Raw genomic sequence first — 57,671 nt, forward strand, 5'->3', positions numbered from 1 at the left:
TTGGAACTACAAATGACTTCTCTGAAAAATCTGCTGTTTTACTGTCAAACTGGTCTGTAACTGAAATAAAACGCACATTTAAAGCCGGGTAGGTCTTTTCGATCCATCGCCCGGCTTCTATATATTCTCTTCCGAATCTGGATAAGTCTTTTACAATCACGCAATTTACTTTTCCAGCTTCTATATCAGTTGTCATTCGTTTAAACTCAGGTCGATCAAAATTTCCTCCTGAGTATCCGTCATCCACATATATATCAAAGATCTGAATATCCGGCTGGCTTTTTACAAAGCTCCGAAGTAACTCTCTCTGATTTGCAATGCTGTTGCTCTCTGACTTCGCACCGCCCTCTTCCATATCATCTTTCGATAATCGAAGATACAATGCAGCATCGTATATATCTGGCATATTCATTTGCATCTGTTCCATTTTACATCGCTCCCAACTTACTTATTCCATTGAATTTGAAGTCAGAAACCATGTATCACGTTCATTTTCCCTGACCTCACATTAACATAACATCTGTACCTTTGCAAGACATTTTAATACATCAACTCCGTCCTTTTTCTCAGATAATCACTAATGGCATCTGTGGCATCCATTTCTCCTGTCATCTCCACAACCACTACATATCCTTCATTCATGTGAGCATACGGCTGATCGCCGGATTTATCCAGAAAAGTTTCCACTTTCTCAGAAATAGCTTTATCCATATCAGGAATTAAATCTTCAATGTCCTTTAACTGCTCCAGATCAACACTAGAATCTATTACCGACTGATTCACCATGATGCTCACCTCTTTTCCAACATATTCTTTGTATCAGTTGTCCTATACCTACAATTTTCTCAATCACATCACCTTACCTTTCACATTTTGTTCTCAAATTTTATCTATTACTATGGCATTGCATATTCTGTTCGGCGTGTTGGCTTCCATTTGTATAACCCGTTGTCAACGTCACAGTCAACCTCTATCAGAGTATTTCTGAATACTGCCAGCTTCTTCGCAAGCCTACCAGTCGTTTCCGGAGTATCTTCGACGCTCGCCCATAAAATCATTTACAGGGTTATGGCATCTGTGAGATCAGATTATACAGCTCATGTAATTTTCAAGGTACAAAAGAGTTTTTTTGAATATCCTTTCACTTATTACAGCCTGGAAACACCAAAATGTTGTTCACTTCAAAAAAATCCTCTCACTAATAAAGCCTGACAGAAGGATTTTACCAACCTCATTTTGCAATAATTTGCAAAAAGTATTTATCCTCATCTGTACATTCGCTTTCATGCGAACCTTTATCGTACTGTTATTTTAATTCGCATTCATGCGAATGTCAAGTGTTTTGTTCGCTTCAATGCGAATCTTTCTGTTTACATTCACTGTTTTTGGTAGTAAAATGGATTTATCAAAAAGAAAGTGGGAAATCTGATATGACAATCGGTGATAAAATAAAAAAAATCCGGACATTCCGGAATATGACACAGGCAGAACTTGGTGCTGCCCTCGGTTGGGGCGATAAAGGTGCAAATCGTCTTGCCCAATATGAAACGAATTACCGGGTTCCCCGCAAAGATCTGGTAACTGAAATGGCTAAGATTCTGGACGTAAACCCACTGACACTACATGAGCCAACCACGATGGACGCCTCTGAACTGATGGAAATTCTGTTCTGGATTGATGAATTTAACCCAGCAGCTATTAATCTCTTTCAGTTAGAAACCTATCCGGGTAAAAAATGCAATTCCAGTGAGGGTACCGCTGTCCGTTATCATGATTCTGATAACTGGCCGGCTCATCCACCTGTTGGTATGTGGTTCAATTATGGAGTTCTCAATGATTTTATGAAAGAATGGCTTCTCAGAAAAGAAGAATTGAAATCCGGTAAAATTACCAGAGATGAGTATTTTGAGTGGAAAATTAACTGGCCACAGACCTGTGATGGGTGTGGGAAATATGAGCCGAAAAGGCAATGGCGATCTGCAAATGCAGAACTTAGTGAAACTTAGCAAAACTTAAATTTATTATGTTTTTTCTCTTTAACCAAAGAAAAAAGCACTGAAAACCATCAGTCCAACGGTTTTCAGTGCTTTTTTCATATTGCTCTATTGAATTTTCCTCATTCCACCTATACAAGTGAAACTTAGAGAAACTTAAATTAAATCTCTTTCAGACAATTCAATTTGGATATTCACCAACTGTGGATTATTTCTCAGTGGGCCAGTTTCCAGCTTACTGCCTGCTGCCTTGCATCCACAAATCTCTTATAAATGCCTTCCTGCTTCATTAGTTGCTCATGTGTTCCCTGCTGTACAATTCTTCCTTTGTCAACAACCACAATCTGGTCTGCATGTCTGACCGTTTTTAATCTGTGGGCAATCATAATAATCGTTTTTTCCTTTGTAAGTGCATCTACTGCATCCATCAGCTCCTTTTCATTCTCTGGATCAACATTTGCCGTTGCTTCATCCAATATGACGATTGGCGCATCCTTCATAATCGCTCTGGCTATCGAAATACGCTGTTTCTCACCGCCGGAAAGTGTGGCTCCACCTTCTCCAATCACTGTGTCGTACCCATCCGGAAGTTTGCTGATAAAATCATGACAGCACGCTTTCTTCGCCGCTTCCACCACTTCCTCATGACTTGCATCCTGACGTCCGAATTTAATATTATTCTCAATGGTGTCTGCGAACAAATACACCGACTGAAATACAAATGAAAAATTACGCATCAGACTGTTCATGCTGTAGTCTTTTACATTCACACCTCCAAGTGTCACTTCCCCGGAATCCACATCCCAGAACCTGGCAATCAGATTGCAAAGTGTTGATTTTCCTCCACCAGATGGTCCAACGATTGCTGTCGTCGTTTTCTGCGGAATAGAGAGCGATATATCATCAATGATCTTCCGTTTGTCATAAGAAAACGAAACATTAGAAAGTCTAATATCGTAATTTTCCGGCTGTATTTCTTTACCGTCGATATCCATGGTATCCAGCTCCAATATTGCATTTGCTTTATCTACACATACGCTTACCACATGTAAAAGAGATGAATAATTTCCTGCACATTCCAGACTGGCATAAAGCATAAATGCTGAGATTGTCATACCAATTGCATAGACCGCACTCATAGTTCCATTAATATAAAAATATGCACTGCATGCTACGATTACTGCACCTGTGGTTTTTGTTATGACGCTTTGCAGAAAATGATAAGGGACAAACAACATCTCCATCTTTGTATTAATCTTTTCGCATGCTTCATTTGCATCATTTAATCTTTTTGCCTGTTTTCCAAGCAGGTTGTATGATTTTACTTCTGATATTCCCTGCAGATACTCCATGATCTGATTTACAAGCTCTGTATCGCATACCACTTTTTGCTCTGAATCGTTTTTCCCTGCATTCTGCATCACAGCATTTACACCAAAGAAAATAAGCACTCCTGCTGCAGCTGTCAGTCCAATTCTCCAGTCAAAAAGAAACAGCATAAGAATGATCATGGATGTTTCCAGAATTCCCTGCATGGTCAGCATAACCACTCTCGCAGCTACATCGCCAAGTGTTTCCATTGTATTCGTCGTAATAGAAGAAATTTCCCCGATGCTGTTGGCATTAAAATATCCCATCGGCAGATAGCGCAGATGCTCTGCAATCTTGATTCTCATAAAAGCACTCGCATTATATCCTCCTTCTGTCTGAAGCACTGTAGAGTATCTCTTACAGATGACATCAACTACAATTGCAATCACCATGATCGCAATTGAACCACCAATATATTTTCCTATTGGTTTTCCACTCATCAAACCAATCAATATGTACATAATAGCCGGTATCTTCATTGCTGAAGCGAGAGCCTCTATAAGTCCGATCACTATCGACAGTTTAAATTTATTACCATTTTCCCTACCTGAAAAACGAAAGAATTTTGCCAGAATTCCAAACATATCATTCTCCCTCCTTCACCGTATCTTTTACAGAAATATGGGCATCCCACATTTCCTTATAAAGCGGGCATAACATCAGTAGTTCCTCATGTGTACCATGTGCTGTTACATTTCCATCATTTACGACAAAGATCTGATCACTGTCCTTAACGGTAGAAAGCCTGTGTGCGATTACGATCAGTGTCTTCCCTGCTACCAGTTTTGCAATAGAATTCTGCAGAATCGCCTCATTTTCCGGATCCGTATAAGCAGTTGCCTCATCAAGAATTACAATCGGAGCATCCTTCAGCATTGCCCTTGCAATGGAGATACGCTGCCTCTCTCCTCCTGACAGATGTCCTCCTGCACCTCCTACAACCGTATCAAATCCGTTCTCAAGCTGCATGATAAATTCATAGCATCCGCTTTTCTTTGTCACCTCGATGATCTGTTCATCTGTAGCCTCCGGATTTCCCTGTCTAATATTTTCACGTACCGTTTCATTGAACAGATAATTATCCTGTGCAACATATGCAATTTTCCGATTAAAATCTGCAAGCGACATTTCTTTGACATCAACTCCACCGATTTTAATACTTCCGGAATCCACATCCCACAAGGACGCAATCAGCTTTGCGATGGTTGACTTTCCGCTTCCGGAAGGTCCTACGATTGCATTTACCGTTCCTGCTTTTAGCTCCATAGTTACTCCATGCAGAATCTCTTTGTCGTGATAACCAAACCTGACATTTTCAAGTGTAACGGAGTTATCTTTTGGAACACTTTTACTTTTCTCTGGACGTTCAAGCTCCGGCTGTTCCAGAATTCCTGCCACTTCACTAACAATCACTCCGATCTTGCCAAGATCATCTGTATAGGAACCCACTGTGATCAACGGTCCAACGATTCCAAGTGATAAAATAATGCAGATGACAAAATCTGAAATCGCAAGTGTTCCATTGGCTACATAATGTGCCCCAAACGGCAATACCGTAAGAAGCGTATAAGGTGTGACCACCATCATCAGTCCATGAAAGATCGAGCACCGTTTCATCCAGGAAATAAAGGAATCTGCATATTCAAAAGCCGCCTTTGTAAATTTGGCATAAGAACTTTCTGTCTTTCCAAATGCCTTGATCACTTCGATTCCGTCAATATATTCCACTGCCGCATCATTCAGATCTTTTGTTGTCTGAACCGTTCTCTCGAAGCTTGGTTTATAATCCAGCATCATTCCAAAATAGGAAAGAAATCCCACTATAACCGGCACCAATGACCAGAGTGCCAGTCTCCAGTCTGTCAGGAAGAAATAAATCAAAATCACAATCGGTGCCAGCAGATTGGACGTGAATTCCGGGACAATATGCGCCAGTGTTGTCTCGATACTGTCGATTCTTTCCACCATAATATTTTTAAATGTACCGGAAGGTGTGTCTTTCACATAGCCAAGAGGTACCCGCGCCAGCTTGTCACAGCAGGATTTTCTTATATTTGCAAGTACTGCAAACGTTGCTTTATGTGACAATGCTGTCGAAAGTGAATGAAGCAGTTCTGCAATGATAAACGATAATGCAATCAGAACCGCTTTTGCAAGATATATTTCAAACTCCTTTTCACCATTTAAAAACAGCTTTACTATATCTGCAATAATAAAATACGGCAAAATCTTAAAAATCACATTTCCGATTGCAAGTAACACACTCCATACATAGGCAATTCTTTTTTGTCCGGCCCATGTCAGGATCCAGCTGATTGCCGACTTCTTTTTTTCTTTCACATTCGTTCACTCCTTACTTTGGTTTTATTGTTGTTTCTTTCATTAGTTTATTCTAACTCATATATAATAAAATAGGTGGCTTACTGGCATTAGCCACCTGACTTACATTAGTTATACCGGGAATTCAATATTCCACAATCGTTCCCAGCCACCTGTATTGAATTCTTTCAGCTGATGCACATTTTTCTTTGCAGTCTCCCTGTCTATATCATGCTCAATGATCTGAAATACTGATGAAAAAAATCCCGTATAGATCATATGCATAAGGCTTTCCTCTACAATCGGTATTTTCACACCGTTCTCTTTCATCTTTTCCATATATTTCAGGCTGGACTTCATTTCCCGTTCTACCATATTGTGTATGAATAGTTCAAATTTTCCACTGTCTCCACATTTCAACAATAATCTGAAATTATCATAATGATCATAAATATAATCAACCATCTGCTCCATTCCATCACTGGATGTATACGACATATTCCTTGTCTGATCACTGGCCGAAAGCTTTTCAAACTCCTCAACGATCTGATCATAAATCTGATAAATGTGTTCCATATAGGGATCTGTCAGTGCATCAAAAAGTGCCTCTTTCGTCGGATAATATTTGTAAAATGCACCAGTAGTAAGTCCGGCATCTTTTACAATGTTTCTTAAAGATGCTCCGGTCAGACCATCTTTCAGGAAATGTTTTCTGGCTGTATTTAATATATTTTTTTGTGTATCTTCTGCTTTTGTCGACATTCTTTTCGTATCCTCTAAAGTTCTTTCCAAAAATATAACAGTGCTATATAGCACTGTTATATTTTAACTCATTACAGGAATTTGTCAAGTCTGCTGTTTCGATTTTTTATTTTCCCGTGTATTCAATTTTCACTTAGCAGATGCATCTGTAGTTTGATTTTGCCGTCGTCACACCACATGATTCTCTTCAGCATCTTTCCTTTTGACCAATATAAACTTTTCATTGCTATATATAAGAACGGAACCATGATTCTGCGTGTTGCCTTTCCAATTTGTACAAACTGTCCACCATCAAAAAATACATGCTTTAACGGTATTTTTGCCTATGTCAGAAATGCCATGGCAAGATCTGCACCAATCGAAGATGCAACTACAAGTTCTATTTCTTTGATTCCATGTTTAAGCCTCCTCTTCGACTTTTTCAAAATCTACTGTCAGTTCCTTCATAGAAATTTTTACCACCTTAAAACCATACTGCAAAAGTTCCTTTTTGAATGTAAGGAACGAATGATCTATAGGCACTCCGGCAATGTTTTCAATTTCAGCAAAAGTCAACTTGAAATCGTCTGTTTTATTTTTATTGATTCACTTCCATAAAGGATTATATTTGCTCATAATTATCATTCATCTACTTTCCAAAACTATTTACAATATCCTTTGCCATCAGTCAGATTTACTCCACTTGCCACAACACTTTTCCTGGATAAAATATTTTCTTATCTTCTCCATTCCTTCTGCATCCATCTGATACTGATCTGCAATAGTTCCATTTTCAAAATGAATGACATCAGTGCAACACTCTATAATCAGTTCCAAATCATGTGTGATCACATAAACCGAAATTCCGGTATCCCACACTTCTCTTAGAACCTCTGCAACCTCCAGCATATGCTTATGATCAAGACCACTGGTTGGTTCATCCAAAAACAGCACAGAGCGCCCGGAGGCAATTGCAGATGCGATAGCCGCCCGCTGCTTCTGACCTCCGGAAAGTGACATTGGATGACGGTCTTTGACTTTTATCAGATCCAGCATATCAAGAAATTTGTCTGCTTCTTTCTCATTTTCTTCTTTCATGCTAATCATAACTTCATCCTGTATTGTCTCTGTAAAAAGCTGATGATTCACTTCCTGCATAACCATATAACAGGCTTTCAGCCTTTCTTTTGGTCTGTAAGTTTTTCCATTCCAGATGATTGTGCCACATTGTTTTTCCAAACCACAGAAACAACGGGAAAAAGTAGATTTTCCAGCTCCATTATTGCCCGTAATTGCGACAATCCGATTTGCCGGAATCTCACATTCTCTGATATATAAAATCTGTGGACCATTCTTATATGCAAAATTAAAATCATGAAGTTCCATTGTGGTTCTTTCTGATATCAACATCTCTGGCATAAGGAGATTTTCCAGAACATAAGCCCGCAGTCCCATCTCTTCTCGCTTTTCTTCTGTCAGATTTTCAAACTCTGTGGCTGAATAATCCTGAATAATCTGTCCCTCTTTCATATAAATAAACCGATCCGCCAGCCCACGCAGATAATACAGGCGATGCTCCGATATAATAATCGTTTTTCCCTGTTCCTTCCAGTGGGCGATTATTCTTCGCAGATCCATGATTGAAGCTGCATCCAGATTAGAAGAGGGTTCGTCCAGGACAAAAATATCCGGTTTCATAATAGAAACCCCTGCACAGGCAATCTTCTGCTTCTCTCCACCTGAAAGCTGAAAAATATTGCGTCCAATCAATTTTTTCAGATGCAGCTCCTGAATTGTAGCCTGCAATCGATCTTTGATTTCTTCCTTTGGCATTCCAAGATTTTCACATCCAAAAGTAATCTCGCTTGTTGTATCTACATTAAAAAACTGTGACCGTGGATTTTGAAAAACACTTCCAACAATTTTTGCTGTATCATACAGTGGCTGCTGCGAAACATTTATCCCATTTATCCATATCTCACCAGTTAATTTTCCTTCATAATAATGTGGAATCAACCCATTGATCATTCGAGTGAGTGTTGTTTTTCCACAACCGCTCTCCCCACATAGCACAATAACCTGACCATCTTCTATCTCCAGATCAATATCCCGGATTCCCACAGAATATTCATTATTTTCTCCATATGTAAATGTTGCATGATCTATTTTTATCATAATGTACTACCTCAAAAAACAATATACTGATGCAAAAAGAACAATATAAAGCATGCAAAGCAAACAACAATGGCACTAAAATCCTGTACATGAAAGCCAATCTCGCAGACATTGGTTCTTCTGACCGGTGCACCAAGTCCCCTTGTTAGAGCTGCTGCAGACAGCTCATCACCAATTTTTATTACGGATACCATCAATGGTATCAGCCGGTATTCAATCATAAGGAATGGATTTTTACCACCAAAACGGATATTTCTCATTTTCATTGCATCCCGGATTGCCTGATATTCTTCCTTGATTGTAGGAAAGAAACGGAAAATAACTGACAACGGTATTATGATTTTTTCTGTGACATGCATCCGCTCCATTGCACTGATAAACTCACTTACAGATGTAGAAGAAATCAGATATGCGCCTGTCATAATTCCCGGTGCAAAACGCGTCATAATTGATGTTGCTGCCAATATCAGAAAAGAAATCATACCACTCCAAACATTCAATGCCAGCCGCTCCAGTACAAAGCATACCGCATAGAGAACTGCATATTTACCGGCTGTTTTGAATTTGTGCTCTGACAAAATCAATGCAAATGGTATAAGGCTTAGTATTGGTTTCACTATATTCATGATTCCATCATTGCTGGTACTGAACATCAATGTTGTAATCGTTATAAGCATAAACAATTTTGTTCTAGGATCTAAAACAATTCCATTTCTGCTGTCAACAGTAGCAGATAATATCTCATCCATTACACGATTCCTGCTTTTACAAAGTGTTTTTTGAGCAACGCTTTTCCAATCATTCCTCCAATGATTGCGCAGATAAAGATACCTGCAATCACAAGAACAATGCTCCACATAGGCATGACAGCCATTACTTTATCTGCATACTCTTTACCAAAACTGGCTGCGAAGCTGGCTCTTGAATCTTCTACCATGAAGTACATTGGAATATATGTACCAACCATCCAGAGACTGAATACTGCATATCCAATCAGGCTCCTTTTAGCACTTTTATAATTGCCAAATTTCAGAATCAAATCTCCCAGCAGCCCAAAGATAAGCCCCAAAGGTACACCCCAATATCCCATTCCGGTAAGTCCCATCAAAAGGCCACTCAGAATTGCCATCAGCGTTACCATACCAAACTTCTTTACCCTTGTCAGGAATAACATAAATGGAATTCCTGTGATCAGTGTCCACAATGCACCAAGAATCGGAAGAAATATCGGAACAAAGCCAATCGGAATTGCCACACAACATCCGAGTACAAAATAAAGGACTGTGAAAAGTCCCAGATTAATCAGGTCCTTCGCCTGTAATTTGTTATTCATACAGAATACCTCCCTTGTATAATTAGCTCTATCTAACTACTCCATAAAATACCATATGTTTTGTTATATCTCTACAACCAAATATCATTTTAGCTCCAAACAGCATTGGGTTTTATTGTTGACTCTGCTCTCTTCAAATCCTATAATATTATCTGTTACAGGGCAAAAGTACTTATATCAGGGAGATCTTCTATGAAAATTAACGACGTGATCAAAAAATGTATCAAAATACCAGGTATATCCATAAAACAGGCTGAATATAGTATGGAGCTTATATTAAATACGAAGGAAGGTAAAGGTTCGATGACCTTTTTTTCACTTTTTCCCGGTCTGTCTCTGGCATATATTTTTATAAATTCTCCAACCTGGACGGCTCCCGACCTTCGATCAGACAGCTCCATTACAAAAGGTCCATTGCTTCTTAACTATTGTGTGACAGGTCGTTGTGAAATGATCCTGAACAACAAAAATTTTGTCTACATCAAAGACAGAGAACTTTCTCTCACAGAATGCTTCGCCCAAAAAGAATATGTTTATCCAAAGCGCATCTATGAGGGGCTTGAATTCTTTATTGATATAGATACATTTACTTTAGAAAATACATGGGTACAAAATGAATTTAGCATTGATTTCAGAAAAATCTCAAAGATGTTTTGTCCTCATGGAAGCACTTATATATCGACAGCGACCCACGAAACTGAGGAAATTCTCAAAAAACTATGGGAATTATATGATTTTCCGGCCTCTTTTGCAGTCATTCAAATGAAAATATATACGCTCGCTTTATTCTCAGTACTACAAAATTTGGAGGCTATCCCTAAGTCTCAGGCCTGCACTTTCTTTACTGAATCTCAGGTTAATATTGCTAAAAAGGTCGAAAATATCATCACCTCAGACCTAAGGCTGCATCATCCTGCGTGGGAATTGGCTGAATATTTTTCTATCAGCGAAACCAGTCTAAAAAATTATTTTCGCGGTGTTTACGGACAGAATATTTCTGTCTATCTGCGTGAAATGCGTATGAATAAAGCAGGCGAACTGCTTGCCTCAACACGACTGTCTGTAGCTGAGATTGCAGCACAGGTCGGATATCTGAATCAGAGCAAATTCGCCTCTGTGTTTAAAAAGCATTTTGGTGTATCACCTTTGGAATATCGCCGCACCAGACATTTAGACTCCTAAACTCTCCATTTTGTTGCCTCTCTTCTTTCAACAATAAAATGACGATAAATCCCATCCTGTCTCACAAGTTCTTCATGTATTCCCTGCTGTACGGTTTTCCATTCTCCAGAGCGAAAATCCGTTCAGCTTTCTGTACTGTTTTTAGGCGGTGTGCAATCATAATAACAGCTTTATCATTTGTCAAGTACCACCCACTGGTCATTAAAATAACAAATTACATATAATCAAACTTCTTCCGAAGATATATTCTGAGTAGCATGATACCCATATTAATGAGTATAAATAGCAAAATCAAATTCACCGGCAGATATTTTCTAGTTACATCCCCAAGCACTGCTATCCCTGAAAGGCTTCCAATCAAAAACATTTGTGAAATTTCGTTCCACATTTTTTTGTATTGTTTTATTGTTTCCATAATTATCACCATTATGATTCCCATTATGAAAAGCACAGCTACGATTGCCAGAATCCTGATAACCCATACTTCCCCACCTGTATATGCTATTTTCTGGTTAAATCCATTATCATAAGTTGGATATACCAGCCATTTACAAAATCGAACATACCACATGAATGGAGCCATAAAAAAATCTATGAAATCATGTTGAAAAGCACCATTCTGTAGAATTGCAAACAGGACTACCGTAATGTATCCCATTCCCCAGAAATATTCTATAGACTTCATGCTTTCCGTTCTGTCCTTTACTTCTTTTTTCGCTTTACGAATTTCCAGCTCAGCACGTTTCTTTTCGTTACGGGCTTTGGATTCTGCCTGCTCTATCTTTTTCTCTGCTTCTTTTTGTTTCTTCTGTGCTTCATCTACTGCTTCAACAGATGATTTATTAACCTGTATCTGCAATTTAGAGTTCTGGTCCCGAACGTCTTTTATTTCTTCTTCGAGCTGCTCTTGCTCGCTCCTGCTCTTCAAGCCGTTTCTGTTCCTCAAATCGTCGTTGTTCTTCTGAAGCGATTGATTCAGCTTCTGCGTTTCGGACAGTTCGGTTGTCAAACGATGAATTTCGTCGTTTAATTTCCGAATTTCGTCTTGCATTTCGTGATTCTCGAAGAATAGCTTCTGTTTTTCCATTTTCAGCTTGTGTGTCCTTTCCTGAAATTTCTGGATAAACTCGTTCATCTTCTGATTTCTCACCTGTAACTCGTCTCTCTCTTCCGTCACTAGCTCCAGTGACGCCGCCTGCTCCTTCGCAAGCTGCTTCCACTTGTCGGTAGTATCCGGCAAGTTCTTCATCTGATCTGCTGTCTCTGTTGGCTGAATCTCTGGCTTTTTTCCTATTTCCATTAAATTCATTCTCTAGTCCCTCCTTGCTGATATCCAAATGAAATGTTTTGAACAGATTACTGTCACGTACTTTCTTTCCCTCTTGGTTCTGAAAAGTAATGTGCTTCCGTTTCTCTGTCCAGTTTACGTTCCATCCGAACTGCTTCATTTTTTCTATAAACTTTTCTTTGCTGATACAATTTTCCAGTGCTTTTAACACTGCCATTGCACAGTCCGCTACAAAGCTATCCTTTACCTGCTGACGGAACAGATTATATTTGTCTTTGCTCCATGCAATGACTTCCCCTTTTTCAATCTGACTTCCATCAAAATGCTTTCCTTTTTCGGCAACGGTCAGTCCTCGTTCCCGGCACATCTGATTGGTAAGCTGTTTCATACGTTCCAGATCTTTTCTGGTGTTATGCAGCTTTCTCCCATCTTCATAACTCACTGAATTAGTAACCAAATGGCAGTGGATATGGTCTTTATCCTTATGCACAGCCACTAAGGTCTGGAATCCACTGAACCAATTTTCTGCAAACTCTTTTCCAAATTCAAATGCCTGCTCCGGGGTGATCTGCTCATCCTTATGCCAGGAAATAATGTTGTGGGCATACATTCTCCCTGTATCTTTATTCCACATCTTCTTTTCTTCCAAAAAGGTTCTGTACACCAGATCATAATTAATTTCATTGTGACAGTACGGGCCTGTTATATAAGTAAGCAGCTCACTTGTCTTGTCCTGTCGTAAAACATATTCAATACAATTTCTCATTGCTCCATGTGTATTTGTCCGCTTATTAATCGTCTTATTAACTGCCATATCCTTTCACTCTCCTTCCGATACTTGAGAATATTTTTATTGAGGAAATACAACATACTGTCGTTTGGGATTTCTCCATCTGTATGCAGTTTTCTTGCAATCTGGTTGATATTTGTCGTAGCTCCCCGGAGCTGACAAAGGATATCCGCAAACATCTGGTTCAGTCTTTTCAGTTCTTCTATTTCCTCTGCCGTTGCTATCTTCAAGTCTGCGATTGCTTTTATCACAACTTCCTGCTGTGTTCTTCCGGATTCTTTAACCTTGCTCTGAAACAAATCGTATTCCTCTTTATTCATCCGTATGGTTACTGTATGATTTCGTTTTCTCATAGGCTTTTGTCTCCTTTCATTGCTTGATTTTCATTCTTTGTTAACAGCCACAGCGTTCTGGCGGCATATTGGTAGGAGATTTATAAGAGAGTGCAACGCTCTCTTATACAGGTGCAGGACAGCGTCCTAGTCAATCAGTAAGTGTTCCGTAGGAATGTCCGGTGGACATTTCGCAGGAATACTTACGCCATTGACGTGCCGGGGTTCCAAGGGGCGGAGCCCTCTGGCAAGTTTAGGAACAGCCCAAAGGCTGGCTCCGGTGCATAGTGGCTTGCCACTTTGCGAAACTTGCCTGTCATCTCCCCACCACTGAATCGACACCCGCCAGGCAATATTTTCCACCCTACATTATCAAATCCAAATGGAGATGACGGTGGGTTTGTGGTGCAGGAGCCGACTGCGGAAGAAAAAGAAAAGCTCCACCTTTCATAGATTTTCCCTTTCTGAAACAGGCTGGTCATGCACCACTCCGATGCGAAGTATCGGACAATCATGTGCCGTATCCGGCACCCTATATCTTTTCTTTGCCTGTTTGTACACCCCTCTCATCTGCAAACACCTTTCTGCCATATTTCCCTGTTATTTCTGTCTTTCTTTTTCTGAACTGCTTTCTATTTCTGCTGAAAGGCATAAAAATAGCAGTCATGAACATTTCTCCAACTCATAATGTCTGAAATGCTATCACTGCTATTGTCTTTTTCTGCTATTCTGTTTTCGTAAAACTATTCTTTACTGTCAGTCCTTTTTCCTGTTACTGCTATTTTATTTTGTCGCAAATTTCAAGCAGGTCATGTAATAAATTCTCCAGTTTCATAAGTCTGCGATGCTGATACCAGATCAATCCTGGCAATCCCGCTGCAAAAAAGAACGAAGCACACAAAATCTTTATTGCCTGTCCTCTGCTGCTTATCCCTCCATATCCAAATCCACATACCAGATTCACGAATAAAACATAGAAATATCCACAAAATAAGACAAACTCAAAAATCCACACCAGCACCTTTTTCACTTTCTCTTTCACTCTGTACTTCTCCCTCCTACATTTTTAAATTCAGTGTAGCGAATTTCCCGCTATATTTCAATAGTGAATATCTCGCTAAGTTATTATTATGCTAGAGGTGAAACACATGTATCAGAGAATACGGGATCTGCGTGAAGATCGTGACCTTACGCAGAAGAATATGGGTGAAATCCTAAATTGCAGTCAGCGTATTTACAGTAATTATGAATGTGGTGATGTCGATATCCCTACTCACATTCTGATTAAACTGGCTGAATTTCATAATACCAGCGTTGATTATCTGCTAAACCTGACAGATGATAAACGTCCTTACCCAAGAAAAAAGAATAGCTCCACTTAAAGCAGTCTGATTTATTTTATGTAAGCCAGACTGCTTTTCTTTTATAATCAGCTAAAAACTGTCTGCAAAATCCAGTGCTGCATCCATATCAGCTTCTTTCTCCCAGTCCAGATTATCTTCTGCGATCTCTTCATCCGTTTTCTCCATTGTTAGTGTTCTGTCTGGCAGATTAATTTCTCCTACCGATTCTTTTACAAACGGTACAAGCATTTCCATCAGATTCTTCGCTATAGCCATCGGGGCAGATTCTTTCACTCCATCCCGGACAGCTGTTTCCACTCTTTCCAGAAAAGCATCTTCCTTTTCTCTGGTTTCCAGATACGGATCTGCTTCATTCCTGTACTCTCTGGAAAAATAATCGTTTAAAGCAACTACAACTGCTCTGGTGTACGATTTATATTTTTCCCTGTCCATCGTCTGCAAATATTCCCATGCCTGCCTGTCCTGTTCATCACAAAGATTCAAACGGATATTTGTGTTGATGATTTTCCGTTCTTTTCTCATACAAGCATCCCTCCGTTTCTCTGGATTTTCCTTACGCTCATTGCTTCATAGCCTTTCGCTGTGGCACAGATGTCCCGTACAATTGTCACCCGGCTCTTGTCATATTCTCCAAAATTCTGGATCATACAACCGCCACCGCCGACCACATACAGACGCATCAGTTCTGGATTATATTCCCGTTCTCTCAGCTTATGAAAGATTTCTTTCGTATAATCTCCGGCAGCTTTACGAATGACTGTCAGATATTTCTCACCAATATCTGCTGTCCCGGTACGGATCACCTGCTCAATCACCAGATCATCCACCACTGTTCCCAGTTCTTTCAACAAAGATTCCCTGACTGCAAGCACACACTGGTGCGTTCCATATTTCTCTGTAAAGCATTTCTTCTCTAATGGACGGGAATTATTGATATACATGATGTTCATAGTCCCGTTTCCAATATCCACAAGCATGTTGATTCCTTTGAAATCCTGTAAACGGTAAAAAGCTGCTGCAAATCCCTGTGGGTAAATATCAGCTCCTGCAAACTCCACACGATATTCTTTATTGCGGAATGTAAAATCCACACATTCATTCTGGAGAAGATATTTCTGGAAATCTTCTTTCTGTATAGCTACCCAGGTAAGTGGAAGTCCGGCTGCAATGTGTACCTTTGCCCGGTTCATACCTTTCCCATCCAGTTCCCTTGCGATAGCCGCCAGTGTCAGCACATAATAGTCCTCGTCCTGCGTTTTCTCTGCACAGAACTCCTTGTGTTCCTCTCCGATCTGGTAATACATGTCATTGTAAACAAGAAGATTATTCTGGAAGATTGGCTCCTTGTCATATCTGGCTACACCGGATGGAAAGCATCTGGTGGCTGTTTTCATGTTTCCATACCCATGATCAATCCCGATCACCATAACTGTCTCATTATTGTTGTTTTTCATCATTCTCATAATCATACCTCATACTTTCTTAATATTTATTTTTGACTTTCTCCCAAATTTGGGAAAAACCTATATTTGTATCAGCTAAAACGTTGATACATGAAAAAGGGCAGTCAGTGTAAAAAAAGCAAAATTTTATGTACTCTGGCAGCTATCTTTGTTATTTCTCCTGCTCCGGTAACATTTCTTTTTGCTTATTTTGCCCTAAATGCCCTTAATTTCCTGATTCATATTTAATTGTAACTGTTTATAATCTATATCTGTTTCTTCAAAAGGTATTCTTTCTTCTGGATCTACAGGACAAAAATCTTCTTCCTTAACTGCAATATCCTGATAATAAAACTCACCATTGTACTGCTTCAGAAGGAAACCTTTATCTGTCATATTTCTGAAAAAGTTGGATTTACCATGCCCCTGTCTGCCATTCTCTTTACAGTATTCCTCATACATATGGAACACTTCACTTCGTTTCAGACGTTTTCCTTTGGCACGCACCAATGACTCATCAATAAAAGCACAGATACTATCTGACGTCCGTTGCACTTCTCTTACACATTCTTTGCTGTGTTCGCTCTCCGTGAACTTTCCCTGTTCGTACAGATTTTTCAATGCAATCATCGCCATATGAATTGCATAATCGGATTCTGCCTGTACCTTTTCCTTTAAGTGCAGATCTTTTTCACCACTTTTTACTACCCGGTTCATATCAAGAATCAGTAGTCTACGGTAAAAAGCATCTGACTTATCCTCAAGATTCTGCGGCATTTCATTGGTAGAAAAAAGCAGCTTCGCATAAGAGTGGAAATGAATTGCATCCTGTCCTTTTTTCTCATAAATCAGTGTGTCCTCACCGACTGCTTTCTTTAATACATCTGTGTTCTCCATTGCTTTGCATGGAATATCTGCACAGGCATTTAACAGCTTTCCATACATTCCAGTCGCATAGAATCGTTTATTTAAATCCTGTAAAGAAATACTGGACATATTGGTGATTCCAACTACATGCTGGATCAGCGATACTGCCACAGACTTTCCGGTTCCACCATTTCCTTTCAGTGTAAGGAATTTCTGAAACTGCGTATCCTGTGTCATGCAGTATCCAAAATACTCCCAGAATGTCTGCTGTTCTTCTTTGTTAGGAAGAGACGATGCCAGATACTTTTTTATATTTTCTCCACCTTGTAACACCTGCTCACAATCTTCTGGATAATAGGGAAATGGTATCTGATTGATTGTCAGATAATCTGGATTGTGTTCCAACATTTCGCCTTTAACCGGATCATAATATCCATTTTTGAAATTGATCCACCGCACAGGTTGTTTATTTAGTTCATATGCCTCTCGGTGAACTTTTGGCTGTGCGATCAGTAGATTATAGATTCTTTTGATCACTCCACTCTGTACCTGATCACGATAGATCAGCTTCTGGATACGGTATTTCATTCTTACCCCATCATGGTCTTCCAGGAAAACACCATGCTCATAATAATACGGTGTGATTCCCACCACAAAAAACTGAACATTCTCCACCAGGTAATCTACAATCTCCATATCCCGGACACCTTTCACATTCCCTTTTGCATCAAATAAGTGAAAACGGCTCAGTTCCGGTTCTTCTTTCGGATCTCGCTCAAACCGAAGAATATACTGTTCCAGTAATTTCTCAACTTCTTTCTGATTATCCAGTTTGCCAAGGTACTCCTTCTCTTTGAACAACTGCCAGCCTGCTTTTCCGTCAAGACCAGCGTCTTTGAAAAATGTCAGTATCTTATCATTTACCCACTTCACCGTACAGGAAGCCACATAATGATAGGCACTCTGACAGCTTCCAGTAAACTGAATAGATCTCATTTCCTCTATAAAGGAATCTGCACTGAAATAATATCCGTCATCTTCCTGCACCAGACAAAGTGCCTGATAACCTGACATCACAATATTCAACGCTATATCCTGATTGTCCACCAAAAAGATATAGGTCTGTGCTGTCCCTTCTGGATTGGTTTCCATATAATGCTTCAAAAACTTCTTGTTCAAACTTATCACTTCCTTTCAGGCAAAGAAAAAGACGCAAGCCATATCTTATGACTCACGCCTTACTTCGCTCACAATATTCTATTTTTATCAGTTACCTGCCAGATTAGTTACTGACAATCCTTATACATAAATCAATTCTTTCAGGATAATCTCTTCTGCAATCGCTCTGTGCTGATTGGCAGCTCTTACCCATGCCATCTGATTTTTCTCCTTATCCGGCAGTGGTTCTTTTTCTTCCAACTGTTTCAGAATCACTTCTTCCCGTTCCCTGGCTGCCTTGTCCACTTCCAGAAGATGCTCTCCAATCGTATCCTGCAGAAGCATCACCTGATAGGTTGAATTTCGATGGTTCTTCAGATAATCTCTGCGTAAGAATCCATATTTGCCAAGCTGCTCCATCTGCTCACCGGATTTATAGGTGAGGTTCGGAATCAGGTATCCATTTACATTTGTATAAGTCAGTTTCATATCCCTATGACCTCTCTTTCGTTTAAACTGTTGTCTGTAACAGAACCAACTGTTCATGTTACGTCATTGCTACAAATCTTTCTTTCCATATCATTTTGAATCCAACCCGGGCAGATTTTCTTCAAAATCATGGTAAAAGTGCTTCGTTTCTGTGTTGGGAAAATGAACGGAAACACTTGATTTTACTGACTTTCTTCAATGTAACCTTATTATAACGTCCTCCCCATACCCTGCCTGATTATTCGGCCACTTTTCAAATCCCGGCAGCTGCCTTGCCCCTTTTCTCAAGTAGGCCCGCACCTTCTCCCCGTACAGATACGGATCGTTTCCCTGTACGATTCCCCACTGCATCAGAAGAGCTGCCGCTCCTGTGACAAACGGAGCGGCAAACGAAGTGCCCGTCACGCTGACATATCCGCCTTGTGCGGCAGTTGTCGTGATGTCAACCCCCGGTGCCACGAGATCCGGGCGTATCAAAAAGGAATCGTCCGGCCATCCCCGGCCGGAAAATGAAGCGTAGGCATTCCGGCGCGCATCGTAAGCCCCTGCTGCGATCACACGCGCTGCGGTTGCCGGGATCGTCACGGTCGTATCCGGGGTCGGCTGCAAAAAGCGCGTGCCGAAATTGCGGCCCCGTGAATCCAGCATCCACAGATCATATTCCCCGGTGACAATGCGCTGCGGCTCCAGTACGACGCGCCACACGCCGCTGTCCAGATACGTATCTGCCGGAAGAAAATCAATAAAGATCTCCTGCCTGCTCTGATAGGGACTCGGCGTACCAAAATAGACAAGAAGCTCTGTCTGACCAAGCCGGTATCTCGATGCGCCGACCTCCCGCCCAAACGGTCCTGCCGTCTGCCCATTTGGGTGTATGACCGTGATCCTGTATTCATCCGCATAATCTTTCCAGATCTGCTGATTCATGGAAGTCTCAAATTCATCGATCAGAAAGCTGATTTCCTGCGTTTGCCCCATCCGCAGCCTGCCCGATACATGCCCGCCGGCATTTCCCTCATTTCCGGTGCCTGCCACGATCACGTTCCTCCCCCGCAGTGCCAGCATATCCATATATGTCTCCAGAAGAGAAGTCCCCCGGTGTGATCCGTAAACATTGCCAAAGCTTAAATTGACCGCAACGGGCATACCAAGCGTTTCTGCCTTTCGCATCACATACTCCAGCGCCTGCATCAGCTCTGTCGTCCTCGGAAAGCCACCCGCTCTTGGTACGCCCAGCTTTACCACAAGAATATCGCTGCGCGGGGCTACGCCGCGGAAGCGCCCGCCAGATGCTCTTCCATTTCCGGCCGCGATCCCGAGCACCTGTGTTCCATGTCCTCCGGCATCACGCTCCGGTACGATCGCATAGCTTTCCTCACGGCTTTTTGCAGACAATGCCTGATCTATATCCTCCCTGGTATATTCCGCGCCCAGATAAAACCCCTGCGGCGGCTGCCCTCCCTGCGCGCCGCCAGGCTGCTCTGTCTGATCCCACAGTGCCACGATCCTCGTACTTCCATCCTCATTTCTGAAGTCAGGATGAAAGTAGTCCACGCCTGAATCAATAACCGCCACGAGGATTCCCTCTCCAAACAGACCCATCTCCGGCGTCTGCACCGCCGAGATACAGGACGCCGCACGTCCCTCGTCCAGAGAAAAATACAGCCTTTTCGGCATCTCTATATATTCTACCTGCGGCAGCGATGCCAGGAGTGCAATATCACGCTGCGGCACTGTCAGGATCGCATATCCCCCCGACAGATAAACTGCCTGCCAGCCTCTCTCATCCGCATCCAGAGGACCACTGTAGCGGATGATCACCTCCCATCTGCGTTCCTTTGCATCATATCCTGTTTCAAGGATCTCAGACTTCTCTCTCTCCTCCTGCGATGCATCCAGGGCAAGATTCAACAGATTTTCTATTTTCTGATCATTCAAATCCGGCCAGCTCCTAACCTGTATGATTAAAACAGATTATGTGCTGCCGGTATTTAAAATCACCATAAAAACAGCAGATTTAAGTAATATAAAACATGAAAACCAAAGGAGGGATTTCTGTTGGAACGAAGCTGTCTCTTTTTTATTCAATCGAACCCCTATCAGATGCAGAAAATTATATCTGTGGAAAGCGACTTCATATCCCTGTACAGATGACAAAATCTTATTACTTTCCTGTAGTTGCTTGTTTACCTCTTTTGGCAAACCATATAAAAACAAAACCTTCTGATCCTCCAGATGTTCTTTATATAACTGTGCCGCTTTTGTCATAATCTGTATCGCACGTCTTTTGTCCATAACCTAATCCTTATCCCATAAGATTTAGAGAAGGGAATGTTCATGCCGCAGCACTAAACATTCCCTTCTCATGGTTGATTTTTCCGTTGTCTGCCAACCTCCAGCACCTTAGTCTGGAAAATATCAGGTTTTTCCGTTGCCTGCCAACCTCCGACACCTTCGTTCGGAAAACGTATCAGATTTTAGGTGTCAACCCACCGCTGATACACAGCTTTTCTAATTACATTCTACACAAACTATGTGGAAAATGCAATTACAATTTTATCTTATGATTCCCTCCCACATTTTATACACCATTTATCCCACATTTCACTATTGATAAATTATCTCTTTATCCACAATCTTCCTCGCGCACGCTTGTATATTATTCATTCTTCCTACCCATTCTAAGGCATTTTCCCTCTTTAACTGTTCTGTAATAGCTTGTAAGCACATCCAGATATAGCGTTCTGCGGTATTCCGTCAAATACTGCAAATGTCTTTGTCCCCATATACCAATAACTATTTGTTCTTCTTCCTCCGGTAAGGTAAGAGCGGGGATAAGATAATCCCCATGTCTGATATAAGTACCGAAATTTAAAGTCACTACAAAAACAGCAGATTTATTTGACACACCTGTTCTCATCTGGTATATTAATATCGTTGCATAAGGGAGTAGTTAGCTTCAGAAGAAGTCGCCGTATCAACATATTGATGACCTGTTTCATCTGGTACTGCGTTCAATAACGAGACTTATCCGCACATTTTTTGTGCGGATAAGTCTTTTTTCATCTCTGTCCTCCTTCCTGATGCAGGATCAGTACACAAAAGTTTGCTGTTCTTACGTAATACCGAACATACCACATCTGCAAAGGAGAAATTATTATGAATCTTGTCTCTGTATTTCTTATCGCCGTCGGGCTGTCCATGGATGCATGTGCCGTCTCGTTTGCGAAAGGGATCTGCCTGAAAAAGCAGATCCGAAGCCACGCCTTCCGCCTCGCTCTTGCTTTTGGTTTTTTTCAGGGCTTCATGCCTCTGATCGGCTGGTGGATAGGTACGCATTTTGAAAATCTGATCACCTCAGTCGATCACTGGATCGCCTTTATCCTGCTTGGCGTTATCGGGATCAACATGATCCGCGAATCCCGTCAGGAGGACGGGGTCTGTTCCGAGTGCATTGACTCTATCCCGCCCAGGGAGATCCTGCTTCTGGCTGTTGCCACAAGCATTGACGCGCTCGCTGTCGGCGTCAGCTTCGCTTTCCTTCAGGTAAGCATTATCCCTGCCGTCTGTCTGATCGGCGTCACCACCTGTATACTCAGCTTTATTGCCGTCTTTCTCGGCAACCGCATCGGCGGAAAGCTTGGAAAGTATGCTGAGGTCACCGGAGGCATTATCCTGATCCTGATCGGTACCAAAATACTGATCGAGCATCTGTTCGGATAAGAAAGCAGCTATGCTACAGGAGCATTCCGATCTGGTAGATCGCAAATGCCGCGATCCAGGCAATCACACACTGTCCGACAACCATCGCAGCTGCCCATTTTCCTCCCAGCTCGCGCTTTACCGAAGCAACTGCCGCCACGCAGGGGGTATAAAGCAGACAGAATACGAGAAGCGCACCGGCGCTCACTGCGCTTAGGCTTTCCTGCAGCACTGCCGTGCTCCCAAAGAGCACGGTAAGGGAAGATAACACGCTTTCCTTTGCAAGAAATCCGGAAATCAGTGCGGTCACGATCCGCCAGTCTCCAAATCCCATCGGTCCAAATACCGGTGCAAGCGCGCCCGCCACAAGAGCCAGGATACTGTCCCTGGAATCCGTGACCATATGAAATCCTGTATCAAAATTCTGCAGGAACCAGATTACGATCGTCGCTACGAAGATCACCGTAAACGCCCTCTGTAAAAAGTCTTTTGCCTTATCCCACAAAAGGTGCAGCACATTTCCGGCTCCGGGCATACGATAATTCGGAAGCTCCATGACAAACGGCACCGCTTCCCCTTTAAATGCCGTCTTTTTAAAGATCAGCGCCATCACGATCCCCATGACAATACCAAATACATACAGACCGATCATCACAAGCGCTGCATGCTCCGGGAAAAACGCTTCTGTAAAAAACGCATAAATAGGAAGCTTTGCAGTACAGCTCATAAACGGTGTCAGCAGGATCGTCATCTTTCGATCCCGCTCAGACGGGAGTGTCCGGCTCGCCATCACACCCGGAACTGTACAGCCAAACCCGATCAGCATCGGCACGATACTTCTCCCGGAAAGTCCCAGCTTTCGCAGCAGCTTATCCATGATAAACGCCACTCTTGCCATATATCCGCTGTCCTCCAGAATAGATAAAAAGAAAAACAGCGTCACAATGACAGGCAAAAAGCTCAGTACGCCGCCGACGCCATTAAAAATGCCATCGATCACCAGAGAATGGATCGTGTTACTGACATGCGCCGCCTGCATGGCCTGATCCACAAGCTGCGTCAGCGCCGAAATCCCGGACCCCAGCAGCCCCTGCAAAAATGCTCCGACTACGTTAAAGGTGAGGAAAAATACAAGCCCCATAATCCCGATAAATGCCGGAATGCCTGTGTATTTTCCTGTCAGGAACTGATCTATTTTCCGGCTGCGCACACGCTCCCGGCTCTCTCTTGGTTTGATCACAGTATCCTGACAGACTGCCTCGATATAATCAAAACGCATCTGCGCGACCGCAGCCGCCCGGTCCATGCCGGTCTCTTCCTCGGTCTGTACAGCGATCTCATCCAGAATCTTCTGTTCATTCGCAGTGAGCCTGAGCTGCTCCAGGATCCTGGCGTCTCCCTCCATGACCTTGCTTGCCGCAAAGCGGATCGGGATTCCCTCCTTCTGCGCATGATCTTCGATCAGGTGCATCACTGCATGGATCCCTCTGTGTATCCCTTCTTCGCGCTTGCAAAAATCTGTCTCCAGCGGACACTCCTGATATTTTGCCACATGGATCGCATGGCGCACCAGCTCCTCGATCCCCTCTCCTTTTGCCGCTGAAATCGGGATGACCGGTACCCCCAGCGCTTCCTCCATCTCATTGACAAGCACTGAGCCGTCATTTTCCCGCAGCTCATCCATCATATTAAGAGCCACTACCATAGGGAGTCCCAGCTCGAGAAGCTGCATGGTCAGATAGAGATTGCGCTCAATATTTGTCGCATCTACAATATTAATGATCCCCTTTGGCTTTTCCCGGATCACAAATTCTCTCGTCACGATCTCCTCGCTGCTGTACGGAGACATGGAGTAGATACCCGGCAGATCCGTGATCAGTGTATTTTCATATCCGCGGATCACGCCATCCTTGCGGTCAACTGTTACACCGGGGAAATTTCCCACATGCTGCTTGGATCCTGTAAGCTGATTGAACAGCGTAGTCTTTCCACAGTTCTGATTCCCCACAAGGGCAAAGGTCAGTGTCTCACTCTCCGGCAGCGGATTTTCTTCCTTTCTGTTATGGAACTTCCCTCCCTCGCCGTATCCCGGATGATGCTTCTCCGCTTTTACCTGACTGCTCCTTGCCGCCGTTTGCAGACCGCTCTTTGCCATCTTTGGTCTGTGCGGCTTACTGATCTCTATATTCTGCGCATCTGCCAGACGTATGGTCAGCTCATATCCATGAATGCGCAGCTCGACCGGATCGCCCATCGGCGCATATTTTACAACGGTCACCTCCGTCCCCTGTATCAGCCCCATATCCAGAAAATGCTGACGCAGAGCGCCGGAACCGCCGACGGTCCGTATCGTTGCCGTTTCTCCGATTGGTAATTCACTCAGTTTCATCTTGACTCCTCCTTTGTATTAGTTATACCTAACTCATGTCGAAAAGTCAAGAAGCTGCTGCATAATATATGGAAGCACTGTTCCTATATATATGCAAAAGCAGCTTCTTTATCTCCTGTCTTTTTCTATTTTCATCCTCAGATCCTGATGCATCACAGGTGATGCACCCGAAGCGCCCGGATCGCATTCAGAACTGCCAGTACCATGACTCCGACATCCGCGAAAATTGCAAACCACATATTTGCAATCCCGACTGCTCCAAGACCCAGACATGCAAACTTGATCACAAGCGCAAAAACAATATTCTGATATACAATGCCCAGACATTTTCTTGAAATCTTGATCGCCTTCGCAATCTTCAACGGATCATCATCCATCAGTACCACATCAGCCGCCTCGATCGCTGCATCAGATCCCAGCGCGCCCATTGCAATGCCAATGTCTGCACGGGTCAGCACCGGAGCGTCATTGATCCCATCACCGACAAATACCAGCTTTTCTTTCTGCGCCTTCTTCGCAAGCAGCTCTTCTACCCGGTCCACCTTATCAGCTGGAAGCAGCCCGCTGTACACCTCGTCTATCCCAAGCTGTGATGCTACCTGCTCTGCCACGCGCTGCGTATCTCCGGTCAGCATGACCGTCTTCTTTACTCCTGCTTTTTTCAGCTCGGAAACAGCCTGCGCCGCATGCTCCTTGATCACATCAGAAATCACAATATGCCCTTCATATTTGCCGTCAACTGCCATGTGGATGATCGTACCCACACTGTGACAGTCACGGTAGCTGATCCCAAGCTGCTCCATCAGTCTGTCATTTCCGGCAGCGACAACACGGCCGTCTACCTTTGCCGTAATCCCGTGCCCGCTGATCTCTCTGATGTCACTGACGCGGCTTCTGTCTATCTCTTTTCCATATGCTTTCTGCAGGCTCTTACTGATCGGATGCGACGACGCGCACTCTGCCAGAGCAGCATACTCCAAAAGCTGCGCTTCATCCATTTCGTTGTGGTGAATTGCCGTTACCTCAAAGACGCCGCGCGTCAATGTGCCCGTCTTATCAAAAACCACACATCCTGCCTTCGATAACGTCTCCATGTAATTAGAGCCTTTGATCAGCACGCCTTCTTTGCTCGCTCCGCCGATCCCGGCAAAAAAGCTCAGTGGAATACTGATCACAAGCGCACATGGACAGCTGATAACAAGGAACGTCAGCGCACGGTAAATCCACACGCCCCACTGTGCCTGCTGTCCCGGCAGCAAAAGCTGCACAACGGGAGGCAGAACTGCCAGTGCCAGCGCCCCGTAGCAAACAGCCGGAGTGTACACCTTTGCAAACCTGGAAATAAAGTTTTCGGATCTTGACTTTCTGGAGCTGGAATTTTCCACAAGCTCCAGTATTTTTGATACCGTGGACTCGCCAAATGCTCGCGTTGTCCTGATCTTCAGCACGCCTGTCATGTTGATACAGCCGCTGATCACCTCTTCTCCCTGCGCCACATCGCGCGGCAGACTCTCCCCGGTCAGTGCGCTCGTGTTGAGGCTGGAGCTTCCCTCCACTACAACACCATCGATCGGCACCTTCTCACCAGGCTGGACTACAATAATATTTCCGATCTCCACCTCGTCCGGATCGACCTGCTCCAGCTTTCCATTTTGCTCCACATTCGCATAATCCGGACGAATATCCATCAGAGCGCTGATATTTTTTCGGCTTTTACCCACCGCATAGCTCTGAAACAGCTCACCGATCTGGTAAAAAAGCATAACCGCGATCGCTTCATTATAATCGCCGCTCCGGGAATAAACCGCCAGAGCAAATGCTCCGACCGTTGCGATCGCCATCAGGAAATTTTCATCAAATATTCTTCTGTTGACGATCCCCCTGCCCGCCTTTTTTAAGATATCATATCCGATCACCAGATACGCTGCCAGATAAAGTACCAGCCGCAAAGCTCCCTCCACCTGTATCAGATTCAGTCCCAGAACCATTACCGCTGCAACAATAATCCTCATTAGCATTTTCTTCTGTTTTCTGTTCACAACACATCCCCTTCCTGTTGTTTTGAAGACAATCTGTCTGACTATCAATCAGATATATGCTTATTCTTTCCTGTCGGTATCTGCCCTTCTTAAAACTCGATCTCGCAGTCCGGCTCCACCTTTCTGCATGCCTTCAGGACATCCTTCATGACCGTCTTTGGCTCTCTGCCTTCTTCAAACTCAACGATCATCTTCTGAGTCATAAAATTCACCGTCGCTGCCGCCACACCGGCTGTCTTTTTCGCAGCATCCTCCATCAGGTTCGCACAGTTTGCACAGTCTACCTCAATCTTATACGTCTTTTTCATAGTGAAATCCTCCTTACTTATTATTTTCATTTACATTTTAAATATTAAGCATTTGTTTAATCTTTACATCCATATAATACTCCGCAACGAAAAAAAAGTCAATAGCTTTTGCAGAAAAAAAGGCGTATCCCATCTGGCCACAAAAGCCATGGAATACACCTCTGTAAAAAATGAAGCCTCTCTTTACTCCTCCAGAGCCGTATTGATCCGCCGAAAACCTCTGCGATCCTGCTTTTCCCAGTCTCTCCAGAGCCTTTCTGCCAGCTGTGCAAGCGCACTGTCCGCAAAGGCAATACTTCCTCCGTAAATGCTCATCCCCTCTGCGATCGCCTGCTGCGCCTCCAGATACTCCTCGTAATGCTCATCTCCCTCATAAAAGTCGTTCTTCACATCAATACTGTAGCATCTCCAAAAAAGCTGCTCCAGCTCCTGCTGTGTAGCCGCCCGTCTTTCCCCAAAGAAAACCGGCTCCAGCTCTCTGTAGAGAAACTCCATCTGCTGCTGCCTGGCACAGTCGGACTGTGCGATCAGAAAGCTGCTGGACGGCATCTGCCATTTATCCTCGCTTTCATCTTCCTCCAGATCCTGTAAAACAGCCGGTTCCTCCTGGCATTTGCCCGTCCGCCATTTGCTCTCCTGTCCTTTTTCTGCCCTTTTTTCCATCACACAGTCCTGCTCTCTCCCCGGAACCTTTTCAGGAAACATATACTATGTTTATATAGTAACTTATTATATATAAATAGTCAATACTGTTTCATAATAAAGGCATTTCAGAAAACAAATCTATCAAGCTAAAAAGGCTGTTGTAAACTTCCATAGTGTCAAAGAAAAATCAAGGCGCTTTTCTGATTTTTTCAAACATATCGCCAAGAACTGCATCGCGGTAAATAAAACGTACGATACGCATATCGTGTCTGGAGATATCCTCTATATATGTGTGCTCATCCGTAAGTCTCGGTGTAGGTACCAAAGAAGAAGGGCACCAAGTCGGATTCAAAAGCCATGCCACTGTACTGATATCCCATATGATTCGTGAAGGTGATAACATTGATGTAGTGGTCGGCATTCCCTCATCTCCGTAATCATCCAGACCTTTACAGTATGTCTGATGAAACAGCATCAGCCAATTTTGGGCCATTTCCTGGCTCATCTGACTGGTTACCGTGTCACAAAGATAGGTGCCTAATCTGGAAGATCCTTTAATATTAGCTTCCAGTTCCGGTCCAGTTACTGCCAGATATGATGCGACTGACATACATGGTACAATTACAAGTGGAACACCCGAATCTAAAATTGTGCGCGATGCGTGCAGATCCTGCCCCAGATTAAACTCTATTGTATGCGGCCAATAAAGAGGCTGTCCCGCAAGCCACACAACAACAATTTTCTTTATGATTTGCGGATCCATCAAAATAGCCGACGCCACATTTGTGATTTCTCCTATGGCAATCACATAAAGCAAATCTTCAGCCTCATGCGCGCGCTTTACTAAATCTCTTGCAGCTTCACTGTCTACAGGACAATCCGGCTTACTCATATACTCCTGCGAACCCCGAAAAACCTTTCCTGCCGGATCCATGTCCAGAAGTCCCATCAAGCGGATAATTTCCTGATAGCTTAATTCTAAGCCTTCTTTCAGATTTCCGGTCATCGGAATATCTACGCTATCTTGATTTAATAATCTGGCAAAAAACTCTGATGAAAACGGTGCCGCATATACTGCCTTCACGTCAAGACGTTCTGGTGAGAGCAGTGCGTAGGAGATTGCAAACTGGTCGTCTACCTCATTATATGTATCAGAATCAATCACACATGTGAGTTTTCCCTTTGGCAGGGACAGCCTTTTTTTTCTCTCTTCTGGTGTCAATACGGGAAATTTCATGTCTCTCCACCTCCTAATATACATGTTCTTTTCACAAACCGGCTTTTGAGAATCTCTATCCGTTCTGTATTCCGAAACAGAATCATCACAATCAGTAAAAATATGCCTAGCACAACATTCTGAAAGGTATCTGGAAGTCCAGCTGCAATTAATCCTATAAAAATAATATTCAATGTAAATTGTGCAATAAATATTCCAAAGCTTAAATTACATATCTTTTGCAGCACCAGAGCCAGAAGCACGCTAATCAGTGGTTTAAATATAACTGTCACAGAACCCAGACTCTGTTGTGCTCCCACTGATCCTGACTGACAAAGCGTCAGGATAGCTGATACTGCCAGGAAAATCCCTCCGTAAAAAAAGGCTTTTATCTTTACTGCACGCACATCCACTCCAGACGCCTTTGCCACTGTTTCATTACTTCCTACTGCTCTCAAGTTATATCCAAAGACAGTATGGTTAAACAGAAAGTAAAACAATGCCAGCATAGCAATAAAAATAATTACTATCTCAGGAGAAGAACCAAAAATAGCATGTTCTGTATCAATCTGCACAAATCCATAATGCCCCGCCAGTTTTGACCCAACAATTTCATATATCATTGCAAGTCCCATTGTCAATACCAGAGACGGAATCCGAAAAACTGAATTAAGAATTCCTGTCAGAAGTGTGATAAAAAGAGCACTTATAAACGCCCCCAAAACCATACCTGCCACTCCATACTTTGCGGCCATCAAGCCCCCAACTACTCCGCTGATAATCTGTTCTGACCCTATTGAAAAATCAAACAGACCACAGATATTTCCGAACGCGATCGCATATGCTGTTATAGTTGGTATAATTGACTGAAGAAAAATAGTGTAAAAACAGTTCCAATTACCAAATCGCTCCGGAATGATAGCAAGAAAGATGAGGTAAACGACCACTGGTAATGCCAGTGTCTCCAGCGTGCGGATTAAAATTTTTTTCATTTTTGATAATCCCCCCTGTTTAAGTCATACGATTTTTAAAATACTATTTTGTCTCACCATGCCTTGCTGCTACATCTGCGATTGAGAAAGTAGAAATCAGTTCCTCCACGGATTCCTTATTTACATCTTCATTATAATACCGAATCATTGTATCTTTAATCTCCTCAGGATTATAAACAGCCTCTTCTCCAAGAAAATACTGATTAAAGTCTTCTGCTTCCTGTGCATCCGTCATTTCCAGATATGGTGTAATGATATTAGTTGGTCCATCTTCTGAAAGCGGAGTACCAATAACCTGATTTACTAAAATAACTGCCGATACAAGAGGATCTATCTGCTGCTGTCCGCCATAAGCTACATGGAAAGTATCTTCGCTAAGATATGTGCCCAGCTCTGATTCAAAATCAATCCGACCGACCTTTATTTCTCCTGCCTTATCATGATCTGCCAATGCTTTTTCAATTGTTGGGATTGCAGCCTCACAGTAAGTTCCAAGTACCAGAATACCGTTCATTTCCGGGTATGCCGCAATATATGATTCAATCGTCTTAGTCATATCAGTTGTAACTGAAATATCATACGTTGTATTTAAAATATTAACGCCTGCTTCTTCTGCGCCCTGAGCTGCTCCTTTATCACGAAGATCGGATGATGTATCCCCTTTTGCAATATTGATTACTCCAAGATCTGTTACACCCATCTCACTCATAGATTTTACAATATTTGCCGCACATGCTTCATCATCTTCATTACATCCACCGGCAAACCACTCGCTCTCATACATTGCTTCACGTATCGCCTCATCACTGATCGTACGGAACATCGTTCCCCAGTAGACTCCTGCATCTGCGCACATAGCATCTACTGTAGGCAGCATGGAATCAGCAGCCGGCATCAATAAGATACCATCTACACCACGACTGATCAATTCACTTACATTATTAATTAACTCATCTGCACTATTATCTGTAGTGACATTGATCAGTTCCCCACCAGCAGCCTCTACAACAGCCTCCACATTATTATAAATAGAAATCCAAGTCGGATCAGTATTCGCCGTATCCCACGGAAATCCTATCTTAAATGGCTCTGGCGCTTCACTCTTTGCAGATACTGGAACTGCAGCAAATAAGGATGCTGCGAGTGAAAAAGAAAGAACTCCTGCTGTAAATTTTCTTAAATTCATAAATTTATCCTCCTTTTTTGGGATGTAACTCCCTTATTTTTCTGTTTACTTTTTTCTCTTGTTTTATTTAATGACTCCGGCGTTTTTCCTGTCAAACGAAATAGCTACCACAAGAATCAAAATGATTCCCTGCACTACCTGCTGTACTAAACCGTCAATCCCAACCAATGACATACCACTTTTTAAAACTGCCATCGCCAGAGAACCAACCAGAGCGGCTCGAAATTTAACTGGCCATCCTCCGGAAAGCGGCATACCGCCAAATAAAACTGCTAATAATACATCAAATTCAAATGCGTTTCCTGTTCTTGAGGAGGCTGTGCAAGCCCTCACTAAAGTGAAAAATCCCACAAGCCCACAAACAATTCCAACAAGGGTAAATGCATACATTCTTGTTTTTTTAATATCTATCCCCGATTGTTGTGCCGCTGCATGTGAAGCACCTACTGCCCTGCAGCGCCTTCCAAAAGCATTTCTATTGTAAAGAAAGCCTGCAAGTACTGCTACCAGTACAAGTGCTGTAATTTTTACCCAATCTTCATCAAACACTCGCATTTGAATCGGAATTCCTACGGATCCATTTAAAAAATATGTTGTTAACCCTCTAAAGATAAAAGATACTGCAAGTGTGCCGATAAAGGATTCGACATTCCAATAAGCTGTCATGACTCCGTTCAAACATCCGATCAAAGCCCCTGCAAAAATTGCTGCAGGAAGTATCAGCCAAATGCTGATCTGGGAAGAAAGTGCAGCAACTGCAGCAGCAAATCCTACCGTCGCACCTACAGATAAATCAAGCTCCCCTAATGCCATGATAAATGAATACATCAATGCGCAAAGTGCAATATTAAAAAAATTATTAAAAATATTCATTACATTCCGTTTTCCCAGAAGCTGACCTCCTGTCAGTATCTCAAACAGAATCAGTATCAAAGCAAGCCCGACAAATGAAAAATTGTTTATTAATACTTCTTTTTTCAGAAGTGTCTTTTTTTGATTCACTATCTGCACATTCTCCATATCTGCTGCACCTCCCTAAATCATCTTCTGTATCAATTTTTCCTCCGATAAACCATCTTCCCTGTAAAATTCACCTGTGATAGTTCCATCCTTCAAAAGGATAATACGGTCTGACATACCAATCAATTCCTGAAGCTCTTCTGAAATCAGGAGAATTGATTTGCCCTGTTTTTTCAAAGATTCAATCAACTGATAAATCGCCGCTTTCGTTCCCACATCAATCCCTCGGGTCGGACAGTCAAGAATCAGGATATCTGACCCCTTTCCAAGCCATTTTGCCAACACTACTTTTTGCTTATTCCCTCCGCTGAGTGTATTACAAAATACGTTAACAGAATCTGCCTTTACTTCCATTGTTTTTGACCATTTCTCCGACAGTTCTTTTTGCCCTGTACCTGAAACTGCTCCATATCTTGTCAGATCCTTTAAGGAAGGCAGACAAATGTTATCTTTAATAGAACAAATCGGCATCATTGATTCTGTATCTCTGTTTTTTGATACATACCCAATGCTATTCTCCACAGCCCACTTTGGATTCTTCACTCTCTCGTTCCCATTTTTTAATACACACCCGGCATTCGGCGGCTCAAGCCCAAACATAACACGCCCCAATTCATGCATGCCACAATCGCTCAAACCTCCTACTCCTAAAATCTCTCCCGCGTGGAGTTGTACAGATACCCCTGAAAGTTTACCTGTATATACATCCTTTGCTTCAAGCACAATCTGATGACTGATCTGTACTGCAGTGTCTTCTCTGTAGTAATGACCTTTCACCTCACGGCCTATCATTAATGACCGGATCTTATCTGCCTCGAATTCTGCTTTTTTTAAATTAGCCGTAAGCAGTCCATCTCTTAATACTGTAAGTGTGTCACACTTTTCCATAATTTCATCAATATCATGTGAAATAAAAAGAATAGAATTTCCTTTTTCTTTTACTCTATTCATCAGTCGATATAACAACTCCCGCCCATTGACGGTAAGTGCTGTGGTCGTCTCATCAATAATCCATATTTTAGGCTCCGTATAGAGTGCTCGCGCCAGCTCTACCAGTTTCCTGTCTTCAAATGTCAATTCATCAATCAGCTGCTCCGGTCGGATCCAGTCTACGTCAATGCTGTGCAAAGCTTCGGATGCTTTTTCGTTCATTTTCCGAACATTTAAAACACCCATTCTTGCAAACTGCTTTTCTCTCCCAAAAAAAATATTTGCTGCCACAGATATGCCGGATACCGTTCCCTGTTCCTGAACTACCATGCTGATGCCCTTATTGACTGCATCTACTGTTCCAGAAGGATTGTATTCCTCCTCATTTAGATACATTTTTCCACTATCTGCATCCGCTTTTTGCAATCCTGCTATAATAGAAGAAAAAGTTGATTTCCCAGATCCATTTTCTCCTACCAGCCCTCGGATCTCACCGGGAGCAACTGTAATACTAAATTTCTCCAGTGCATGTACTGTTCCAAAAGTTTTAGAAATTCCGTCTGCTCGAAACAGGCATTTATGATCTTTGTCCATTTTTACCTCCCGTATCTTGATCTATCTATTACTTATTATAGAAAACAACTTTTAAGTCAAAAAGATGAAAAAAGTCATATTCTGTTCAATTTTCTCATTTTTGTAAGAAACCCGGCCTATAACAACAAATTTGCCCACACAAAAACCGGACACACGGCTGTCTGCGCCCTTATATGCCCGGTTTGTTCTAAAAGTCAAAGTTTTTTCTCAAAAGTCCGCTTTCGCGTAAAAGGTTTCCTTCTAAAAATGACAGTAACCTTTGTTCCCTTTCCTTGTTCACTCTCAATTTTAAGCATATCTTCGCTTCCATACAAATAATACAAGCGTCCGCGGATATTTGATAATCCTATCCTATGTCCGCGATCCGAAGGATCATACTTTTCCTTGCGCACCTGCTCCAGACGATCATGATCCATCCCTTCTCCGTTATCTTCTACACACAGCTGCAGACATCCATCCTGCGTCCGACATAGGCTGATACGCACCATCCCATTTAATTCCCCGCTCTCCTCATCAATCAATCCATGAAACAATGCATTCTCTACAATTGGCTGTATCATATTTTTCGGTATTTGTTCTTCTAATAAATTATCTGAAACGTCCCACTTTACCTCTAGTGCACCACCATACATAAACCTCTCTATTTCAATATACTGTCCTACTGTATCAATCTCATGAGCAACTGTATCAGTAATCTGTATATCATTCACTCGAAGTCTGTCTCTTAAAATTGCCAGCAACGCAGTATTTACAGTAATAATATCCTCGCACCGTTTCCGGCGTGCCAGATAATTAATACTATTAATCGTATTATATATAAAGTGCGGATCAATCTGACTGACAAGTAAGCTGAATCTTTGCTGCTGTTCTAGTTCCTCTTTTTCCCTGATTACATGCATGCTCTCGCTTAAATCATCAATCATTTTATTATAAGAACTCTCCAACTGTCCAATTTCATCTGTTCGCGTTGTCTTTACCTTACTGTCCAAATCTCCCGCAGCAGCTTTTAACATATGCTCTGAAAGATTTTTAATCGGCCGGACTGCATCTGATACACTCCGTGATGTCATCCATAAAATCAGAAGCATACACAAGAGCATCGCTGCAAAAATACCTATCAGATAAGGCCACAATTCCAGCAAAAGCTGCGAAAGAGGAACCATAGAGACTACTCTGTAATTTGTGGTAACCGACTGGCTGCCAAACACAAGTGCTCTGTTTCTGTTCGCACAGTAATTTCCATTCATATCTCCATTTAAGTCCCTTGCTCTGTTTAGTTCCTCTTTACTACCCTGTGAAAAAAACATATGTCCTGTACTATCCTGAAGATAATAAACATCCAATTTACCCTTCGCCATTACCCCAATTTCTTTTTCCATGTTATTCAGATTTACAAAGAGCACTAATGTATACCAACGATTTGCCATAAAAAAATTACGTGCATAAGCAGTTGTTGCATACTTATTCCTGTTTATTTTAACCTCATATACCTGTGAAAATCCACTGGAAAAGGTTTCCTTTTTCCTCATTTCCATTATAAAGTCAGACTCCAAAAGCTGATAATCAGACTCCGATAAGTTATTAATAGAGTCTAAAGGATCTGCCGCATCCGAAAGCAGCGCCACACCACGCACCATAGTACTGTAGCTGTTAAAATTATTCAGTGCCATTTCTGCAATCGCCTTTTCCTGCTGGTTCGGATGCAAAAAATATCCGGCAATATCATCGCTCTGCCCGATCGCACTGGATAAATACTGCGCATAGCTCTCTACAAATCCAAGCGTCTCTTCCAGCTTTTGAAGGATCAGTTCATTCGTCATTTTATTATTTTGAATTGATTCCTGACGTAAAACTGGATAAAAAACTATTACAGATAATATGACGGAAAGTAAAAATGCTGCAATTCCGCTCCGTACGATCCTGTTCAAAATCTGATACCTAAAAGATGCATTTTTCATACTTATCTCACACCTTCTTCATGTATTCTCCCGGAAGTATTCCTGTTTTTTTATAAAAAGCCTGACTAAAATATTGGCTGGAATGATATCCCACTGCCTCCCCAACCTCATGAACCTTTGCGGCACCGTGAGCAAACATCTTTTTTGCCGCCTGGATACGCACATCTGTAATATAGCTTTTTATTGTACAGCCAACTTCCTTTTTGAACGCTCCACTCAGGTAACCCGCAGATAAATGTACATACTCTGCAATATCATTTACTGAAAGATCCGGATTGCCGTAATTCTCGTAAATATACTGTATAACATCTACAATGCATTTCGAATACTGATCATCACTGCTGCATATAAAACGCTTTGTAACAAAATCAAACTTATCTGCAAACCACTGGCCTATCTTTTGAGCATCTGTCCAGTAACTCCAGTTATCCCAGATTCCAAGCTCACCTGTCTCCATAAAACAGGGAATCTTTTGATACGCAACACGCAGTTCAAAATAAAAGTCTCTCGAAAGATTGATTAACATTTCTTTGCTGTATGTACGAGCGACCTCCTTATAAACTGCATCAAACCACCTTTTTAAATTCTCCCTGCCACTAATCAGGAATGCATCTCCTGCCTTCTGACTGCCATGAAGCTCCCGTATTGTTTCCATCTTGGTCAACACGGGGTATTCCAACTTATATACTTTTCCGCTCCCCTCAAAATATCGAATATCTAATCTGTCCCTGTTTTCACTGCAATAACGCTTCAGGTCATACAGACTGATACGATGGTTCAGATAAAATGCGCTAAAACTGCTCTCATTATCTTCCCCCAGGGTTTTCAATACGCTCTGTGCCAGCTTTTCCAGCTCCTCTGTATGGTCTGCATACACTTGTGTATCGCTATTAACTGCCAGTACAATCTGTCCTCCTGGCAAGCTCGTGATCGCGTCCAGCCGCCATCCATGGTAATCACATGTTCTTAACGTTTGTGCTACCCGTTCTTTTGAAACATAGATTTCTTCCGGAAGTGGTTCTCCGCTGATGCTAAGAGGAAGATCCTGTCCAATAAGTATAACATTGTGCATCTGTCTTAAAAATTCATCCAAATCTGCGTTCTCGGATTCCTGATCCTGACAGAAAAATTGCTCCAACAGATAATCAGTCACAATCCGCTCCTTTTCTCCTTCTCGCAGAAGCCCTAATCGTATATTCGCTAATAGTTCTGTAAGACTTTGTCCCGTAATCTCACTTTTCATCACATACTCTGTAATTCCCAGACTAATAGCAGCTTTTGCATAACTAAAGTCCTCATAGGCTGTGAGCAAAACAATGTTTACTTCCCGATCCTGTTTGCGTATTTCACGTATCATCTCAATACCATCCATAAATGGCATACGTATATCCGTCAGAATCACCTGAGGATGTAATTCTGTGTACTTGCGAAGTGCCTGTTTTCCATTAAACGCCGTTGCAACTATTGTATAGCCACATGCTTCCCAATTAATCAATGTAGACAATTCTTCAATCACGAATCTTTCATCATCTACAATCATTACTGATATTTTCTTTTCCACTTGTCCACCCCATCCTGTACGTCACGCCCGTCTCTCTGCTTTTGCATATTTTACCTTAAATATCACACAGTAGCAAGATATGTGTGACAATTTCCAGCAAAATCATTAAAAATCAAAACATGCGTGAAACACTGTCCATGACAGTATTCCACGCATATTTCTTTCATTCCCTTTTCTATGCAGCGCTTCCTGCAATTTTTATCATTCCGCCACGCTCCCGCCTGCGAAGCGGGATCTGGTATTATTCTGCGGCGTCCTCCGGTCCCGGCAGTCTTCCAAAGCGCACCTTGATGTACTCTTTGATCGCCTCCATCGTCCCGTCAAAACCGAGACGCTCGCTGTTGAGGCACAGATCGTAGTTTCTCGCATCTGTCCACTCCTGACCCGTATAGTACTTATAAAAATCACTGCGGTATTTATCCGTCTTTTCAATGAATTTTTCCGGGTCGCCAATACATGCATGGCGGGCAACCGCCTGCTCGATACAGTATTCCCGCGAAGCATGCACAAACACACTCACACGGTTTGGATTATCCCGGAGCACGTAGTCCGCCGCGCGCCCGATGATAATACAGGATTCCCGTGCCGCCAGCTCCCGGATGATCTTTGCCTGATAATTAAAAAGGTTCTGATCGCTGACAAATTCCCCGCTGTCAGGGGTGATCAGCTTTCCTTTATATTCCCCTTTTAACAGACTCAGAAACAGCGGCGTGCGCTTTAGCTTCTCATCCGCCTTATTAAAAAGCGCCTCATTGATCCCGCTGTCCTCGGACGCCATCTTGATGATCTCTCTTCCGTAGCATTTAATGCCAAGATCATCTGCCAGCATATGACCGATTGTCTTTCCTCCGCTGCCAAAATGTCTCGCGATCGTAATCACAATATTGTCCATAATGTTCCCTCGTTTCCTGATTTGCTAAATCCATTTTCTGCCGTCTTTACACGGCGATTGCTCTTCGATCACTCTCCCAGATAAGCCTTTTTGATGGAGTCATCGTTTAGCAGTTCTTTTGCATCTCCTGAGGTCACGATCCTTCCTGTTTCCAGGACGTATGCGCGGTCTGCGATAGAAAGTGCTTTTTTCGCGTTCTGCTCTACCAGAAGCACTGTCGTACCTCCGGCGCTTACGCTCCTGATAATCTCAAAAATCTCATTCACAAGGATCGGCGAAAGTCCCATCGACGGCTCATCCATCAGGATAATGCGCGGATGCGACATCAGCGCCCGCCCCATCGCAAGCATCTGCTGCTCGCCGCCGGAGAGCGTCCCGGCCATCTGATTCCTGCGCTCCTCCAGACGCGGAAACCGTTTATACACCCTGGAAAGGGTATCCTCTATCTCATCCTTATCGGTTCTCGTATACGCGCCCAGCTTCAGATTCTGGTATACCGACATCTGCGCAAATACACGCCGTCCCTCCGGCACATGCGCCATCCCCAGTCCCACGATCCGGTGTGCCGGAACCTTTGTAATATCCTTTCCTTCAAATAAAATACTTCCTTTTTTCGGGGCGAGCAAGCCTGTGATCGTATGCAGGATCGTTGTCTTTCCTGCTCCGTTCGCCCCGATCAAAGAGATGACCTCTCCCTCATTGACCTCGAAGGAAACCCCCTTTATGGCCTGGATCATACCGTAATATACTTCCAGATCCCTTACTTCCAGCATTGCCATATTTTATTTCCTCCTATTCTCCCAGATATGCTTTGATGACCTGCGGATCAGAAAGCACATCCGCTGTCTTTCCCTGGCAGAGCACTTCTCCGAAATTCAGCACTGTCAGCTCCTCACAGATACCGGACACGAGCTTCATATCATGCTCGATCAGCAGGATCGTCATATCAAAATGATCGCGGACAAAGTGGATCGTCTCCATCAGCTCCTTTGTCTCATTCGGATTCATGCCGGCCGCAGGCTCATCCAGCAGCAGAAGCTTTGGCTGCGTAGCGAGCGCTCTCGCGATTTCCAGCTTGCGCTGTTTGCCGTATGGAAGGTTTGCCGCCAGGTGCTCTGCCTCCCGGTCGAGATCAAATACCTTTAAAAGCTCCATTGCCTGTTCGTCCATCTCCCGCTCCGTCCTGCGAAAAGCCGGCGTACGGAAGATTCCGGCAAGCATGGAATACTTATGGTGATTATGCAGACCTGCCTTTACGTTATCCAGCACAGAAAGCTGCTTAAACAGACGGATATTCTGGAAGGTTCTTGCCACGCCTGCCTTATTGATCTCTATCGTTGATTTCCCTGTAATATCCCTGCCGTCCAAAAGGATCTGCCCCTGATCCGGGCGGTAAACACCGGTCAGAAGGTTAAATAATGTCGTCTTTCCTGCTCCATTGGGTCCGATCAGACCGTAGAGCTCCCCTTTTTCAATCTTCAGGTCACATCCGTTCACAGCGCGCAGGCCGCCAAAGGAGATCCCCAGATTTGTCACATCCAGCATTTTTGCCATCTTATTTGCCCTCCTTCACAGATTTTTTGAAGAAGCGGCCGAGATAGCGTTCCCGCCACTCCAGCGCCCTGGGCGCCCAGTTGAACAGCATCATGGCGATCAGTACGATCGAATAGATCAGCATACGGTAGTCAGACAGTGAGCGCAGCAGCTCCGGAAGTGCAGTCAGCACAACGGCTGCAATGACAGAGCCGCGGATATTTCCGATCCCGCCAAGCACAACAAACACAAGCGCAAGGATAGATGTGTTAAAGTTGAACTTTGACGCCTGCAAGGTGGCGAGGTTGTGAGAATACAACGCGCCGGCCACACCTGCAAGCGCGGCAGAAACCGTGAACGCCATCAGCTTATATTTTGTGATATTAATGCCTACCGACTCTGCCGCGATCCGGTTGTCACGGATCGCCTTGATCGCACGCCCATCGCGGGAATCGATCAGGTTCAGCACGATAAACAGGGTCACGAGCACCAGAAGGATACCGATGAAAAAGGTAGAATTTTTCGGTATGCCCGTAATGCCCTGCGGGCCCGACAGGAGCATCGTCCCGGTCGGCTCCATCCCCATGGAAAACTGATCCTTCATCGAAAAATGGAAGCCCTTGCTGTCCATTCCGATATAAAATGTATTGATCACATTCTTTATGATCTCGCCAAAAGCCAGCGTCACGATCGCCAGATAATCGCCCCGAAGACGAAGCACCGGAATACCGATCAGCACACCGAAGACTGCCGCAAAGGCTGCCCCGATCAGGATCGCCAGAAAGAAGCGCAGACCGTCATTTGGGATCGCGCCAAGCGCTGCCTTGGAAAAAAAGGCGCTTGCAAATGCGCCGACACACATAAAGCCTGCATGCCCGAGGCTTAGTTCTCCTGAAATACCCACCACAAGATTTAAGGAGACGGCAAGGATCACATAAACGCACAGCGGCACAAGAAGCCCCTTTAGCAGGCTGGAAAGATTCCCTGTACTCTCCAGTGCAGAAACTGCCAGAAACGCTGCGATCACGATGCCGTACGTTATGCAGTTGCTCTTAAAATTTTTGTTCCATGATTTCATCTTTCCCACCTACACTTTCTCCTGAATCTTTTTGCCAAACAGACCGGTCGGCTTCACGAGAAGCACCACGATCAGAACTGCAAACACGATCGCATCTGCAAGCTGGGAAGATATGTATGCTTTACCCAGGATCTCAATGATACCAAGCAAAATGCCTCCGACCATCGCGCCGGGGATCGAGCCGATCCCGCCGAAGACCGCCGCCACAAACGCTTTGATGCCAGGCATGGAGCCGGTGTAGGGAGACAGGGACGGATATGCCGAGCACAGAAGCACGCCCGCTAACGCTGCCAGGCCAGAGCCGATCGCAAAGGTCAGCGCGATCGTCCGGTCTACATTGATCCCCATCAGACGCGCGGCTCCCTTATCCTCTGATACAGCGAGCATCGCCTGCCCTGCCTTTGTCTTATTGATAAAGGCAGTCAGTACGATCATGATAACAATACAGCTTATGATCGTGACGATCGCCTCTCCTGTAATGATCAGTGCGCCGCCTGCCAGCTTGAGATCCGGCAGCAGTACGACAGACTGGAAATTTTTCGGGCTTGATCCGAAGATCAGCAGCACGATATTTTGTAAAAAGTAGCTGACGCCGATCGCCGTGATCAAAACGGCAAGCGGAGAAGCCGCCTCGCGCAGCGGACGATAGGCGATCCGCTCGATCACAACCCCCAGTACGGTACATACTACGATCGCCACCACAACAGCGATCAGCGGATTTGTTCCGGTAGCAAGCATCATCGTCAGGGCCGCATACCCTCCCACCATAATGACGTCACCGTGAGCGAAATTCAGCATTTTCGCAATACCGTATACCATTGTGTAGCCAAGTGCGATGATCGCATATACGCTGCCGAGGCTGAGTCCATTAATTAAATACGATAAAAAGCTCATAAAACACCTCTTAGATTCGAAACAGGGGCTGTCGCAAAATGCGTCCTTCTTGCGGATCACATATTTTGCAACACCCCCGTCCTGTTATTTTTGTAACTGGCAGAGGAAATGCTCTGCATTTCCCGATCAGCCCGTTCCGGGCTCTCCCCTGGGATCTCTTACATTCCTACATAAACTCCATCCTGGATCACAACTGCCTTCGGCTCCTTGGACGGCTCACGTGTCTCATCCCATGTCATGCCTGCACCTGTCAGTCCGTCTACTGTGATCTCAGTCATAGCTGCCTTCAGCGCATCACACAGTGCACTCGCATCCATATCCGGGGTTGCGCCTGCCTTTTCCAGCGCTGCCTTAATGATGTATACTCCATCATATGCGTCTGCTGCAAACTGGATCGGCTCCTCGCCGTACAGCTCCTCATACTTTGTAACAAAGTTCTTCGTCAGATCATCCTGTGCATCTGCTGAGAACGGTGTGAGCAGCATCAGCCCTTCTGCAAGCGCAGTATCAAAGCCCTCTACTGTCAGGATACCATCCATACCATCCACACCAAACCACTTCGGTGCAAATCCCATAGCGTCTGCCTGGGTAAGGATCAGAGATGCTTCATTATAATAGATCGGCATATATACAAGATCTGCCCCGGCGTCCTTTGCTTTCTGAAGCTGTACAGAAAAATCTGTCTTGCTGTCTGCCGTAAATGCCTCAGCTGCTACGATCTCAAACGGCTGATTGGCAGCCTCTGCCTGAAAGGTTGCATAAATACCTGCTGAATATACATCCGAGCTGTCATAGATCACTGCTACCTTCTCTGCCAGCTTATTCTCACCGATATATTTTGCAGATGCCGTACCCTGATCCGGATCAGAGAAGCATACGCGGAACGCATTGTCGCCTGCTGCGATACACTCAACCGCAGAGCCGGACGGTGTCAGCAGGAACATGTTGTCATTCGCTGCCTCTGCACTAACTGCAATACACGGCGCAGAAGTAACCGTACCGAGGAGCATCTGCATCCCCCAGTCCTTGAGCGTATTGTATGCATTTACGGATTTCTCTGCATCATTCTCATCATCCTGCGGGTTAAACTCAAGCATCGCGCCGTTCACTCCGCCTGCCTCATTGACCTCATCGACGGCAAGCTGGATCGCGTTCATTACGGCATTTCCATAAGTAGCTGCCGCTCCTGTCATCGGTCCGATGCTCCCGATCTTGAAGGTTTCCCCTTCTGCAAATGCAGTTGTGGAAAACAGCATTGCTGATGCGCATGCGATACTTGCAAACCTGATTAATTTTTTCATAACATTTCCTCCTTTTTCAATGCCTGTATAGTAAGAACCCGGCATTTGTTACAAAAAATCATACTCACTTCATTTCGATTTGTCAAGACATTTTGATCATTTTCTGTGTACATTTGTCCGCATACCGCGGATTCTCTGTGATCCCCGCAAAAAAACTCAGACGTATGCTCTGCACAGCTTCGCTCCCGGACAAAAAAGGCTGCTGCAAAGGTCCTCCGGCGGCACTTGGAGCCGCCGGAATCAGCCTTTTACAACAGCCTTTTCCTGCTTTATTATTGACGTAACAGTATCTGCATATCCTGTCTGAGGCGGTTTCCGATTACCTCTCCCCATATTTTATAGCCTTTTTTATTCAGATGCAGACGGTCTGAACAGTAAAGCTTTTTTTGAAGAGCGCCCTTCTTGAGAAGATGCGGCGTCATATCTATAAAATGGAGACGTTTCTTTGTTTTACAGTACTGCTCCACTGTGCGGTTGCACTCCTTCATCTGTGACCATACCTTCCAGCGTCTGGGATTCGGCGCCACAGATACATAATAAATCTCCGTATCCGGCAGCTCCTTTTGCAGCTGCTTCAGCAGATATATGACTTTCTGTGCAGTTGCACTGCCGGACTCGCTGTCCGGTCCTGCGTTCATATTATTATCCCCGGTACACAGCACGATCGCCTTTGGCTTATACGGTACAAGCAGCTTCTGATACAGGCGGATCCAGTCATCCGCCTTCGATCCGGCGATCCCCATATTCAGGACCTCAAACGGCTCCAGCGCCTTTTCCGCCGTATCCCAGCGCTCCATATAGGAGCTGCCCGCCAGGATCACCTTTCCCTTATCTTTCTTTGGGCGATACATGTCCAGAATCGCTCCCGGACGCCACTCTTTGGAGGACTCATATACCCGCACATCGCAGCGGTACTTCTTTCCGGCACATTTTGCAGTAATGACACACGTCCCTGCCTTTTTTGCTTTTATGCGCCCGTTTTCACTGACAGAAACCACCGAGGGATTGGAAGACTTCCAGCGTACCTTCCCCTGTGCGCCTTTAAGCTTCAGCTGATACGTCCTCTTTCGTGTCATCTTGAGAGAGGTTTCATTCAGGCGCGGCTTCTCCGGCCTGGATGGCTGCTGGTTTTCTGTCTCCGTCTGTGGAGCATCCGTCTGCGGAACCTGCGTTTCCGGCTCTGTCTCCTGTTGTGGGGCCTGTGTTTCCGGCTCCTGCGTCTCCGGTTGTGGAGCCTGCGTTTCCGGCTCCTGCGTCCCCGTCTGAGGTGTTTGTGTTTCCGGCTCCGTCTCCGGCCCCTGCGTCCCCGTCTGAGGTGTTTGTGTTTCCGGCTCCGTCTCCGGCCCCTGTGTCCCCGTCTTTGGGGTTTGTGTTTCCGGCAGTCTCACCTGCACAGTGTCCGGCTGTCTGCCCTGCCATGCCGCGTCTGCATCAGCCGCAGGGATACACAGCCCCGCCAGCAGAAGCAGCGTAAGAGCGCAGTGGCACAGCCCCCTTCTCCATCTGTTTTTTTTATTCATACAATCCCCTTATACAAGTATACAGCTGTTTTTAGTACGCTTTTCCCCAATAAACCATCTTTTTAGCAGGTTTTCCACAGCATACGCATGTGCCGGAAAGCTCCTCCTGCTCAAACGGGATACATCTCGAGGTCACAGACAGCTCTTCCTTGATCGCATCCTCACATGCCTGATCACCGCACCACATTGCTTTGATAAATCCAGGCTTATTATTGGCAATTTCTGTGAACTCTTCCTTTGTTGTCGCCGTGTACGTATGTGCCTCACGGTGCGCTCTCGCACGCTCCAGCATATCCTTCTGCATGGTGCCAAGTACCTCTGCCACCTTATCTGCAAGCTCTGCGATCGGCGCTGTGATCTTCTCGCGCGTATCGCGGCGCACGATCACGGCCTGCCCTGCCTCGATATCCTTCGGTCCCAGCTCGATACGCACCGGAATACCGCGCATCTCCTGCTCTGAGAACTTCCAGCCCGGGCTCTTCTCAGAGTCATCCAGCTTCGCGCGAAGACCTGCTGCCAGCAGTGCCGCCTTCACCTCATTTGCCTTATCCAGCACGCCCTCCTGCTGCTGACGGATCGGGATCACCATCACCTGAGTCGGAGCGATCCTCGGCGGGAGTACCAGACCGCTGTTGTCTCCATGTACCATAATGATCGCACCGATCATACGGGTAGTCATTCCCCAGGAAGTCTGATGCACATATTTTAAAGTATTGTCCTTATCCGCAAACTGGATGCCAAACGCTCTGGCAAAGCCATCCCCGAAGTTGTGGCTCGTACCAGACTGCAGCGCTTTTCCGTCGTGCATCAGAGACTCGATCGTATACGTTGCCTCAGCGCCTGCAAACTTCTCTTTATCTGTCTTGCGTCCCTTGATCACCGGGATAGCCAGAACCTCCTCACAAAAGTCTGCATAGACATTGAGCATCTGGATCGTCCTCTCCTCTGCCTCCTCTGCTGTCGCATGCGCCGTATGTCCTTCCTGCCACAGAAACTCTCTGGAACGCAGGAACGGTCTGGTCGTCTTTTCCCAGCGCACAACAGAACACCACTGATTATACACCTTGGGCAGGTCACGGTAAGAGTGGATATCATTTGCATAAAAATCACAGAACAGCGTCTCTGAAGTCGGTCTGACGCACATTCTCTCCTGCAGCGGCTCCAGCCCTCCGTGCGTCACCCATGCAACCTCCGGTGCGAATCCTTCTACATGATCCTTCTCCTTCTGAAGCAGACTTTCCGGAATAAACATCGGCAGATATACATTCTCAACACCCGTCGCCTTGAATCTGGCATCCAGCTCATGCTGGATATTTTCCCAGATCGCATATCCCGCCGGCTTGATCACCATGCAGCCCTTTACGCTCGTGTAATCGATCAGCTCTGCTTTCTTTACTACATCCGTGTACCACTGTGCGAAATCTTCCTCCATGGAAGTGATCGCCTCGACCAGTTTCTTTTCCTTTGCCATATCCTTTTCCTCCTTTATAAAACAAGAGCCGGTATCCAGTCCCCGCAAGGGACCGGAATACCGGCGGTACCACCCTCATTAACAGCCTGCGCTGTTCTCTTCCTTACTCTGTTAACGCCAGAATACGCTGCAGCTTCCTGCAGATGCTCCAAAGCCGGTTCGTCCCTGCTGCCCAAGACCTCGCACCACCCGGTCTCTCTCTGAAAAGCGCTCCTGGACTACTATTCTTCTTCATCGCTGAGTTATTGCCATTGTAAAAGAGACAGAAGGATTTGTCAAGACAGAGATTTTCGATCCATCCATTTGCAAAAAAGAACAGCCGCCGCTGTGCTTGCCGCCGTTGCCACGATCCCGGGACCGACGATCGCCGCAGGATTGACGCTTCCGTACTGCGCCCGGTAGGCGATGACATTGACCGGGATCAGCTGCAAAGAAGAGATATTTAAGATCAGGAAGGTGCACATTTCGTTGCTTGCCACTCCTGCGCTCATGGCGCGCCCGCACCCTTTTTGTCTGCGCTCTTCTTCCAGCTGCGCCAGCGCCTCCATCGCCTTTAATCCCGCCGGAGTCGCCGCCCATCCCAGTCCGAGAATGTTCGCAACGCAGTTCATCGTAATATGCTCATTCGCCGGATGCTCCTTTGGTATGTTTGGAAACAGAAAACGGATAAACGGACGGATCTTCCTGGAAACCGCCTGCACAAGCCCCGCCTCACTGGCGATCTCCATAAGCCCCATCCAAAGCCCCATCACGCCCAGCATGGTAATGCAAAGCGTCACTGCCTCTCTGGCAGAATCCAGCACCGCATCTGATACCGCACTGACATTTCCGGTCAGAGTCCCCCACACTACGCCTGCCAGTATCATACCTCCCCAGATATAATTCATCCGATAGCCCCCGATCCTTCTCCTGGCTTTCTTCTATTTTATTCCGTCCTCCTTCACATAATACCCATCCTTTTGAAAAACTCCCGGACTCTTTACCGTGATCTCCTCCCCCGTAAATGGCTGATAAAAATGCAGCGTCTCTGCGTGGAGCGCCATCCGCCCGGAAGGCTCCCCGCCTGCGTACAGCGGATCATTCCTTAATGGACACCCGATCGACGCCAGATGCACCCGGATCTGATGCATCCGCCCCGTGTCGATCCGTACCCGGATCAGCGCTCCGTGATCGGACTGCTCTATGACCTGATACCTCGTCACGGCAGCCTTTCCCGATGCATCGACCCGCATTTTTCTTCTGTCATCGGGATCCGGACCGATCGGCTTTTCGATCCTTCCTTCTTTTTGCTCAGGGATCCTCTGCGTAACTGCAAGATACGTTTTATAAAATTGTCCCGCTTCTCTTTGCCGCTCCAGGCGGGTAGCGGCTGCTCTGTTTTTCACAGCCAGCACAAGTCCCGAGGTATCCTTATCAAGCCTCCCCATGATGCGTATGACAGAGTCCTCCTGCTTTTCCTGCAGATAGGCAAGCAGACGGTTTGCCAGTGTATCGTCATAATGACCTCCGGCCGGATGTGTGACAAGCCCTGCCGGCTTATCCATAACGATCACATCCGCATCCTCATAAACAACAGTAAGCGCTTTGCGGACCGCTACCAGATGAACGGAGGCCTCCTTTTCTTCCAGGAGCGCCTCGATCCGGTCCCCCGCTTTAACCCGGTAAGTCACCCTTCTCGGGACCTGGTTGACGCAGATCCCTCCCTCTCGAAACTTTGCGCGGCTGATCTCCTTACGCGATAAATGCAGCCGGGTCCGCAGCACCTGCTCCAGCGTCTTTCCCTCATCCTCCCCGCCTGCCACACAGCTTACTCTTTTCTCCATCCTTTCCCACCTCCTGCAGCCTGTCTTTGCATTTTTTCTGTTTTCTGCGCCTTTCCATCGCTTTTTGCTCCAGTCTACCATGCGGCTCCTCCTTCCCGCAAGCTCTTTTCATCTCTGCCTTCGCCTGCGCTTCCTTTGGGTCTCCTTCTTCCTGCCTGCTGCGCCGGCGCAGATACCCTCTGCCGCTTTTCTCCCGTGATTTTCGACTTTCACAGACGCTTCTCTGCTTGATTTCTCCATACGCTGCGTCTATAATGTTTTGTAGTATCAGCATCCAGTTACGCATAACTGTAGTAAAACGCCAAAAGGGGGAGTTCTGCTATGTCTATGGAGGATTACAAAAAAGCCTGCCGAATGGGCAAAAGAGATTATCAGATGCGCCTGCTGCGCGGTGAGCGTCCTACGCTCGAGGTTCTTGACAGTATTCTTCCTCCCAATGAAGGAGGATCGATCGTCCCGCTCGGCCTTGTGCAGATTCCGATCGACCAGATCGTCGGTACGCGTTACGAAGGAAGAAGCAATGCTTTTTCCGGCAGCTTTATGCCGATTCTTGATGAAAGGACAGAGTTTGCCAGAAAATGGGCGAATCTGAGCTCTGCACATGAAGACGAGGGCATCCGCGATCCGATCAAAGCGTACGAATATATGAACCGTTTCTATGTAGAAGAGGGAAATAAACGCGTCAGCGTCATGAAATATTATCAGGCGATCTCAATCCCTGGAAACGTCATCCGCATCATGCCCAAACGGACAGACGAAAAAGAAAACAAAATCTACTATGAATTTGTAGATTTCTATAACCTTTCCAAAATCAATTATATCTGGTTCTCGAAAGAGGGAAGCTTTCTGAAGCTTCAGAAGGCAGTCGGAAAAAAGGCCGGAGAAAGCTGGACCGATGACGAAAAGATCAATTTCAGCTCTACCTACTCCCGCTTTACGTCCGCCTTTGAAGCAAACGGCGGAAAGAAGCTGAAGATTACGCCCGGGGACGCCTTTTTGTCCTTTATCACTCTCTACGGCTATCGAAACCTGGGCGAAAAGACCACCACGCAGATCAAGGAGCTCGTGATCAGAAGCTGGGAGGAGTTCCGGCTCCTGGAAAACGAGCAGGAGATCGATCTGCAGATGAATCCGCCCTCTGACAAAAAACCGCTGTTTGCCCGCATCCTTCCCGCCGGTGCGTCCAGACCAGCCAAACTGAAGGTAGCGTTTATTTACGAAAAAACAGCTGCCTCCTCGGCATGGACCTATGCACACGAGCTGGGACGGCTTCATCTGAACCAGACCTTCCCGGACGAGTTAACAACCGTATGCTATGACAATATCTCGGCAAACCTGATCGAAGAATGTCTGGAAGCGGCGATCGCCAACGGCTGCAATCTGATCTTTACGACCACCCCGGTCTTTGCCCCGGCCAGTGTAAAGGCAGCGATCGCACATCCAAATGTGCGCATCCTGAACTGTTCTCTGAACACCTCGCACCGCTATATCCGCACGTACTACGCCCGGATGCACGAAGCAAAATTCCTGATGGGTGCGATCGCAGGCGCTATGGCGGAAAATGACCGCGTGATGTACATTGAGGATTATCCGCTTTTCGGAAGCATCGCGAACATCAACGCCTTTGCCCTGGGTGCCCGGATGATCAATCCCCGCGTGCAGGTATTTCTGGAATGGTCCTCCAAAAAGAACACGAATCTCGATGACGATCTCCGGCTTGTCCAGCCATCGTGTATCTCTGCCAGAGATATGGTGATCCCGGAAGACGCCTCGCGCTACTTCGGTCTGTACCATATGGCAGACGGACGGCCGCACAATCTGGCTATGCCGCTGTGCCACTGGGGTAAATTTTATGAGCAGCTGATCCGCACGATCATAAATGGCTCCTGGAAGCAGGACAGCCCTTCCAACAAAGCGATCAACTACTGGTGGGGCATGTCCTCCGGCGTTGTCGACGTGATCTGCTCACAGAACCTTCCGCTTGGCACACAGCGTCTTGTTGAGCTTTTAAAACACACCATCTGTTCCGGATCCTTTAATCCATTCTCCGGTGCGATCCACGCACAGACAGGCATCGTCAGGGGGAACCCGGACGGTTCACTCTCTCCCGAGGAGATCGTGAAGATGAACTGGCTCGCAGAAAATGTCATCGGAGAGATCCCCGGACCAGAGCAGATCCTGGATCACGCAGCGCCTGTCGTCCTGCAGCAGGGTATACAGACGCTCGATCCGTAACACGGTATACGAAAGCAAGAGGTAAAACAATATGCGCATTATGGCAATCGCAGACGAAGAATCCGCCTACTTATGGGATCATTACGACAGGAAGAAAATGGAGGGGATCGATCTTATCATCTCCTGCGGGGATCTTCATCCAAACTACCTTTCCTTCCTCACGACCATGACCTCCATCCCGGTCCTCTATATCCATGGAAATCATGATGAAAAATATCTGAGGACCCCGCCGGAAGGCTGTACCTGCATTGACGACTCTATCTACGTATACGAGGGGATCCGCATCCTCGGTCTGGGCGGTTCGATGCGCTACCGTCCGGGAGGCTTTCAGTATACGGAACAGGAAATGCGCCGCCGCGTCCGCAAGCTGTGGTTCCAGATCCTTCTCCACCGCGGTTTTGATATTCTCGTGACCCATGCCCCGGCATATCAGCTGAACGACGGCCGCGACCTGACCCATCAAGGGCACTGAAAAACTTCCATTTCTTCTTAAGTGGAAGTTTTTCTTTTCTATTATTTTCAAATCTTTACTTAGGAAAATCATAAAAAGCTATGGTTTACTCCATAGCCAGCTCTTCTAATCTTACTATTCGTTTTACATTTGCTGTAAATGCCGTAAAATACATTTGCAGATGCATAGCAAATAAACCTCTCGAATCTGCTTTACGCAAACCGTGAGCTTCCTTTAGTTCTCCATTCTTTTCTTCTATCCTGTGCCGAATCTTCATTCGCTCCTGAAAATATTCGCTTTCTTCAAATTTAAGCCTTTCAAGATTTTTCTCACTTGCTTGCGTGATACTGTAGCTTCTTGTTTTAGCGTTTGATCTTCCTACACGGCATTTTTCTCTTTGGGGGCATTTCCGACACGTTACTTTGCTAAATATATATCTTAAATAAGTATTCCCATTTTTTGCCGTTCTTTTTTCTACACGCGTGGAAAGCTCTCCGGCAGGACACTGCAGCATCCCAGCATCTTTATTAAAGCAGAAACCTTCCTCAAGGTTCCCGTTTGCTGCAGCAGCTACTGCTGTATTGGTCCTGGCAATCAATGTAATCTCTTTTCCGCAGACTTCCAGATTGTCATCACTGACATATGCCATATCGCCTATAACTTCTGTAACTTTTATTCCATTTTCCTTCGCGTTTTCTATCAGTTTTGGTAATTCCTGCCCATCTGGTGCTCCTCCATCTGTTACAGTGATCCCCGCAATGAGACGTTCTTCAGTCATCGCAAGATGATTCTTATATCCATAGAACGTACTGGTTGCCGTTTTATGTCCAAACCGTGCATCTTTATCATCTTTGGATCGGATCTCTTTGAGCCGCTCATCTTCTAGTAGTTCTTTCATTTCATGAGAAAGTTTCTGTATCTTTTTATTTCCACAGGATTTTATTCCTTCCTCCAGAACCTGGAGTAGTTCCTTAGTATAGGCAATTTCTTCATCCAGCCCTGCTTCCAAAGAGGGTTTTTCAGGAAATCGCTCTGATAATTCAAAAGCTGTTTTATAAACCTCTTTCCGAAGTTGTTTGCTCATATCCCGCAGAATCTGCGTTGGAGATTTTGCCCGGACAGAAGCAATTGTATGGGTGGAATCAACGATAATGGTTCCCGATTTGATCAGGTTTTTATCCAAAGCCTGTTGAATGGTTTCTTTTAACATTTCTTCCAGAATATCTTCTGTAATACGAGTTTTTCTGAATTTTGTGAGAAGACTGGGATCTATCATTTTTGCTTCTGGTTCCAGATCAAGGAAAAATTTATATGCCATGTCCGTCTGGGCGCTGCTAATCAGGGCTTCGTCAGAAAGATCGTACAGCTTTTTCAGGAAAAGTAGTTTAAACATCATTTCTGGTTCCTTTGCTGGGCGACCGAAATTTTCACAATATTGCTTACGAAGCATTGGATTTACAAAGCTGAAGTCTATATTTTCTTTAATTCTACGCAAAAGATGATCTGCGGGAATGATCGCATCATAAAGCCCCTGATAAGGTGACAATGATAATTGTAACTGCGAATGATCTTTTAACATGATAGGTCCTCCTTCCTTATATTTCTATTATAATGGAAATAATAAAAAAGCCCAATTCTTTTTTAGAATCAGACTTTTTCAGTGCCCTTGACCCATCAGGGCTTTCAGGAGTTTATCCGTCTGATGGAAAAGTACAAGCCAAAATATTTTCTCCACGGACACGTACATATGTCGTACGGGGGAGCGCACAAACGCTGCGACAAATATCAGTCCACCACTGTGATCAATGCGTACGAACGGTTTGTTTTCGACTATGAGGCAGCCGTGCCGAGCCCCCTCCGCTACGGTATTCCTGTCCCGGCGCCAGACGAAGCCTAACAGATTTTTTATCACACAAAAGTTCTGTAATCAAAAAGAGCTGCCTCAGCGCAGATGATACCTCATCTTGTGCACTGCGGCAGCTCCTTTATATAGCGGATGATCTATAATATTCTATGATGTTAAACTTTCGTCAGGAGCGAACCTTCACTTTTGCTGTACTGCTGTATGCCCCGTACAGGTTCTTTCCACCGCTTGCTGCATAAGCGCGGAGCTGGAAATAATACGTCTTTCCTTTTGCCAGTCTGGTAATCGTAGCTGTCTTTGCCTTCGCCTTCGCGACTGTCACCATTTTCACATTCTTCTTGAAAGACTTATCCGTGGAATAACGGATCTGATATCCCTTTACCTTCGGGACTGCTTTCCATTTCAAAACAGCCTTCCCCGGCTTCTGACTTTTCACAGAGGTAAGCTTCGCCTTTTGCGGCACGACTGTAACCGTGCATGCATACGTCTTTCCGGCACAGGAGGCTGTGATCTTTGCCTTTCCTGCTTTCTTTCCCAGCACCTTTCCTTTCGATACCGATGCAACGTCCGGTTTGCTGCTCTTCCATGTGACCTTGCCGGAAACACCGTTTAGTTTGAGCGTCGTCTTACCGCCGACAGCGATCGTCGCTTTTGTCTTATTGAGCTTACCTGTCTGAGAGGATCCCAATACCTTTACCTTAGCGGTCTTACTGTAATCTCCATAAATCCGCTTCCCGTCTGCCGTACAGTAGGAACGTACCTGAAAATAGTACGTTTTCCCCTTCGTCAGATTCTTGATCGTTTTCTTTACCTTACTGTTCCCGCTGACTCTGACTGTTTTGACATCGCTTTTAAAGGACTTGCTTCTGGAATACCGGATCTCATAGCCGTCCGCCTGCGCATCCTTCTTCCACTCAAGCGTTGCCCAGCCTGCCTTGCTGCTCTTTGCATCCGTGATCTTCACCCTGGAAAGCTCCGGCTTCGTATCCTGCGGCTTCTGCGGCTTATCTGGTTGCGGCTTTGACGGAGTTGTCGGCTTATTGTCCCCTGTCGTTCCTCCTGTATTGCCGCCCGATGTTCCGCCCGAACCGGTGCTGCCGCCTGTGTATCGATTCTTTCCCAGAAGAAATGTATAGTTTGCCACATCATTTGCAAACTCCGGATCCTTCGGCGCCGCCGTGATATGAACGTAATATTTCCCCTTCTTTGCCGGCACACTTTTTCCGCTTACCTCTGTCCGATCGGACTTTGTCACACTGGAAAGTACTTTTCCATTTTCATCGCACAGCACCGCCGTCACCGCGTCACCGGAATCTATCGCAGATGACGAAAAGTGCGGATACAGGTCATAATCCGAATTTGTCTCAAATAAAAACCAGTCTTCATCCTGAAGTCCGTATACGATCGTTCCGGATATTGCATCCGAACCATATCGATCGATCTTCTGTGCCTGCGATAAAGTATTATTCCACTCTTTTTCTCCATTTACGTCATTTGGAACCCATGTGGTATTTACTGTAACCGCATATTCAGAAACTTTTCCTGCGCCGCAGTCCAGAGAAATATAATATCTGCCTGCGCCCAGGTCCATTGAATTAAAACTGCCGTTTCCTTCTGTGACAACCTGCGGATCACCCTTCTCATTTGCCTTATAAAATTTGCATGCGTAGTTGGAAGTCCCCAAAGGACGGTCTGTCTCAACGCTGACAGCTACTCCTGACGGCTGCGACAGCGAAAAGGTATACCAGTCCTTATCATTGTCTCCGTCTGCCTTGCCGAAACACGTACGGCCAAATGTCAGAGACATTGCCTGTGTGAACGAACCGTTCGGCTCCCGTTCCTGTTCTATTGCTGCCTGTGCCTCTCCCGCTCCTGCTGTCCATGCCAGTCCAAGCGCAAGAATAAGCATCCCTGCTCCGTTTTTCATACGTTTCAGGATTTTTTTCCTTTGTTTCATAACCGTTCCCTCCTTGCCTGTTTTCTATACAGCTTCATATTACCAGAAACCCCCTGCGGTTTCCAGCGTTTTCCACTATTTGCCGCATTTTTTCAGGCCTTCTCCCTCTTGTATCTCTTCTTTCCCCGATGTTTTTGTACGTCCTTCCGGTTCCGCCTTTCCTGCACGGATCGTCTTTGCGATCAGATAGCGCGGCCGTCCTTTTACTTCCTCATAAATCTTCGCGATATAGTACCCGATGATACCAAGACTGATCATGATGACGCTTCCGATGATCAGGATCAGGAGGATCACCGTCGTAAAGCCCTCGATCGCATGTCCGCTGAAATACCTGATCAGCGTCTGGATACCCAGCACGATCCCGAACAGGAACACGCAAAGCCCTGCGACTGTCACGAACTGCATCGGCACGGTCGAAAATGCGACAATATTCTTGACCGCATACTGCACGAGCGACCAGGTCGACCACTTGGACTCCCCTTCCGTGCGCTCCTGTACATCAAATTCTACCGTCGTCTTATGAAAGCCGATCCAGGAGGACAGCGCCCGGAAAAATACGCTGCGCTCCGGCATTGTCAGAAGCGCGTCTACTGCCCTGCGATCGAGCAGCTTAAAGTCCGATGCCCGCGTCATGTCGATCTTTACTGCTCCGGAGATGATCCGATAAAACAGCCCCGCACTGGCGCGATGAAGCGCGCTCTCCCGTCCGCGCGTCCGCTTCACACCCTCAACTACCTCATACCCCTGCTCCCACAGGCGGTACATCTCGACAAGCGCCTGAGGCGGATGCTGCAGATCACAGTCCATGACTGCACAGCAATCTCCTGACGCATTGGCAAGACCTGCCAGCATGGCTGACTCCTTCCCGAAATTCCTTGAAAAATTTATGCCTGTTATATGATGATCCGTCTGTGCCGCACGCTCGATCGCCTCCCACGTCGCATCCTTTGATCCGTCATTTACAAATACGAGTTCGTAGGGAATGGATGCCTGTGCAAGGATCGCACCCACCGTATCCGCAGCCTTCTGTATCATTTTCTCTTCGTTGTAAGCCGGTAATATCACTGAAAGCATGCCCTGTTCTTGTTCCTCCTATTTTTCGTCAGATCTTCCTTTTGTCTGCTCCAGCCGGTAATCTCCGTATGCTCCGAGGTCCATCAGCACGATACTGTGGCTCGTTCTGCGCTGGCTGACCGGGATCATCTGCATATAGTCTCCATAAAGGTAGGTCAGATATTTGTCATATTCTTTTGGGACAGGGAACTGATAACCCTCAAAATCTACATACACTGCCTCATCCAGCCACTTCGCCGGAAAAGCGCCGCGCTTTAGGTTCCGTCCCATTCCATCATACAGATACTCTGTTTTTCTGTTTTTAAAAAACTCCAGCGACCGGTTCTGCGCCCAGAGCGCCAGCGGCATCGGGATCAGATATTTTACATGATCGACGATCTTGCAGATGATCGGATGCGCGCCGCCCCCTTTGATATCTGTGTCGCCCCACTTGTTAAACACGATGGAGCGCGTCAGCATCGTCGCCATCAGATGAAGCTTCTGCGACCATTTATGCTGCCCGGTCCGGTCATGCGAGAGCACGTCAAAGAAGATCCCGTTGTGCATATCCATAAAATGCCCGGTAAATTCCGTTGCAAACATCGTATTATTGATCCGCAGCTTGGTAAATGGATTATAATTGCCTTTTTCTGTGTGCGGAAGCTGCAAAAAAATATTGTCCGGCAGCTCCTCCTGCACTACGCGCTGAAACTTGTCATAATCCTCCCGCAGCATCATCACATCCGCATCGTCATCCCACGGAATAAATCCGTGATGGCGGATCGCCCCCAGCAGTGTGCCTCCGGCAAGAAAATACTTAATATCATGCTTTTTACAGATGCGGTCGATCTCCAGCAGATAGCCCAGCAGGATCTTCTGGACCCTGTCAAGCTTTCCAAGGTACGTATTGTCAAAAATAAATACATCTCCCGTCTGCATCAGACTCTTTACAAGAATGATCATACCGTCCTCAAGCGATACCTTCGGCTCAAAACCGTAATGACGGATCAGCTGCGTATTCAGCCAGATCGCCTCTCCTGATCGCTCCTGTTCAGGCATACTCCTGAGTGTGATGCGGCATTTTTCCGGAAAGTTATTATAGAGGATCATCGCCAGCTCTCCCACGGAAGCATCCGAGGAAAGCCCCGAAACATTAAATATCTTGTGCTCCGGCGTCCCTGTGAGCACGAACTGGATCGCGGTCAGCACATCATGGATACTGATATAAGAGCAGCGCTCCTGCGACAGCACAAGCTCCACCGGCTCTTCCTTTACTGTCTTTTCTGCCAGCCGGAGAACCGGATGCTCCATCATGGGGATACCCGCGCCATAGATCAGCCCTGTGCGCAGGATATTATAGGGAACCTTTTTTTCCTGAAGCGTTTCTGTAAATCTGCGCTCAATCGCCTGAAGGAAATACTGCGCCTCGTAGCCGTCCGCGCACGGGTCGGTCTTTCCTGATTCATATTCGGAGGCTGCAAAACCATAGCCGAGTCTTCCGTATATACGTCCGTCTGACAAGAGCAGCACACGCCGGCAGGAAAGCTTCGCGACCGCTGCCAGAAGCGCATCGAGCTTTCTCAGATACGCCATACCCTCCAGCACACCCGGGATCTTCCGGCAGCAAAACCCGGTAAGTATCACGTAGTCCGCCTGCTCCGGCAAAAAAGCCTCCTCCGAATACAGCTGCCCCATCTCCCAGGAGCCGTCGGTCAGATCTGCCTCGCCCACACAGATCCCTGCCTTGGCGCTGTCATTCCACGCCAAAAAGGACCATGCCACCGCCTTATTAAGCTCCGGCTGCGCGCCCAGCAGCAGAACCTTCGCCCCCTTTAGTTTCGCTGCAGATATCAGCTCCGAGCGCACGGGCGCCTGCGCCCAGTCCAGTTCAAATTCGTTCAAATAATCTCGCAGTAACATATTCTATCCTTACTTCCTTATCAACGCCTGCACTTTTTTTGTATCTGTCACAATCTGTATCGGTGAGAGGGGAGAGTGTTCCTCCTGCGCCGCACACTTCCCCGGAAGATTGTACGCCTCCCCCGGTTTTCCGTATAGCAGCACCTGCATGGCCGCCTCGACCGTCCGCATCCCGTCCGGATGCTCCGGCATACGGGCGACCGCAATATGCACGCCTTCCTCGACTGCCAGACGGTGCACCAGATTTTCCGCAATGCGCAGCCCGGAAGCTCTCCGGTCTGCGGCGGCAGTATG

Annotated in this window: 51 protein-coding genes, 3 pseudogenes and 1 other annotated feature (2 of these 55 cut by a window edge); of the genes and pseudogenes, 7 read left to right on the forward strand and 47 right to left on the reverse strand. The window is 45.3% G+C overall.

Going from position 1 to position 57,671, the window contains the following annotated elements:
- Both QOX44_RS04035 and QOX44_RS04040 read right to left on the reverse strand, forming a co-directional pair.
- On the reverse strand, window positions 1-427 hold the beginning of the coding sequence (locus QOX44_RS04035; protein WP_008369875.1) for a recombinase family protein. 1,247 nt of this gene lie to the left of the window's left edge; 427 of the gene's 1,674 nt are visible here — the first part of the coding sequence; the start codon lies at window positions 425-427; the stop codon falls past the left edge of the window.
- A 113-nt stretch (window positions 428-540) separates the two neighbouring features.
- Entirely contained in the window at window positions 541-786 is a 246-nt protein-coding gene (locus QOX44_RS04040; protein ID WP_008369874.1) for a DUF6870 family protein, read from the reverse strand.
- A gap of 644 nt (window positions 787-1,430) precedes the next feature.
- Between QOX44_RS04040 and QOX44_RS04045 the strand changes: the two genes are divergently transcribed.
- Window positions 1,431-2,006 (forward strand): helix-turn-helix domain-containing protein, encoded by a 576-nt coding sequence (locus QOX44_RS04045; protein ID WP_008369868.1) that lies wholly within the window; start codon window positions 1,431-1,433, stop codon window positions 2,004-2,006.
- A gap of 203 nt (window positions 2,007-2,209) precedes the next feature.
- On the opposite strand, the gene QOX44_RS04050 is transcribed toward QOX44_RS04045, so the two are convergent.
- The 7 genes from QOX44_RS04050 to QOX44_RS04080 all read right to left on the reverse strand — a co-directional run bounded on the left by QOX44_RS04050 (window position 2,210) and on the right by QOX44_RS04080 (window position 9,933).
- Complete coding sequence (locus QOX44_RS04050) at window positions 2,210-3,949, reverse strand: ABC transporter ATP-binding protein (protein ID WP_005333791.1); 1,740 nt, start codon at window positions 3,947-3,949, stop codon at window positions 2,210-2,212.
- Window position 3,950: 1 nt separating this feature from the next.
- Window positions 3,951-5,705 carry an ABC transporter ATP-binding protein gene (locus QOX44_RS04055; RefSeq protein ID WP_283681410.1) on the reverse strand — a complete coding sequence of 585 codons (1,755 nt, stop codon included), beginning with the start codon at window positions 5,703-5,705 and terminating at the stop codon, window positions 3,951-3,953.
- Between the two features lie 111 nt (window positions 5,706-5,816).
- Window positions 5,817-6,446: a TetR/AcrR family transcriptional regulator gene (locus QOX44_RS04060; protein ID WP_008369863.1), complete on the reverse strand. Its 630-nt coding sequence runs from the start codon at window positions 6,444-6,446 to the stop codon at window positions 5,817-5,819.
- Window positions 6,447-6,845: 399 nt separating this feature from the next.
- Complete coding sequence (locus QOX44_RS04065) at window positions 6,846-7,031, reverse strand: hypothetical protein (protein ID WP_227159739.1); 186 nt, start codon at window positions 7,029-7,031, stop codon at window positions 6,846-6,848.
- 78 nt (window positions 7,032-7,109) lie between these two features.
- Window positions 7,110-8,600 carry an ABC transporter ATP-binding protein gene (locus QOX44_RS04070; protein ID WP_005333781.1) on the reverse strand — a complete coding sequence of 497 codons (1,491 nt, stop codon included), beginning with the start codon at window positions 8,598-8,600 and terminating at the stop codon, window positions 7,110-7,112.
- A gap of 11 nt (window positions 8,601-8,611) precedes the next feature.
- The gene (locus QOX44_RS04075) at window positions 8,612-9,349 is read right to left on the reverse strand and encodes an energy-coupling factor transporter transmembrane component T (RefSeq protein ID WP_005333779.1); all 738 of its coding nucleotides are present in this window, start codon (window positions 9,347-9,349) and stop codon (window positions 8,612-8,614) included.
- Window positions 9,349-9,933 carry an MptD family putative ECF transporter S component gene (locus tag QOX44_RS04080; RefSeq protein ID WP_005333775.1) on the reverse strand — a complete coding sequence of 195 codons (585 nt, stop codon included), beginning with the start codon at window positions 9,931-9,933 and terminating at the stop codon, window positions 9,349-9,351. Before QOX44_RS04080 ends, QOX44_RS04075 begins: the two co-directional genes overlap by 1 nt.
- 192 nt (window positions 9,934-10,125) lie before the next feature.
- On the opposite strand from QOX44_RS04080, the gene QOX44_RS04085 reads away from it, so the two are divergent.
- Entirely contained in the window at window positions 10,126-11,115 is a 990-nt protein-coding gene (locus QOX44_RS04085) for a helix-turn-helix domain-containing protein (RefSeq protein ID WP_005333772.1), read from the forward strand.
- A gap of 214 nt (window positions 11,116-11,329) precedes the next feature.
- Here the strand turns inward: QOX44_RS04085 and QOX44_RS04090 are convergent, their stop codons facing one another.
- The 4 genes from QOX44_RS04090 to QOX44_RS04105 all read right to left on the reverse strand — a co-directional run bounded on the left by QOX44_RS04090 (window position 11,330) and on the right by QOX44_RS04105 (window position 14,192).
- On the reverse strand, window positions 11,330-12,061 hold the full coding sequence (locus tag QOX44_RS04090) for a DUF6040 family protein (RefSeq protein WP_238061211.1): 732 nt from the start codon (window positions 12,059-12,061) through the stop codon (window positions 11,330-11,332).
- Window positions 11,976-13,217, reverse strand: a complete 1,242-nt coding sequence (locus QOX44_RS04095) for a relaxase/mobilization nuclease domain-containing protein (protein WP_227189164.1) — start codon at window positions 13,215-13,217, stop codon at window positions 11,976-11,978. The genes QOX44_RS04090 and QOX44_RS04095 overlap by 86 nt, the downstream gene beginning before the upstream one ends.
- Entirely contained in the window at window positions 13,166-13,546 is a 381-nt protein-coding gene (locus tag QOX44_RS04100; RefSeq protein ID WP_172675350.1) for a plasmid mobilization protein, read from the reverse strand. Before QOX44_RS04100 ends, QOX44_RS04095 begins: the two co-directional genes overlap by 52 nt.
- Window positions 13,547-14,057: 511 nt before the next feature.
- Window positions 14,058-14,192, reverse strand: coding sequence for a hypothetical protein (locus QOX44_RS04105; RefSeq protein ID WP_015540887.1), 135 nt, complete (start codon window positions 14,190-14,192; stop codon window positions 14,058-14,060).
- A 481-nt stretch (window positions 14,193-14,673) separates the two neighbouring features.
- Here QOX44_RS04105 and QOX44_RS04110 point away from each other — a divergent pair, with 481 nt between their 5' ends.
- Entirely contained in the window at window positions 14,674-14,907 is a 234-nt protein-coding gene (locus QOX44_RS04110; RefSeq protein WP_015540886.1) for a helix-turn-helix domain-containing protein, read from the forward strand.
- A 51-nt stretch (window positions 14,908-14,958) separates the two neighbouring features.
- Here QOX44_RS04110 and QOX44_RS04115 read toward each other — a convergent pair whose 3' ends face one another.
- The 7 genes and pseudogenes from QOX44_RS04115 to QOX44_RS04145 all read right to left on the reverse strand — a co-directional run bounded on the left by QOX44_RS04115 (window position 14,959) and on the right by QOX44_RS04145 (window position 21,765).
- Window positions 14,959-15,411, reverse strand: a complete 453-nt coding sequence (locus QOX44_RS04115) for a hypothetical protein (RefSeq protein WP_005333760.1) — start codon at window positions 15,409-15,411, stop codon at window positions 14,959-14,961.
- Complete coding sequence (locus QOX44_RS04120) at window positions 15,408-16,352, reverse strand: ParM/StbA family protein (RefSeq protein ID WP_040015520.1); 945 nt, start codon at window positions 16,350-16,352, stop codon at window positions 15,408-15,410. The genes QOX44_RS04115 and QOX44_RS04120 overlap by 4 nt, the downstream gene beginning before the upstream one ends.
- A gap of 195 nt (window positions 16,353-16,547) precedes the next feature.
- Window positions 16,548-18,386 (reverse strand): DNA primase family protein, encoded by a 1,839-nt coding sequence (locus tag QOX44_RS04125; protein ID WP_233420475.1) that lies wholly within the window; start codon window positions 18,384-18,386, stop codon window positions 16,548-16,550.
- A 111-nt stretch (window positions 18,387-18,497) separates the two neighbouring features.
- Window positions 18,498-18,845: a TnpV protein gene (locus QOX44_RS04130; RefSeq protein ID WP_040015519.1), complete on the reverse strand. Its 348-nt coding sequence runs from the start codon at window positions 18,843-18,845 to the stop codon at window positions 18,498-18,500.
- Window positions 18,846-19,040: 195 nt separating this feature from the next.
- A complete protein-coding gene (locus tag QOX44_RS04135) occupies window positions 19,041-20,783 on the reverse strand; it encodes a S8 family peptidase (protein WP_283681428.1) in 1,743 nt (580 codons plus the stop codon).
- A 36-nt stretch (window positions 20,784-20,819) separates the two neighbouring features.
- Window positions 20,820-21,140: a PBECR4 domain-containing protein gene (locus QOX44_RS04140; RefSeq protein WP_283681430.1), complete on the reverse strand. Its 321-nt coding sequence runs from the start codon at window positions 21,138-21,140 to the stop codon at window positions 20,820-20,822.
- A 312-nt stretch (window positions 21,141-21,452) separates the two neighbouring features.
- Window positions 21,453-21,765: pseudogene (locus QOX44_RS04145) on the reverse strand (TnpV protein).
- 239 nt (window positions 21,766-22,004) lie between these two features.
- Here QOX44_RS04145 and QOX44_RS04150 point away from each other — a divergent pair.
- On the forward strand, window positions 22,005-22,568 hold the full coding sequence (locus tag QOX44_RS04150; protein WP_283681431.1) for a manganese efflux pump MntP: 564 nt from the start codon (window positions 22,005-22,007) through the stop codon (window positions 22,566-22,568).
- A 13-nt stretch (window positions 22,569-22,581) separates the two neighbouring features.
- On the opposite strand, the gene feoB is transcribed toward QOX44_RS04150, so the two are convergent.
- The 22 genes from feoB to QOX44_RS04260 all read right to left on the reverse strand — a co-directional run bounded on the left by feoB (window position 22,582) and on the right by QOX44_RS04260 (window position 48,183).
- Window positions 22,582-24,936, reverse strand: a complete 2,355-nt coding sequence (gene feoB, locus QOX44_RS04155) for a ferrous iron transport protein B (RefSeq protein WP_283681433.1) — start codon at window positions 24,934-24,936, stop codon at window positions 22,582-22,584.
- A gap of 152 nt (window positions 24,937-25,088) precedes the next feature.
- Window positions 25,089-26,975 carry a heavy metal translocating P-type ATPase gene (locus QOX44_RS04160; protein WP_283681435.1) on the reverse strand — a complete coding sequence of 629 codons (1,887 nt, stop codon included), beginning with the start codon at window positions 26,973-26,975 and terminating at the stop codon, window positions 25,089-25,091.
- A gap of 89 nt (window positions 26,976-27,064) precedes the next feature.
- Window positions 27,065-27,283, reverse strand: a complete 219-nt coding sequence (locus QOX44_RS04165; RefSeq protein WP_283681440.1) for a cation transporter — start codon at window positions 27,281-27,283, stop codon at window positions 27,065-27,067.
- 183 nt (window positions 27,284-27,466) lie between these two features.
- Window positions 27,467-27,946: a hypothetical protein gene (locus QOX44_RS04170; RefSeq protein WP_283681444.1), complete on the reverse strand. Its 480-nt coding sequence runs from the start codon at window positions 27,944-27,946 to the stop codon at window positions 27,467-27,469.
- Between the two features lie 169 nt (window positions 27,947-28,115).
- A complete protein-coding gene (locus QOX44_RS04175; protein ID WP_283681448.1) occupies window positions 28,116-29,165 on the reverse strand; it encodes a nucleoside hydrolase in 1,050 nt (349 codons plus the stop codon).
- Window positions 29,162-30,136, reverse strand: coding sequence for an ABC transporter permease (locus QOX44_RS04180; protein ID WP_283681452.1), 975 nt, complete (start codon window positions 30,134-30,136; stop codon window positions 29,162-29,164). Before QOX44_RS04180 ends, QOX44_RS04175 begins: the two co-directional genes overlap by 4 nt.
- 43 nt (window positions 30,137-30,179) lie before the next feature.
- Complete coding sequence (locus tag QOX44_RS04185) at window positions 30,180-31,322, reverse strand: sugar ABC transporter substrate-binding protein (protein ID WP_283681458.1); 1,143 nt, start codon at window positions 31,320-31,322, stop codon at window positions 30,180-30,182.
- Between the two features lie 63 nt (window positions 31,323-31,385).
- Entirely contained in the window at window positions 31,386-32,342 is a 957-nt protein-coding gene (locus QOX44_RS04190; protein ID WP_283681461.1) for an ABC transporter permease, read from the reverse strand.
- A 15-nt stretch (window positions 32,343-32,357) separates the two neighbouring features.
- Window positions 32,358-33,866, reverse strand: coding sequence for a sugar ABC transporter ATP-binding protein (locus QOX44_RS04195; RefSeq protein WP_283681468.1), 1,509 nt, complete (start codon window positions 33,864-33,866; stop codon window positions 32,358-32,360).
- 194 nt (window positions 33,867-34,060) lie between these two features.
- Window positions 34,061-35,824: a sensor histidine kinase gene (locus QOX44_RS04200; RefSeq protein WP_283681472.1), complete on the reverse strand. Its 1,764-nt coding sequence runs from the start codon at window positions 35,822-35,824 to the stop codon at window positions 34,061-34,063.
- A gap of 7 nt (window positions 35,825-35,831) precedes the next feature.
- Window positions 35,832-37,385 (reverse strand): response regulator transcription factor, encoded by a 1,554-nt coding sequence (locus QOX44_RS04205; RefSeq protein ID WP_283681476.1) that lies wholly within the window; start codon window positions 37,383-37,385, stop codon window positions 35,832-35,834.
- Between the two features lie 241 nt (window positions 37,386-37,626).
- Entirely contained in the window at window positions 37,627-38,277 is a 651-nt protein-coding gene (locus QOX44_RS04210) for a cytidylate kinase-like family protein (protein WP_283681479.1), read from the reverse strand.
- 68 nt (window positions 38,278-38,345) lie between these two features.
- Window positions 38,346-39,056, reverse strand: coding sequence for an ABC transporter ATP-binding protein (locus QOX44_RS04215; protein WP_283681491.1), 711 nt, complete (start codon window positions 39,054-39,056; stop codon window positions 38,346-38,348).
- A gap of 13 nt (window positions 39,057-39,069) precedes the next feature.
- On the reverse strand, window positions 39,070-39,831 hold the full coding sequence (locus QOX44_RS04220; protein ID WP_283681493.1) for an ABC transporter ATP-binding protein: 762 nt from the start codon (window positions 39,829-39,831) through the stop codon (window positions 39,070-39,072).
- A gap of 1 nt (window position 39,832) precedes the next feature.
- The gene (locus QOX44_RS04225) at window positions 39,833-40,888 is read right to left on the reverse strand and encodes a branched-chain amino acid ABC transporter permease (protein ID WP_283681612.1); all 1,056 of its coding nucleotides are present in this window, start codon (window positions 40,886-40,888) and stop codon (window positions 39,833-39,835) included.
- A gap of 9 nt (window positions 40,889-40,897) precedes the next feature.
- Window positions 40,898-41,782: a branched-chain amino acid ABC transporter permease gene (locus tag QOX44_RS04230; protein WP_283681494.1), complete on the reverse strand. Its 885-nt coding sequence runs from the start codon at window positions 41,780-41,782 to the stop codon at window positions 40,898-40,900.
- A gap of 158 nt (window positions 41,783-41,940) precedes the next feature.
- A complete protein-coding gene (locus QOX44_RS04235; protein WP_442955378.1) occupies window positions 41,941-43,038 on the reverse strand; it encodes an ABC transporter substrate-binding protein in 1,098 nt (365 codons plus the stop codon).
- Between the two features lie 317 nt (window positions 43,039-43,355).
- Window positions 43,356-44,603 carry a GDSL-type esterase/lipase family protein gene (locus QOX44_RS04240; RefSeq protein ID WP_283681496.1) on the reverse strand — a complete coding sequence of 416 codons (1,248 nt, stop codon included), beginning with the start codon at window positions 44,601-44,603 and terminating at the stop codon, window positions 43,356-43,358.
- 31 nt (window positions 44,604-44,634) lie between these two features.
- Window positions 44,635-46,074 carry a proline--tRNA ligase gene (gene proS, locus QOX44_RS04245; protein ID WP_283681497.1) on the reverse strand — a complete coding sequence of 480 codons (1,440 nt, stop codon included), beginning with the start codon at window positions 46,072-46,074 and terminating at the stop codon, window positions 44,635-44,637.
- Between the two features lie 44 nt (window positions 46,075-46,118).
- Window positions 46,119-46,318 (reverse strand) — a binding site (T-box leader).
- Between the two features lie 31 nt (window positions 46,319-46,349).
- Complete coding sequence (locus QOX44_RS04250) at window positions 46,350-46,961, reverse strand: nucleoside recognition protein (RefSeq protein ID WP_283681499.1); 612 nt, start codon at window positions 46,959-46,961, stop codon at window positions 46,350-46,352.
- A gap of 33 nt (window positions 46,962-46,994) precedes the next feature.
- Window positions 46,995-47,897 (reverse strand): RluA family pseudouridine synthase, encoded by a 903-nt coding sequence (locus QOX44_RS04255; RefSeq protein WP_283681501.1) that lies wholly within the window; start codon window positions 47,895-47,897, stop codon window positions 46,995-46,997.
- The gene (locus QOX44_RS04260; RefSeq protein WP_283681503.1) at window positions 47,857-48,183 is read right to left on the reverse strand and encodes a hypothetical protein; all 327 of its coding nucleotides are present in this window, start codon (window positions 48,181-48,183) and stop codon (window positions 47,857-47,859) included. Before QOX44_RS04260 ends, QOX44_RS04255 begins: the two co-directional genes overlap by 41 nt.
- Before the next feature lie 35 nt (window positions 48,184-48,218).
- Here QOX44_RS04260 and QOX44_RS04265 point away from each other — a divergent pair, with 35 nt between their 5' ends.
- Both QOX44_RS04265 and QOX44_RS04270 read left to right on the forward strand, forming a co-directional pair.
- Entirely contained in the window at window positions 48,219-50,132 is a 1,914-nt protein-coding gene (locus tag QOX44_RS04265; RefSeq protein ID WP_283681505.1) for a BMP family ABC transporter substrate-binding protein, read from the forward strand.
- A 31-nt stretch (window positions 50,133-50,163) separates the two neighbouring features.
- Window positions 50,164-50,598: pseudogene (locus tag QOX44_RS04270) on the forward strand (metallophosphoesterase family protein); the annotation flags it as partial.
- 91 nt (window positions 50,599-50,689) lie between these two features.
- On the opposite strand, the gene QOX44_RS04275 reads toward QOX44_RS04270, so the two are convergent.
- Window positions 50,690-52,162: an IS1182 family transposase gene (locus QOX44_RS04275; RefSeq protein WP_009263863.1), complete on the reverse strand. Its 1,473-nt coding sequence runs from the start codon at window positions 52,160-52,162 to the stop codon at window positions 50,690-50,692.
- An 87-nt stretch (window positions 52,163-52,249) separates the two neighbouring features.
- Between QOX44_RS04275 and QOX44_RS04280 the strand changes: the two are divergent.
- Window positions 52,250-52,480: pseudogene (locus QOX44_RS04280) on the forward strand (hypothetical protein); the annotation flags it as partial.
- Window positions 52,481-52,613: 133 nt separating this feature from the next.
- On the opposite strand, the gene QOX44_RS04285 reads toward QOX44_RS04280, so the two are convergent.
- From QOX44_RS04285 to QOX44_RS04300, 4 genes are all read right to left on the reverse strand, one after another.
- Entirely contained in the window at window positions 52,614-54,404 is a 1,791-nt protein-coding gene (locus tag QOX44_RS04285; RefSeq protein WP_283681507.1) for a fibronectin type III domain-containing protein, read from the reverse strand.
- A 75-nt stretch (window positions 54,405-54,479) separates the two neighbouring features.
- Window positions 54,480-55,478 carry a glycosyltransferase family 2 protein gene (locus tag QOX44_RS04290; protein ID WP_283681509.1) on the reverse strand — a complete coding sequence of 333 codons (999 nt, stop codon included), beginning with the start codon at window positions 55,476-55,478 and terminating at the stop codon, window positions 54,480-54,482.
- Between the two features lie 18 nt (window positions 55,479-55,496).
- A complete protein-coding gene (locus QOX44_RS04295; protein ID WP_283681511.1) occupies window positions 55,497-57,377 on the reverse strand; it encodes a LicD family protein in 1,881 nt (626 codons plus the stop codon).
- A gap of 9 nt (window positions 57,378-57,386) precedes the next feature.
- On the reverse strand, window positions 57,387-57,671 hold the final stretch of the coding sequence (locus QOX44_RS04300) for a hypothetical protein (RefSeq protein WP_283681512.1). The gene runs 360 nt beyond the window's last position; 285 of the gene's 645 nt are visible here — the last part of the coding sequence; its start codon lies beyond the right edge, outside the window — the gene reads right to left on this strand; its stop codon occupies window positions 57,387-57,389.

Source organism: Parablautia sp. Marseille-Q6255, from assembly GCF_951230155.1.
GTDB lineage: Bacteria > Bacillota > Clostridia > Lachnospirales > Lachnospiraceae > Choladousia.

What these genes read in the sequence shown, in the direction of transcription:
- QOX44_RS04040 (WP_008369874.1), bottom strand. Translation starts at nt 786, where the DNA reads ATGGTGAATCAGTCGGTAATAGATTCTAGTGTTGATCTGGAGCAGTTA.
- QOX44_RS04045 (WP_008369868.1), top strand. Translation starts at nt 1,431, where the DNA reads ATGACAATCGGTGATAAAATAAAAAAAATCCGGACATTCCGGAATATG.
- QOX44_RS04050 (WP_005333791.1), bottom strand. Translation starts at nt 3,949, where the DNA reads ATGTTTGGAATTCTGGCAAAATTCTTTCGTTTTTCAGGTAGGGAAAAT.
- QOX44_RS04060 (WP_008369863.1), bottom strand. Translation starts at nt 6,446, where the DNA reads ATGTCGACAAAAGCAGAAGATACACAAAAAAATATATTAAATACAGCC.
- QOX44_RS04070 (WP_005333781.1), bottom strand. Translation starts at nt 8,600, where the DNA reads ATGATAAAAATAGATCATGCAACATTTACATATGGAGAAAATAATGAA.
- QOX44_RS04075 (WP_005333779.1), bottom strand. Translation starts at nt 9,349, where the DNA reads ATGGATGAGATATTATCTGCTACTGTTGACAGCAGAAATGGAATTGTT.
- QOX44_RS04080 (WP_005333775.1), bottom strand. Translation starts at nt 9,933, where the DNA reads ATGAATAACAAATTACAGGCGAAGGACCTGATTAATCTGGGACTTTTC.
- QOX44_RS04085 (WP_005333772.1), top strand. Translation starts at nt 10,126, where the DNA reads ATGAAAATTAACGACGTGATCAAAAAATGTATCAAAATACCAGGTATA.
- QOX44_RS04095 (WP_227189164.1), bottom strand. Translation starts at nt 13,217, where the DNA reads ATGGCAGTTAATAAGACGATTAATAAGCGGACAAATACACATGGAGCA.
- QOX44_RS04100 (WP_172675350.1), bottom strand. Translation starts at nt 13,546, where the DNA reads ATGAGAAAACGAAATCATACAGTAACCATACGGATGAATAAAGAGGAA.
- QOX44_RS04105 (WP_015540887.1), bottom strand. Translation starts at nt 14,192, where the DNA reads ATGACTGCTATTTTTATGCCTTTCAGCAGAAATAGAAAGCAGTTCAGA.
- QOX44_RS04110 (WP_015540886.1), top strand. Translation starts at nt 14,674, where the DNA reads ATGTATCAGAGAATACGGGATCTGCGTGAAGATCGTGACCTTACGCAG.
- QOX44_RS04115 (WP_005333760.1), bottom strand. Translation starts at nt 15,411, where the DNA reads ATGAGAAAAGAACGGAAAATCATCAACACAAATATCCGTTTGAATCTT.
- QOX44_RS04120 (WP_040015520.1), bottom strand. Translation starts at nt 16,352, where the DNA reads ATGAGAATGATGAAAAACAACAATAATGAGACAGTTATGGTGATCGGG.
- QOX44_RS04130 (WP_040015519.1), bottom strand. Translation starts at nt 18,845, where the DNA reads ATGAAACTGACTTATACAAATGTAAATGGATACCTGATTCCGAACCTC.
- QOX44_RS04140 (WP_283681430.1), bottom strand. Translation starts at nt 21,140, where the DNA reads ATGGACAAAAGACGTGCGATACAGATTATGACAAAAGCGGCACAGTTA.
- QOX44_RS04150 (WP_283681431.1), top strand. Translation starts at nt 22,005, where the DNA reads ATGAATCTTGTCTCTGTATTTCTTATCGCCGTCGGGCTGTCCATGGAT.
- feoB (WP_283681433.1), bottom strand. Translation starts at nt 24,936, where the DNA reads ATGAAACTGAGTGAATTACCAATCGGAGAAACGGCAACGATACGGACC.
- QOX44_RS04165 (WP_283681440.1), bottom strand. Translation starts at nt 27,283, where the DNA reads ATGAAAAAGACGTATAAGATTGAGGTAGACTGTGCAAACTGTGCGAAC.
- QOX44_RS04170 (WP_283681444.1), bottom strand. Translation starts at nt 27,946, where the DNA reads ATGGAAAAAAGGGCAGAAAAAGGACAGGAGAGCAAATGGCGGACGGGC.
- QOX44_RS04175 (WP_283681448.1), bottom strand. Translation starts at nt 29,165, where the DNA reads ATGAAATTTCCCGTATTGACACCAGAAGAGAGAAAAAAAAGGCTGTCC.
- QOX44_RS04180 (WP_283681452.1), bottom strand. Translation starts at nt 30,136, where the DNA reads ATGAAAAAAATTTTAATCCGCACGCTGGAGACACTGGCATTACCAGTG.
- QOX44_RS04185 (WP_283681458.1), bottom strand. Translation starts at nt 31,322, where the DNA reads ATGAATTTAAGAAAATTTACAGCAGGAGTTCTTTCTTTTTCACTCGCA.
- QOX44_RS04190 (WP_283681461.1), bottom strand. Translation starts at nt 32,342, where the DNA reads ATGGAGAATGTGCAGATAGTGAATCAAAAAAAGACACTTCTGAAAAAA.
- QOX44_RS04195 (WP_283681468.1), bottom strand. Translation starts at nt 33,866, where the DNA reads ATGGACAAAGATCATAAATGCCTGTTTCGAGCAGACGGAATTTCTAAA.
- QOX44_RS04200 (WP_283681472.1), bottom strand. Translation starts at nt 35,824, where the DNA reads ATGAAAAATGCATCTTTTAGGTATCAGATTTTGAACAGGATCGTACGG.
- QOX44_RS04210 (WP_283681479.1), bottom strand. Translation starts at nt 38,277, where the DNA reads ATGGACAATATTGTGATTACGATCGCGAGACATTTTGGCAGCGGAGGA.
- QOX44_RS04215 (WP_283681491.1), bottom strand. Translation starts at nt 39,056, where the DNA reads ATGGCAATGCTGGAAGTAAGGGATCTGGAAGTATATTACGGTATGATC.
- QOX44_RS04220 (WP_283681493.1), bottom strand. Translation starts at nt 39,831, where the DNA reads ATGGCAAAAATGCTGGATGTGACAAATCTGGGGATCTCCTTTGGCGGC.
- QOX44_RS04225 (WP_283681612.1), bottom strand. Translation starts at nt 40,888, where the DNA reads ATGAAATCATGGAACAAAAATTTTAAGAGCAACTGCATAACGTACGGC.
- QOX44_RS04230 (WP_283681494.1), bottom strand. Translation starts at nt 41,782, where the DNA reads ATGAGCTTTTTATCGTATTTAATTAATGGACTCAGCCTCGGCAGCGTA.
- QOX44_RS04235 (WP_442955378.1), bottom strand. Translation starts at nt 43,038, where the DNA reads ATGCTGTTTTCCACAACTGCATTTGCAGAAGGGGAAACCTTCAAGATC.
- QOX44_RS04240 (WP_283681496.1), bottom strand. Translation starts at nt 44,603, where the DNA reads ATGAATAAAAAAAACAGATGGAGAAGGGGGCTGTGCCACTGCGCTCTT.
- proS (WP_283681497.1), bottom strand. Translation starts at nt 46,074, where the DNA reads ATGGCAAAGGAAAAGAAACTGGTCGAGGCGATCACTTCCATGGAGGAA.
- QOX44_RS04250 (WP_283681499.1), bottom strand. Translation starts at nt 46,961, where the DNA reads ATGAATTATATCTGGGGAGGTATGATACTGGCAGGCGTAGTGTGGGGG.
- QOX44_RS04255 (WP_283681501.1), bottom strand. Translation starts at nt 47,897, where the DNA reads ATGGAGAAAAGAGTAAGCTGTGTGGCAGGCGGGGAGGATGAGGGAAAG.
- QOX44_RS04260 (WP_283681503.1), bottom strand. Translation starts at nt 48,183, where the DNA reads ATGCGTAACTGGATGCTGATACTACAAAACATTATAGACGCAGCGTAT.
- QOX44_RS04265 (WP_283681505.1), top strand. Translation starts at nt 48,219, where the DNA reads ATGTCTATGGAGGATTACAAAAAAGCCTGCCGAATGGGCAAAAGAGAT.
- QOX44_RS04275 (WP_009263863.1), bottom strand. Translation starts at nt 52,162, where the DNA reads ATGTTAAAAGATCATTCGCAGTTACAATTATCATTGTCACCTTATCAG.
- QOX44_RS04285 (WP_283681507.1), bottom strand. Translation starts at nt 54,404, where the DNA reads ATGAAACAAAGGAAAAAAATCCTGAAACGTATGAAAAACGGAGCAGGG.
- QOX44_RS04290 (WP_283681509.1), bottom strand. Translation starts at nt 55,478, where the DNA reads ATGCTTTCAGTGATATTACCGGCTTACAACGAAGAGAAAATGATACAG.
- QOX44_RS04295 (WP_283681511.1), bottom strand. Translation starts at nt 57,377, where the DNA reads ATGTTACTGCGAGATTATTTGAACGAATTTGAACTGGACTGGGCGCAG.